61 protein-coding genes (1 of these 61 only partly in view) are annotated in these 57354 nt (G+C 53.4%); 53 read left to right on the plus strand and 8 right to left on the minus strand.

Features of this window, described 5'->3' with window-relative positions; all coding sequences use genetic code 11:
• The first annotated feature begins 465 nt into the window (after positions 1-465).
• The 15 genes from rpmH (at position 466) to Q7F15_RS00075 (ending at position 15443) form a co-directional block, all read left to right on the plus strand.
• Positions 466-600 carry a 50S ribosomal protein L34 gene (gene rpmH / locus Q7F15_RS00005; protein ID WP_081656608.1) on the plus strand — a complete coding sequence of 45 codons (135 nt, stop codon included), beginning with the start codon at positions 466-468 and terminating at the stop codon, positions 598-600.
• Between the two features lie 399 nt (positions 601-999).
• Positions 1000-1368: a ribonuclease P protein component gene (gene rnpA, locus Q7F15_RS00010; protein WP_171563892.1), complete on the plus strand. Its 369-nt coding sequence runs from the start codon at positions 1000-1002 to the stop codon at positions 1366-1368.
• A 7-nt stretch (positions 1369-1375) separates the two neighbouring features.
• Positions 1376-1600, plus strand: coding sequence for a membrane protein insertion efficiency factor YidD (gene yidD / locus Q7F15_RS00015; RefSeq protein ID WP_171563893.1), 225 nt, complete (start codon positions 1376-1378; stop codon positions 1598-1600).
• A 40-nt stretch (positions 1601-1640) separates the two neighbouring features.
• Positions 1641-2408, plus strand: a complete 768-nt coding sequence (gene yidC / locus Q7F15_RS00020; RefSeq protein ID WP_171563894.1) for a membrane protein insertase YidC — start codon at positions 1641-1643, stop codon at positions 2406-2408.
• On the plus strand, positions 2405-3034 hold the full coding sequence (jag, locus tag Q7F15_RS00025) for an RNA-binding cell elongation regulator Jag/EloR (protein ID WP_171563895.1): 630 nt from the start codon (positions 2405-2407) through the stop codon (positions 3032-3034). The genes yidC and jag overlap by 4 nt, the downstream gene beginning before the upstream one ends.
• 235 nt (positions 3035-3269) lie before the next feature.
• The gene (locus tag Q7F15_RS00030) at positions 3270-4616 is read left to right on the plus strand and encodes a helix-turn-helix domain-containing protein (protein WP_171563896.1); all 1347 of its coding nucleotides are present in this window, start codon (positions 3270-3272) and stop codon (positions 4614-4616) included.
• Positions 4617-4946: 330 nt separating this feature from the next.
• Positions 4947-6323, plus strand: coding sequence for a tRNA uridine-5-carboxymethylaminomethyl(34) synthesis GTPase MnmE (gene mnmE, locus Q7F15_RS00035; RefSeq protein WP_171563897.1), 1377 nt, complete (start codon positions 4947-4949; stop codon positions 6321-6323).
• 45 nt (positions 6324-6368) lie between these two features.
• Positions 6369-8264 (plus strand): tRNA uridine-5-carboxymethylaminomethyl(34) synthesis enzyme MnmG, encoded by a 1896-nt coding sequence (mnmG, locus tag Q7F15_RS00040; RefSeq protein ID WP_171563898.1) that lies wholly within the window; start codon positions 6369-6371, stop codon positions 8262-8264.
• A 12-nt stretch (positions 8265-8276) separates the two neighbouring features.
• Positions 8277-8993 (plus strand): 16S rRNA (guanine(527)-N(7))-methyltransferase RsmG, encoded by a 717-nt coding sequence (gene rsmG / locus Q7F15_RS00045; RefSeq protein ID WP_171563899.1) that lies wholly within the window; start codon positions 8277-8279, stop codon positions 8991-8993.
• Positions 8994-9353: 360 nt separating this feature from the next.
• Positions 9354-9899 (plus strand): MgtC/SapB family protein, encoded by a 546-nt coding sequence (locus tag Q7F15_RS00050; RefSeq protein ID WP_230077580.1) that lies wholly within the window; start codon positions 9354-9356, stop codon positions 9897-9899.
• Between the two features lie 592 nt (positions 9900-10491).
• Entirely contained in the window at positions 10492-11343 is an 852-nt protein-coding gene (gene noc, locus Q7F15_RS00055) for a nucleoid occlusion protein (RefSeq protein ID WP_171563901.1), read from the plus strand.
• A gap of 255 nt (positions 11344-11598) precedes the next feature.
• Positions 11599-12357 (plus strand): ParA family protein, encoded by a 759-nt coding sequence (locus Q7F15_RS00060; protein ID WP_171563902.1) that lies wholly within the window; start codon positions 11599-11601, stop codon positions 12355-12357.
• Positions 12354-13196, plus strand: coding sequence for a ParB/RepB/Spo0J family partition protein (locus Q7F15_RS00065; RefSeq protein WP_171563903.1), 843 nt, complete (start codon positions 12354-12356; stop codon positions 13194-13196). Before Q7F15_RS00060 ends, Q7F15_RS00065 begins: the two co-directional genes overlap by 4 nt.
• Positions 13197-13214: 18 nt before the next feature.
• The gene (locus tag Q7F15_RS00070) at positions 13215-14375 is read left to right on the plus strand and encodes an aminotransferase class V-fold PLP-dependent enzyme (RefSeq protein ID WP_171563904.1); all 1161 of its coding nucleotides are present in this window, start codon (positions 13215-13217) and stop codon (positions 14373-14375) included.
• 351 nt (positions 14376-14726) lie between these two features.
• Positions 14727-15443 carry a DUF554 domain-containing protein gene (locus Q7F15_RS00075; protein ID WP_171563905.1) on the plus strand — a complete coding sequence of 239 codons (717 nt, stop codon included), beginning with the start codon at positions 14727-14729 and terminating at the stop codon, positions 15441-15443.
• Between the two features lie 164 nt (positions 15444-15607).
• Here the strand turns inward: Q7F15_RS00075 and Q7F15_RS00080 are convergent, their stop codons facing one another.
• The 3 genes from Q7F15_RS00080 to Q7F15_RS00090 are packed head-to-tail and all read right to left on the minus strand — an operon-like array spanning position 15608 to position 18044.
• Positions 15608-16471 carry an arylamine N-acetyltransferase family protein gene (locus Q7F15_RS00080; protein WP_171563906.1) on the minus strand — a complete coding sequence of 288 codons (864 nt, stop codon included), beginning with the start codon at positions 16469-16471 and terminating at the stop codon, positions 15608-15610.
• Entirely contained in the window at positions 16468-17037 is a 570-nt protein-coding gene (locus tag Q7F15_RS00085; RefSeq protein ID WP_304414853.1) for an NADPH-dependent FMN reductase, read from the minus strand. Before Q7F15_RS00085 ends, Q7F15_RS00080 begins: the two co-directional genes overlap by 4 nt.
• Positions 17037-18044, minus strand: a complete 1008-nt coding sequence (locus tag Q7F15_RS00090) for a DMT family transporter (protein ID WP_230077577.1) — start codon at positions 18042-18044, stop codon at positions 17037-17039. The genes Q7F15_RS00085 and Q7F15_RS00090 overlap by 1 nt, the downstream gene beginning before the upstream one ends.
• A 100-nt stretch (positions 18045-18144) precedes the next feature.
• Here Q7F15_RS00090 and Q7F15_RS00095 point away from each other — a divergent pair, with 100 nt between their 5' ends.
• Together Q7F15_RS00095 and Q7F15_RS00100 are read left to right on the plus strand one after the other, a co-directional pair.
• Positions 18145-18906 (plus strand): ArsR/SmtB family transcription factor, encoded by a 762-nt coding sequence (locus Q7F15_RS00095; protein WP_171563908.1) that lies wholly within the window; start codon positions 18145-18147, stop codon positions 18904-18906.
• A gap of 132 nt (positions 18907-19038) precedes the next feature.
• Positions 19039-19938 (plus strand): diacylglycerol/lipid kinase family protein, encoded by a 900-nt coding sequence (locus Q7F15_RS00100; protein WP_212133339.1) that lies wholly within the window; start codon positions 19039-19041, stop codon positions 19936-19938.
• 68 nt (positions 19939-20006) lie between these two features.
• On the opposite strand, the gene yyaC is transcribed toward Q7F15_RS00100, so the two are convergent.
• On the minus strand, positions 20007-20618 hold the full coding sequence (yyaC, locus tag Q7F15_RS00105; protein WP_171563910.1) for a spore protease YyaC: 612 nt from the start codon (positions 20616-20618) through the stop codon (positions 20007-20009).
• A 294-nt stretch (positions 20619-20912) separates the two neighbouring features.
• Here yyaC and Q7F15_RS00110 point away from each other — a divergent pair, with 294 nt between their 5' ends.
• The 3 genes from Q7F15_RS00110 to Q7F15_RS00120 are packed head-to-tail and all read left to right on the plus strand — an operon-like array spanning position 20913 to position 22311.
• Positions 20913-21188 (plus strand): putative Se/S carrier protein, encoded by a 276-nt coding sequence (locus Q7F15_RS00110; protein ID WP_171563911.1) that lies wholly within the window; start codon positions 20913-20915, stop codon positions 21186-21188.
• 2 nt (positions 21189-21190) lie between these two features.
• On the plus strand, positions 21191-22078 hold the full coding sequence (locus tag Q7F15_RS00115) for a mechanosensitive ion channel family protein (protein ID WP_171563912.1): 888 nt from the start codon (positions 21191-21193) through the stop codon (positions 22076-22078).
• A 23-nt stretch (positions 22079-22101) separates the two neighbouring features.
• Positions 22102-22311, plus strand: coding sequence for a DUF951 domain-containing protein (locus tag Q7F15_RS00120; RefSeq protein WP_171563913.1), 210 nt, complete (start codon positions 22102-22104; stop codon positions 22309-22311).
• A gap of 290 nt (positions 22312-22601) precedes the next feature.
• Here the strand turns inward: Q7F15_RS00120 and Q7F15_RS20510 are convergent, their stop codons facing one another.
• Entirely contained in the window at positions 22602-22691 is a 90-nt protein-coding gene (locus Q7F15_RS20510; RefSeq protein WP_171563914.1) for a YjcZ family sporulation protein, read from the minus strand.
• A 340-nt stretch (positions 22692-23031) separates the two neighbouring features.
• Between Q7F15_RS20510 and pepF the strand changes: the two genes are divergently transcribed.
• The 12 genes from pepF (at position 23032) to Q7F15_RS00185 (ending at position 34915) form a co-directional block, all read left to right on the plus strand.
• The gene (pepF, locus tag Q7F15_RS00130; protein WP_171563915.1) at positions 23032-24945 is read left to right on the plus strand and encodes an oligoendopeptidase F; all 1914 of its coding nucleotides are present in this window, start codon (positions 23032-23034) and stop codon (positions 24943-24945) included.
• 303 nt (positions 24946-25248) lie between these two features.
• Positions 25249-25443 (plus strand): DUF3951 domain-containing protein, encoded by a 195-nt coding sequence (locus tag Q7F15_RS00135; protein ID WP_171563916.1) that lies wholly within the window; start codon positions 25249-25251, stop codon positions 25441-25443.
• Positions 25444-25724: 281 nt separating this feature from the next.
• Positions 25725-26825, plus strand: coding sequence for a redox-regulated ATPase YchF (ychF, locus tag Q7F15_RS00140; protein WP_171563917.1), 1101 nt, complete (start codon positions 25725-25727; stop codon positions 26823-26825).
• Between the two features lie 139 nt (positions 26826-26964).
• Positions 26965-27252, plus strand: coding sequence for a 30S ribosomal protein S6 (rpsF, locus tag Q7F15_RS00145; RefSeq protein WP_171563918.1), 288 nt, complete (start codon positions 26965-26967; stop codon positions 27250-27252).
• Between the two features lie 29 nt (positions 27253-27281).
• The gene (locus Q7F15_RS00150; RefSeq protein ID WP_171563919.1) at positions 27282-27740 is read left to right on the plus strand and encodes a single-stranded DNA-binding protein; all 459 of its coding nucleotides are present in this window, start codon (positions 27282-27284) and stop codon (positions 27738-27740) included.
• Positions 27741-27797: 57 nt separating this feature from the next.
• On the plus strand, positions 27798-28028 hold the full coding sequence (rpsR, locus tag Q7F15_RS00155; RefSeq protein ID WP_171563920.1) for a 30S ribosomal protein S18: 231 nt from the start codon (positions 27798-27800) through the stop codon (positions 28026-28028).
• Positions 28029-28116: 88 nt separating this feature from the next.
• Positions 28117-29025, plus strand: coding sequence for a DUF2232 domain-containing protein (locus Q7F15_RS00160; RefSeq protein WP_171563921.1), 909 nt, complete (start codon positions 28117-28119; stop codon positions 29023-29025).
• A gap of 4 nt (positions 29026-29029) precedes the next feature.
• Complete coding sequence (locus Q7F15_RS00165) at positions 29030-30967, plus strand: DHH family phosphoesterase (RefSeq protein ID WP_171563922.1); 1938 nt, start codon at positions 29030-29032, stop codon at positions 30965-30967.
• A 67-nt stretch (positions 30968-31034) separates the two neighbouring features.
• A complete protein-coding gene (gene rplI / locus Q7F15_RS00170) occupies positions 31035-31478 on the plus strand; it encodes a 50S ribosomal protein L9 (RefSeq protein WP_171563923.1) in 444 nt (147 codons plus the stop codon).
• A gap of 24 nt (positions 31479-31502) precedes the next feature.
• Positions 31503-32852, plus strand: a complete 1350-nt coding sequence (dnaB, locus tag Q7F15_RS00175) for a replicative DNA helicase (RefSeq protein ID WP_304414854.1) — start codon at positions 31503-31505, stop codon at positions 32850-32852.
• 259 nt (positions 32853-33111) lie between these two features.
• Entirely contained in the window at positions 33112-34398 is a 1287-nt protein-coding gene (locus Q7F15_RS00180) for an adenylosuccinate synthase (RefSeq protein ID WP_171563925.1), read from the plus strand.
• Between the two features lie 313 nt (positions 34399-34711).
• The gene (locus Q7F15_RS00185; protein WP_371808859.1) at positions 34712-34915 is read left to right on the plus strand and encodes a hypothetical protein; all 204 of its coding nucleotides are present in this window, start codon (positions 34712-34714) and stop codon (positions 34913-34915) included.
• Between the two features lie 71 nt (positions 34916-34986).
• On the opposite strand, the gene Q7F15_RS00190 is transcribed toward Q7F15_RS00185, so the two are convergent.
• A complete protein-coding gene (locus Q7F15_RS00190; protein ID WP_171563927.1) occupies positions 34987-35358 on the minus strand; it encodes a hypothetical protein in 372 nt (123 codons plus the stop codon).
• A gap of 268 nt (positions 35359-35626) precedes the next feature.
• On the opposite strand from Q7F15_RS00190, the gene Q7F15_RS00195 reads away from it, so the two are divergent.
• The 6 genes from Q7F15_RS00195 (at position 35627) to Q7F15_RS00220 (ending at position 42800) form a co-directional block, all read left to right on the plus strand.
• Positions 35627-37123 (plus strand): peptidoglycan DD-metalloendopeptidase family protein, encoded by a 1497-nt coding sequence (locus tag Q7F15_RS00195; RefSeq protein ID WP_171563928.1) that lies wholly within the window; start codon positions 35627-35629, stop codon positions 37121-37123.
• Positions 37124-37282: 159 nt separating this feature from the next.
• Entirely contained in the window at positions 37283-37990 is a 708-nt protein-coding gene (yycF, locus tag Q7F15_RS00200) for a response regulator YycF (protein WP_171563929.1), read from the plus strand.
• On the plus strand, positions 37987-39816 hold the full coding sequence (walK, locus tag Q7F15_RS00205; protein WP_171563930.1) for a cell wall metabolism sensor histidine kinase WalK: 1830 nt from the start codon (positions 37987-37989) through the stop codon (positions 39814-39816). The genes yycF and walK overlap by 4 nt, the downstream gene beginning before the upstream one ends.
• The gene (locus Q7F15_RS00210) at positions 39813-41195 is read left to right on the plus strand and encodes a YycH family regulatory protein (RefSeq protein ID WP_171563931.1); all 1383 of its coding nucleotides are present in this window, start codon (positions 39813-39815) and stop codon (positions 41193-41195) included. The genes walK and Q7F15_RS00210 overlap by 4 nt, the downstream gene beginning before the upstream one ends.
• Positions 41182-41958: a two-component system regulatory protein YycI gene (locus tag Q7F15_RS00215; RefSeq protein ID WP_304414855.1), complete on the plus strand. Its 777-nt coding sequence runs from the start codon at positions 41182-41184 to the stop codon at positions 41956-41958. Before Q7F15_RS00210 ends, Q7F15_RS00215 begins: the two co-directional genes overlap by 14 nt.
• Positions 41959-42011: 53 nt before the next feature.
• Positions 42012-42800: an MBL fold metallo-hydrolase gene (locus tag Q7F15_RS00220; protein ID WP_171563933.1), complete on the plus strand. Its 789-nt coding sequence runs from the start codon at positions 42012-42014 to the stop codon at positions 42798-42800.
• A 37-nt stretch (positions 42801-42837) separates the two neighbouring features.
• Here Q7F15_RS00220 and Q7F15_RS00225 read toward each other — a convergent pair whose 3' ends face one another.
• Positions 42838-43050 (minus strand): hypothetical protein, encoded by a 213-nt coding sequence (locus Q7F15_RS00225; protein ID WP_171563934.1) that lies wholly within the window; start codon positions 43048-43050, stop codon positions 42838-42840.
• Positions 43051-43281: 231 nt separating this feature from the next.
• Between Q7F15_RS00225 and Q7F15_RS00230 the strand changes: the two genes are divergently transcribed.
• The 8 genes from Q7F15_RS00230 (at position 43282) to Q7F15_RS00265 (ending at position 50406) form a co-directional block, all read left to right on the plus strand.
• Positions 43282-44502 carry a S1C family serine protease gene (locus tag Q7F15_RS00230; RefSeq protein ID WP_171563935.1) on the plus strand — a complete coding sequence of 407 codons (1221 nt, stop codon included), beginning with the start codon at positions 43282-43284 and terminating at the stop codon, positions 44500-44502.
• Between the two features lie 253 nt (positions 44503-44755).
• Positions 44756-46198: a cardiolipin synthase gene (cls, locus tag Q7F15_RS00235; RefSeq protein ID WP_171563936.1), complete on the plus strand. Its 1443-nt coding sequence runs from the start codon at positions 44756-44758 to the stop codon at positions 46196-46198.
• Between the two features lie 164 nt (positions 46199-46362).
• Positions 46363-46632, plus strand: coding sequence for a CxxH/CxxC protein (locus Q7F15_RS00240; protein WP_171563937.1), 270 nt, complete (start codon positions 46363-46365; stop codon positions 46630-46632).
• 3 nt (positions 46633-46635) lie between these two features.
• Complete coding sequence (gene rlmH / locus Q7F15_RS00245) at positions 46636-47115, plus strand: 23S rRNA (pseudouridine(1915)-N(3))-methyltransferase RlmH (RefSeq protein ID WP_171563938.1); 480 nt, start codon at positions 46636-46638, stop codon at positions 47113-47115.
• A gap of 58 nt (positions 47116-47173) precedes the next feature.
• A complete protein-coding gene (locus Q7F15_RS00250; protein ID WP_304415549.1) occupies positions 47174-48160 on the plus strand; it encodes a sigma-70 family RNA polymerase sigma factor in 987 nt (328 codons plus the stop codon).
• Between the two features lie 74 nt (positions 48161-48234).
• Entirely contained in the window at positions 48235-48660 is a 426-nt protein-coding gene (locus tag Q7F15_RS00255) for an SRPBCC family protein (protein ID WP_212133333.1), read from the plus strand.
• A 149-nt stretch (positions 48661-48809) separates the two neighbouring features.
• Complete coding sequence (locus Q7F15_RS00260) at positions 48810-49757, plus strand: helix-turn-helix transcriptional regulator (protein ID WP_212133332.1); 948 nt, start codon at positions 48810-48812, stop codon at positions 49755-49757.
• 67 nt (positions 49758-49824) lie between these two features.
• Positions 49825-50406 (plus strand): DinB family protein, encoded by a 582-nt coding sequence (locus Q7F15_RS00265; RefSeq protein ID WP_212133331.1) that lies wholly within the window; start codon positions 49825-49827, stop codon positions 50404-50406.
• A gap of 225 nt (positions 50407-50631) precedes the next feature.
• On the opposite strand, the gene Q7F15_RS00270 is transcribed toward Q7F15_RS00265, so the two are convergent.
• Positions 50632-51627 (minus strand): YncE family protein, encoded by a 996-nt coding sequence (locus Q7F15_RS00270; RefSeq protein ID WP_304414856.1) that lies wholly within the window; start codon positions 51625-51627, stop codon positions 50632-50634.
• A gap of 372 nt (positions 51628-51999) precedes the next feature.
• Between Q7F15_RS00270 and Q7F15_RS00275 the strand changes: the two genes are divergently transcribed.
• From Q7F15_RS00275 to Q7F15_RS00305, 7 genes are all read left to right on the plus strand, one after another.
• The gene (locus tag Q7F15_RS00275; RefSeq protein WP_171563941.1) at positions 52000-52572 is read left to right on the plus strand and encodes a delta-aminolevulinic acid dehydratase; all 573 of its coding nucleotides are present in this window, start codon (positions 52000-52002) and stop codon (positions 52570-52572) included.
• 273 nt (positions 52573-52845) lie between these two features.
• Positions 52846-53784, plus strand: coding sequence for a quinone oxidoreductase family protein (locus Q7F15_RS00280; protein WP_304414857.1), 939 nt, complete (start codon positions 52846-52848; stop codon positions 53782-53784).
• Between the two features lie 8 nt (positions 53785-53792).
• Positions 53793-54227 carry a MarR family winged helix-turn-helix transcriptional regulator gene (locus Q7F15_RS00285; RefSeq protein WP_171563943.1) on the plus strand — a complete coding sequence of 145 codons (435 nt, stop codon included), beginning with the start codon at positions 53793-53795 and terminating at the stop codon, positions 54225-54227.
• Between the two features lie 148 nt (positions 54228-54375).
• Positions 54376-54678, plus strand: coding sequence for an ArsR/SmtB family transcription factor (locus Q7F15_RS00290; protein WP_171563944.1), 303 nt, complete (start codon positions 54376-54378; stop codon positions 54676-54678).
• 128 nt (positions 54679-54806) lie between these two features.
• Positions 54807-55994: an MFS transporter gene (locus tag Q7F15_RS00295; protein ID WP_304414858.1), complete on the plus strand. Its 1188-nt coding sequence runs from the start codon at positions 54807-54809 to the stop codon at positions 55992-55994.
• 623 nt (positions 55995-56617) lie between these two features.
• Complete coding sequence (locus Q7F15_RS00300) at positions 56618-57199, plus strand: TetR/AcrR family transcriptional regulator (protein WP_171563946.1); 582 nt, start codon at positions 56618-56620, stop codon at positions 57197-57199.
• 121 nt (positions 57200-57320) lie between these two features.
• Positions 57321-57354, plus strand: the 5' portion of a protein-coding gene (locus tag Q7F15_RS00305; protein ID WP_304415550.1) for an NAD(P)-dependent oxidoreductase. Its footprint extends 863 nt past the window's final position; 34 of the gene's 897 nt are visible here — the first part of the coding sequence; the start codon lies at positions 57321-57323; the stop codon falls past the right edge of the window.

Raw genomic sequence — 57354 nt, forward strand, 5'->3', positions numbered from 1 at the left:
CGACTGTGGATAAAATATAGTCGAAAAATAGGGATTTCGCGCAGAGAAGCGAAAAAAAGTAGACGTTATTCGCATCATTGTGAATACAATCATTCACAACTGAGGAAAGCTGTCCACAAACTTATCCACATGCTGTGGAAAATCTGATTGTCCCAATGGAGTTATACACGTTCCAAAACAAAAACATAATAACAGATAAAAGGCACGGTATCAATGGTTTTTTCGCACTTATCCACAAACACAACCACTGGTATTGGGGACATATTCACACCCCTATATTTTGTGTACAAGCTGTAGATAACCTTGTCGAAATCTGCGAGTGTGGATAAAATGATATCCACAGGACGGGAAATAGTTTTGTGGGGATAATTTCCCTTTTGACGGCGCTGGCCGGTCTGCTTGACTTTTTAGGCAAATCTCTTTATAATGCGAAAGAATGCCTTTTGAGGACGGAGGTGTATAGGAATGAAACCAACGTTTAATCCAAATAATCGCAAACGCAAAAAGGACCACGGGTTCCGCAAGCGTATGAGCACGAAAAACGGCCGTAAGGTCTTGGCAGCCCGTCGTCGTAAAGGTAGAAAAGTGCTTTCCGCATAGGCCACAGCTACAGTGGCCTTTTTTGTATTGTGATGAGTATCAGTCGGGACATCACTTGACCGCAGGACCTGTGTCCGCAACTGGCGCCGATCGGTGCCGCTCCTTGAGAGGAACTGCCCGGAGAGAACGCGCTCGACCGGATCACCGCTGGTATGGCCGAGCGGGAGAGGGTTTTAGGGACGACCGGGAGGAGTACGGACATTGAAACGCGAGAGGGATGGGACCGGCTTTTTTCTTGGGCCTGTCTGGACGATGTATCTGCGCGGGGGATGGACGCAAAACATCTGTGCGTGCGCGGGAGGATCGGCCGGACGGGGAAAAAAGTGGGCGAAACCAGGATATACTGGTAGATGCTGCATACGTTTTCTACTATAATTATGATGTTAGGGGATGTTTACCTTGCATCGTTCGCATCGGCTCAGAAAAAATGAGCACTTCCAGGCAGTGTTTCAAAAGGGAAACTCGGCGGCAAACAAACAGTTTGTCCTGTATTGTGCCAAACAGGAGGGACAAGCCGTGTTTCGTGCCGGGATTTCCGTCAGCAAAAAAATCGGCAACGCCGTGATCCGGAACCGGGTCAAGCGGTTGATCCGCGAAGCGGTGCGCCGATTGGAAGGCGTCATCCCGCCGGACGTGGATCTGGTCATCATCGCTCGACCCGGCGTGGAAGCGATGACACTGGACGCGATTGAACAATCGCTCCTGCACGTGATGAAACGAGCCAAGGTGATCAGACATACACCCGTACATAACCAAAAAAGAGGGTGAAACGGTAATGGCGCGCTTAATGATATGGCTGATCCGCGGATACCAACTGTTTCTGTCCCCGTTGAAACCGCCTACATGCCGGTTTGCGCCCACCTGCTCGCACTACGCGATCGAGGCCATTCGCCGCTTCGGGGCGTGGAAGGGGGGCTGGTTGGCTCTGCGCCGCCTGTTGAAGTGCCACCCGTTTCATCCGGGCGGATTTGATCCTGTGCCGGATCAACGCCATTCGTAACTACGTGAACAACCGAATCAGGGAAAAGGAGGACCATCCTTTGAGAAGACGCATCCTCAGCATATCCATGCTGGCCCTGCTGGTACTGATTCTGTCGGGCTGCAACCCTCAGGCCGCTGCGCCGATCGGTCCTGACGCCACCGGCATATGGGACAAGTATTTTGTTTGGCCGCTGTCCTGGCTCATCAAAGAGAGTGCAGTGGTACTGGGGGGCAGTTACGGTTTGGGGATTTTGGTGGCCACCATCATCATCCGCCTGCTCGTGCTGCCGCTTATGGTCAAACAGATCAAGAGTTCCAAGAAAATGCAGGAGCTTCAGCCGGAACTGCAAAAAATCCGCGAGAAGTACAAAAACGATCCGCAAAAGGCCCAGCAGGAAACGCTTGTGCTGTTCCAGAAGCACAACGTAAATCCGCTGGCCGGATGTCTGCCGCTGTTGGTGCAGATGCCGATTCTGATTGCGTTTTACCACGCGATTATCCGTACGGAAGAAATCAAGAACCACACCTTCCTGTGGATGTCGCTGGGGGAAAAGGACCCGTACTACATCCTGCCGATCGTGGCGGCGATTACCACGTATCTGCAGTCCAAGATGATGGGATCGGCGGTGCAGAACAATCCGCAGATGCAGCTGATGACCATCATGATGCCGCTGATGATTCTGGCGATCGCCGTGACGTTGCCGTCCGCGCTCTCCCTGTACTGGGTGTACGGCAACCTGTTTACGATTGTGCAGACGTATTTCCTGTATCGCGATACAAACAAAGCGCCCAAAGCGCCGCGTCCTAAGGAGGGAACCTCCAAGTGAAAAAGGTGGTAGCTGCGGCAAAAACCATTGACGATGCTGTGCGTAAGGCCTTGGAAGAACTGGGCGTCACACGCGACAAGGTGAGCGTGCGCGTCCTGGAGGAGCCGAGCAGGGGATTGTTTGGGCTGTTCGGTTCGCGGGACGCCAAGGTGGAAGTGGAGGTCAATGTCGATCCGGTGGATCAGGGCCTCGCATTTCTGCAGGATGTGCTGGCCAACATGAACGTGGACGCCCGCGTGGAAACGCGTCCCGGGGAAGACGGCGTCCTGTTTGACATACAGGGGACCAACCTGGGAATCATTATCGGCCGCAGGGGACAGACCTTAGACTCTCTACAGTATCTCGTAAATGTCGTAGCAAACCGCCATGCGGACAAGCACGTCCGCATCATTCTCGATGCTGAAAACTACCGCACGCGCCGCAAGGAAACGCTGGAGCAGCTGGCCGAGCGGGTGGCCAGGAAGGCTGTCGCCACCAAGCGCTCCGTCCGGCTGGAACCGATGTCGGCTGCGGAACGGAAAGTGATTCACTCGTTTTTGCAAAAGCGAGCGGATGTGGTCACCTACAGCGAAGGGGACGAACCCAACCGCTGCATCGTGATCGCGCCTAAAGAAGCCTCCCGGTAGGCTTCTTTTTTTATGCCCGGCAAGTCGCCCGGGTGACAGACGGCATGGTAGCAGCATTGGCTTACATTTGTTCGCCGTGACTCCCTTTTCACTTTTTTTGCGTAAAACATTAGAAGACGAAGGATGATAACCGATAAGGAAAGTAGAGAACGTTTCCCGCCAGTAAGTATGGGAGTACACGCTTGTAAGCAATGCATGGGAAAAATTCCTAACGTTTAGCTAGGGGGCTTCTGCCATGGGGTTTGGAGACTTTGCAGATGTGCTTCTCAGATACAGGTATCAGGAAAATATCACGGTTGATGAACTGGCGGAACGGGCAGGCGTCAGCAGGAGCGTCCTGTCTCGGATTGAATCCGGGGAAACAAAACGGCCCAGCTTTGCCACCTGGAAAAAGATCGGGAACGCATTACATATTCCCTACGGATTGGTAATCAGTACGTATCTGGATGTAACAGAACGGGCGGAAACATTGAAATTCCTGCTCCAAGAAGCCATCGCACACAATAACAAAACCGTCATCGAAAAGGCAGCCCAAAAATTGCTGGACACCCCCAAAATGCAAACATTTCTTGCTCTCGACCACCTTTTCCAAACGGCAAATGGTACGGACGATCCTGCCATAAAACTGGTATTGTACGATGTGCTCATTGAATATACCAGAAAGAATGGGATTCCCTATTACTTGGCGAAGGGGCTTTATGAGCGGTACTTACTTGAGCGGGACGAATTCGCTCGCTTGGAAGAAACGTATCAAAGAGGAAAAGAAATGCTGCATTACCTTGAATGGCTTCAGCCGGCAGAGCGGATTGCGGCGTATTTTCGACTGGGCGTACATGCCTACGTTTTGGACCATTATTACGATTGCATTGAATTGTGCAGCAAATGCATTCGGGAAGATCACGAAGACAGCAGGCAAAAAGCCTCCGCTTTGATCGCCATCGTCAATTCATATCTTGACCTGGGTGATCTCGTACTTGCCGAGGTGTACTTGAAAGAGTACGAAAACAGCAAATTTGCGGACTTCCGCAAAAAACATCTTCGGGCTCTGCTTTACGCAAAAAAAGGACAGCACGAAGAAGCGATTGCGCTTTATCAAGAGTGCCTGCAGGAAGCAGAACGCGACGGGCGCATCAACGTTGTCACCGATCTTCTGGACGTCTGCCTGGAGACCGGCAGAAACGACTTGATGAAAGAACTTATCGCTGCTGAAGATCAGTTTTTTCCTGCCGACATCACCTCTCACCCGCAACGGATCAAACAAACAGCCAAGTATCATTTGCAAAAAGGAAAATGTCAGATCTCGATCGGACAGATTACGGAAGGATTCGATACCCTGTTGAAAAGCATCAGCTATTATCGGCAATTAGGCTCCTTCGCGAAGGTGGCCGCCTGTATCGGTCTTTTTATTGAATATCATCGCATGAATGAAAGAAATTTATCATTTGAACATATGGAAATCATTGTGAAAGAGTTGAGTCCATATCGGGGAAGCCAAGCTGTTGAAGTGTTGCAGGCTCAAGCTGCGGAACAACTGTCGGCGGAACCGCACGAACGTACAGATGAAAAGCGGTGTCCAACGTAGAACTCGTATTGGCTGATGTATTACTCTATCCCCTTGCAATAAGAATGCAGATTCTTGTTGTGAGGGTCTTTTTTTGTTTTCTCGATTTCATGAAGGATGATGCGCCTGTGGATAGTGCGATTGGATGCCGTTTCAGTCGACCATACTGTGGATAACGTGCCGGGCAGGAAATCTCGCGTGTAGTACAGAACAGGGGAACGGCATGTCCAGATGTGGATGATTCTTCGAAAAGGGTGAGCAAAGCGTTTCGTGCTTGGATTTTTGCAGGTGGTTCTGCTATGCTAAGAAGTTAGTACTGATTCGTCAGCGGAAAGCTTGAGGTGAAACAGCGTGGAATTTGACACCATCGCAGCGGTTGCGACCCCCATGGGGGAGGGCGGGATTGCGGTGATTCGCGTCAGTGGCCCGGACGCAATCGAAGTTGTGGATAAGATATACCGGGGCAAGCGGAAGTTGTCCACTGTGGACAGCCACACGATTCATTACGGACATCTGTACGATCCACAGACCGGCGAGCGAGTGGAAGAAGTGCTGGTCTCGGTGATGCGTGCACCGCGGACGTTTACGCGGGAGGACGTGGTGGAGGTGAACTGCCACGGCGGGATCGTGTCCGTGGAACGGGTACTGGAGCTGATACTGGACAACGGTGCTCGCCTGGCGGAGCCCGGGGAGTTTACGAAGCGTGCGTTTTTGAACGGACGCATCGATTTGTCCCAGGCCGAAGCGGTGATTGACCTGATCCGCGCCAAGACGGACAAGGCAATGAAAGTAGCGCTCAACCAGGTGGAGGGGAAACTGTCCCAGCTGATTCGCAAGCTGCGGCAAAACCTGATTGAGGCCATGGCCCACATCGAGGTGACACTGGACTACCCGGAGCACGATGTGGAAGAAGTAACGCAGAACTTTTTGCGCGAAAAATGCACAGAGGTCAAACAGGAGATCGGCCGACTGCTGCAGACGGCCCGACAAGGAAAGATCCTGCGCGAGGGGCTGTCCACGGCGATTATCGGCCGGCCCAATGTCGGCAAATCGTCGCTCTTGAACAGCCTGGTGCAGGAGGAAAAGGCGATCGTCACCGACGTGGCGGGCACGACCCGGGACGTCATCGAGGAATACGTGAATGTGCGCGGCGTGCCGCTGCGCTTGATTGATACAGCCGGCATTCGCGAGACGGAGGACATCGTGGAAAAGATCGGCGTGGAAAAGTCGCGGCAACTGCTGCAGCAAGCCGATCTCGTGCTGCTGGTGCTCAATTACAACGAGTCGCTCACGCCTGACGACTACGCCATTTTTGACGCGGCCAAAGGATTCCAGGTGATCGTCATCATCAACAAGGTGGACCTGCCGCAACGCATCGACCTGGATGAAGTGAGACGGCACTTCCCCAATCGGCCGCTCATCCTGACCTCGGCCAGGGAGGAGACAGGCATTGATCAGCTTGAGCAGGCGATTGCCGATCTCTTTTTTAGCGGCCGCGTACAGCAGGACGACCTGACCTACGTGAGCAACGCCCGTCATATTCAACTGCTGCGCCAGGCGGAACAGGCCATTGACGATGCGATCAGCGGCATCGACAACCTGATGCCGATCGATATGGTGCAGATCGACATCAAAAAGGCGTGGGAATTGCTCGGCGAAGTGATCGGAGAGAGTGTGGGCGAAGATTTGATCGACCAGATATTCTCCCAGTTTTGTCTGGGCAAGTGAAAAAACAAGAGAGTGCGCCCATACTGGAGAGTAAGGAGGAAAACCATGAACGCAACCTACGAAGCGGAATCGTATGACGTCATAGTAATTGGTGCGGGTCATGCCGGCTGCGAGGCAGCGTTGGCGGCGGCGCGCATGGGATGCAGCACGCTGCTGTTGACCATTAACCTGGATGCGGTTGCCTTTATGCCGTGCAACCCGTCTGTCGGCGGGCCGGCCAAGGGGCATGTCGTACGCGAAATCGACGCCTTGGGCGGAGAGATGGGCAAAAATACAGACAAAACGCACATTCAGATGCGGATGCTGAACACGGGCAAAGGTCCGGCTGTTCACGCCCTGCGCGCGCAGGCAGACAAATTTGCCTATCAGCATCAGATGAAACACACGATTGAGCAGACTCCCAACCTGGTCCTGCGTCAGGCGATGGTGGATGAGCTGATCGTCAACAACGGCGTCTGCGAAGGGGTGATTACGCAGACGGGAGCCCGCTATTCGGCGAAAGCGGTTGTCCTGACCACCGGAACGTATCTGCGCGGGAAAATCATTCTGGGCGATCTCCAGTACGAAAGCGGTCCAAACAACATGCGGCCGTCGATCCGTCTCGCCTATCATCTGCAGGAATTGGGCTTTGAGATGGTTCGCTTCAAGACCGGGACGCCGCCGCGTGTGCACAAGAGCAGCGTCGACTTCTCCAAGATGGAGATTCAGCCCGGCGACACCGTGCCGCGCGCGTTTTCGTACGAGACCACCGAGTTTATCATGGATCAACTGCCGTGCTGGCTGACCTATACCAATGAAGAAACACACCGGATGATCAACAACAACCTGCATCGCGCGCCGATGTACTCCGGCATCATCGAGGGAACGGGGCCGCGCTATTGTCCGTCCATCGAGGACAAGGTGGTGCGTTTCAGCGACAAGCCGCGGCACCAGGTGTTCCTGGAGCCGGAGGGACGTCACACCGAAGAGATGTACGTGCAGGGGATGTCCACCAGCTTGCCGGAAGACGTGCAGTTGGCCATGCTGCGTTCCATGGCCGGCCTGGAAAATGTAAAAATGATGCGGCCGGGGTACGCCATCGAGTACGACGCGATTGTGCCGACACAGCTGTGGCCGTCGTTGGAAACCAAACTGGTGGAAGGGCTGTTCACAGCCGGTCAGATCAACGGTACGTCCGGCTATGAAGAGGCAGCCGGCCAAGGCTTGATGGCCGGGATTAACGCTGCGCGAAAAGTACAGGGAAAACCGCCGATCATTTTGGGGCGGGAACAGGCGTACATCGGGGTGTTGATCGACGACCTGGTGACCAAAGGAACCAATGAACCGTACCGGCTGCTCACTTCCCGGGCAGAATACCGGCTGCTGCTGCGACACGACAACGCTGACCTGCGCCTGACCGACATCGGTTACGAGATCGGCCTGATCAGCGAAGAGCGCTATCGCAAGTTCTGCCGCAAACGGGAACTGATCGAGAAGGAAAAGGAACGAATCATGAACACCCGCGTCCGTCCGGATATGCCGCACGTGCAGGAAGTGCTGCGCGCGGCCGGTACACCGGAATTGACGGAAGTGACCGACCTGGCCCAACTGCTCCGCCGTCCGGAAATCACCTATCAGCACATCATCCAAATGGTGCCGACTTCGGAACCAGTGCCGGAAGATGTGGCAGAGCAGGTGGAAATCCAAATCAAGTACGACGGCTACATCCGCAAGTCGCTGCAGCAGGTGGAACGGATGAAAAAGATGGAGGAACGCCGCATTCCGGACGACATTGATTACCATCAAATCTCCGGCTTGTCCAAAGAAGCGCAGGAAAAAATGAGCAAAGTCCGTCCGCTGAATATCGGGCAGGCATCCCGCATATCCGGCGTAAACCCGGCAGACATCTCCGTATTGATGATATATCTGGAGCAGTACAATCGCGTGAGAACGGCCGAGTAAGGAGACGAAGGCATGAACAAGGAGCAATTTGCCGAGGCGCTGGCAGCAAAGGGCATCGTGCTGTCCGCCCGCCAGTTGGAGCAGTTTGACGCGTACTACCGCCTGCTGGTGGAGTGGAATGAAAAAATGAACCTGACTGCGATTACCGAAGAAGGACAGGTGTACGTGAAGCATTTTTACGACTCGATTACGCCTGCCTTCTACTTTTCCTTTGATCAGGTGGAGTCTGTGGCAGACATCGGCGGAGGGGCGGGATTTCCCAGCATCCCGTTGAAAATCTGCTTTCCTCATCTCAAGATGACCATCATTGACTCGCTGAACAAACGGATGACCTTTTTGAATCACGTTGCCGCCGAACTTGGTCTGGAAGACGTATATCCGGTCCACGGCCGGGCGGAGGAGCGCGGACAGGAAGCGGCGTATCGGGAGTCGTTTGATCTCGTGGTGGCCCGCGCGGTCGCTCGTCTGAACGTGCTGGCCGAGTATTGCCTGCCGTTCGCCCGCGTCGGCGGTCATTTCATCGCGTTGAAGGGAGCCGATATCTCGCCGGAACTGAACGAGGCGAAAAAGGCAATCAAGACCCTGGGCGGCAAGACGAAAAAAGTAGAGACGTTTCAACTGGTGGAGGAAGCGGGGGAGCGCAACATCGTCATCATTGAAAAACTGGGCGCCACCCCGAAAGGTTATCCGCGCAAGCCGGGCACCCCTGCCAAAAAACCGCTGCTGTAGAAGCAGGCGGCAGCGGGGCGGCTGCGGGATCACCGACGTTATTGGAGACCAGAGGGCTATGGCACAACGCTGTGGCCCTTTTTTGGCAGAGGGGAATGATTGCAAGCTGCCCAAGCGGCAAACGCATGGTGAAGAATCAGCCGAATCGAATCTGTCTGCTGGCAGGCTTGGGAACACCGTTGGGGACACCGGAATCGCCTCCGCCTGTACTGAAAAAAACATGTTTGGCCCAGTGAGCCGCCAGTGCTTTTTTAAAGCGGACAGCCGTTCATTGATAAAAGCCGATTAGTCCGCATACTTTCAAAGAAAGCAGTCTTTTTTCGCAAGAGACGATCGCATGAACGGGAGGTTGAGAGGGAAATGGATACGCTTCATGCAACTTTTTTCCCGCCGGAACTGCCTACGATTTTGCTTCGACTGTTTTTGGCGTTTGTGACCGGAGCCATTATGGGATTGGAACGAGAGCGTTTCATCAGAGGAGCCAATCGGCAGCGGGGAGCAGGATTCCGCACGTACAGTCTCGTCTGCTTCGGTTCATGCCTGTTTGGACTTGCTTCCATCTACGGCTTTTCGAGCAGTGGTGTAAACAACGATCCAGGCCGCGTAGCCGCCCAGGTGGTTACCGGCATGGGCTTTTTGGGCGCAGGGGCGATTATCAAGTTTAACGGTACGGTTAAAGGGCTGACGACGGCGGCGGGCATGTGGGTGGCTTCGGCCATCGGTTTGATGTTCAGTGCCGGCATGTACATCACGGCAATCATTGCGGCATTTTTTGCTTATCTGACGCTTGATTTCCACCGCTTGTTCCCCCATTTGTTCAACTTCCGGAGCCGGCAGGAGCCAGGAGATGACGATTATGAATACGAACATCAGGAACAGGAAGGTAACAAGCAAGACAGTAATTGATGTTTCACGTGAAACACGTTTCCGCAGCAGGAATTAAACGGACCGTGCAGAATAATTAGGAAAGAAGAAGACTGTAAGACAGATACGCATGTGCCACGGCGTCAACGATTTGGTAAAAAATCCGCAGGAAAAGCACTCGACTGCATCACAGAGACGACGTCGACTGTTTTGCTGTTTCAGAAAAAAGATAAACACACGTCACGATGATTTGCCTGGAGCAGTAGATATACGCTTGGCTGATGAAGCATGATCATTCTTGGAAGGACTACTCCAGCAGGTGTTCTTCCTGTTTCAACACGCAAATGCTTCAGTGATGCGCAGCCTGAAACAGCAGGATGAACCATTCACAATAGAAGGATCGACAGCTTTAAAAAGCGACGATCAGACGATCAAAAGTTTTTCTTTCGACCGTATCACCCAACCCAGCAACGTGTGAGCTCGCCAGACCGATACGGGAAGAAAATGTTCCGAAATCCAATAATGATGACGGCTGCGTCGAACGGCTCAGGCGGAAGTTTTGTCAACCAGGGAATCGTCACGTCTTGTTTAGCACAGCGGCTGATGGAACGGTTGGAAGTGGGGGATGCAAACCATGGCAGTTAAAGATTCATTTTCTCGCATTTTCGGGTTGACGGACAAAACAGACAATGAAGAAATACGACAAATACCCGTTGATGAAATCGTACCCAATCCATATCAGCCTCGGACGGTATTTGATGACGAAAAAATCGATGAACTGTGCCAAACCATCCGCACGCATGGATTGATTCAACCGATTGTCGTTCGCTTGCGAAACAACCGATACGAGTTGATCGCTGGGGAGCGGCGTTGGCGTGCGACGAAAAAGCTGGGGATGGAGCGTATTCCGGCAATTATCAAGGATTTTAACGATACCCAGACAGCTTCGATCGCCTTGATTGAAAACCTGCAGCGCGAAGGCTTGACGGCCATTGAAGAAGCCATCGCGTATCAGAAGCTGATTGACCTGCACAACCTGACGCAGGAAAGCCTGGCGCAGCGTTTGGGCAAAGGGCAGTCCACCATCGCCAACAAGCTGCGGCTGCTCCATTTGCCGCAGGAGATTCAGGATGCCCTGCTCACCCGAAAAGTGACGGAGAGACACGCGCGCGCTTTGATTCCGTTGAAGAATGCCGATTTGCAGCGCAAAGTCCTGCAGGAAATTCTGGAGCGGGAATGGAACGTCAAGCAGACGGAGACGCGGGTAAAGCAGCTCCTGGAGGCAGCAGAACAACCCAAACAGGAAAAAGAGGCAAAGCCAAAGTGGAAAGCTTTTTCCCGGGATGCGCGCATCGCTATCAACACGGTGCGTCAGTCCATTGACATGGTGCTGCAGACCGGTCTGGCAGTCGAGACGAATGAAGAGGACCACGAGGAATACTATCAATTTACTATTCGCATTCCCAAACGGATGGAAGGGAAATAGACCTAATAGAGGTGCACAAGGATTTCCAATGGGGAAAGGACACGATGATCGAATCGTTCCGTAAAGCAGGAACACGGTGGCGGACAACAGCCGCCTTTCTTTTTGGCTCTCGTCCCATTTTGATGATTTGGGAGGACGAAGAGGCACTTCGGGCCCTTGGGTGGAAAAATGTTTCAATTCTAAATTCCAGCGTACGACTCTGGATTAAATCTGGTAACATGGTTAGTAGAATGGTGTAAAAATGAGGTGGAGAAGTTGGGTAAAATCATTGCGGTAGCAAACCAGAAAGGTGGCGTAGGAAAGACGACCACGTCCGTCAACCTCAGCGCTTGTTTGGCTACGTTGGGAAAGAAAGTGCTGCTGGTGGACATTGATCCGCAGGGGAACGCAACCAGCGGGATTGGTGTGAACAAAGCGGATGTGCGCTACTGTATCTACGACGTGCTCATCAATGATGTCAGCCCCGTAGATGCCACGTTGCCCACTGACATCAATGGTCTGATGATCATCCCTGCTACCATTCAATTGGCCGGTGCGGAAATTGAGCTCGTCCCAACCATCTCGCGTGAGGTTCGGTTAAAAAAGGCACTGGAAGTCGTCAAAGACAAATACGATTACGTCATTATCGATTGTCCGCCTTCGCTCGGAATCCTGACGGTGAATTCCCTGACGGCGGCGGATTCGGTGCTGATTCCGATCCAGTGTGAGTACTATGCGCTGGAAGGATTGAGCCAACTGCTGAACACGATCCGCCTGGTTCAGAAACATTTGAACTCTCAGCTGACGATCGAAGGCGTCGTTCTGACCATGCTGGATGCGCGTACCAACCTGGGACTGCAGGTAATTGAAGAAGTGAAGAAGTACTTTCAGGAAAAGGTGTACAAGACGATTATTCCCCGCAATGTGCGCTTGAGTGAAGCGCCGTCGCACGGACAGGCGATTATCACGTATGATCCGCGCTCTCGCGGAGCGGAAGTGTATACCGACTTGGCGAAGGAAGTGGTAGGGGTATGAGCAGGGGCTTAGGGAAAGGTTTGAACGCGTTGATCACGTCCAATCTCATTGAAGAGGGTGAGAGCGTAACGGAGATCGCCGTCGGAGATATTCGTCCCAACCCGTATCAACCACGGAAAGAGTTTGAACCGACAGCGATCGAAGAACTGGCTCAGTCGATCAAGGAACACGGTATCATTCAGCCGCTGATTGTGCGAAAAAGCATCAAAGGCTATGAATTGGTGGCGGGAGAACGGCGATTGCGGGCAGCCAAATCGGTCGGATTGAAAAAAGTGCCCGCCGTGGTCAAGGCGTACTCCGACCAACAGTTGATGGAGATTGCCCTGATCGAAAACCTTCAGCGGGAAGATCTGAATCCGCTCGAAGAAGCGGAAGCGTACGAAAAGCTGATCGCTCATCATTCGTATACGCAGGAACAGTTGGCCCAAAAGATCGGCAAGAGCAGACCGCACGTGGCCAATATGCTGCGCCTGCTACAGCTGCCCAAAAAGATTCGCGAAATGGTGTCAGCGTCAGAGCTGTCGATGGGACATGCCCGTGCATTGTTGTCCGTGGAAAAGGAAACGGTACAACTCCAGCTTGCCAATGATGTCGTCAAAAAGGGATTGAGTGTGCGGCAGTTGGAGGAAATGGTGAAACAACTGAATGTTTCACGTGAAACACCGAAGAAGAAAAAGCCCAAAAAGGAACCCCAGCTCATGGAACTGGAGGAACGTTTGCGCAGCCGTCTTGGCACATCGGTGAAGATTAAAAAGGGAACCAAACGGGGGAAAATCGAGATCGACTTCTACTCGCAGGAAGACTTGCAGCGCATATTGGACATTTTGTATGTGGAGTAACCCCATAAGGAGGAAGCAATGCGGATCATTTACCTGGACAATGCTGCTTCTACCTGGCCCAAACCGCCCGGGGTAAAGGAAATGATGGCTGAGGTGCTTGATGAGTTTGCGGCCAATCCGGGCAGAGGCGGGCACGCGTTGGCGATGAAGGCGAGCAAGACCGTGTTTCGGACGCGGGTGCAATTGGCTCGGTTGTTTGGGATTCAAAACCCGAATAACCTCTTTTTTTATCTCAATGCGACCCAGGCGCTGAATCAAGCGATCAAAGGGTTTTTGAAAGAAGGGGACCATGTCGTCACATCGTCGATTGAGCACAACTCCGTGCGCCGTCCGCTGGAGTACATGCGTCGGACCAAACAGGTGGAAATAACCTATGTGGAACCGAGAGACGACCAACGGTTTCACGCGGAAGATTTTGATCGGGCGATCACGCCTAAAACGAAACTATTGGTGGTCAGCCACGCCTCCAATTTGACCGGGGTGATTCTGCCGGTCGCCGAATTGGGGGAAGTGGCGAAGCGGCACGGTGTCGTATTGCTTGTGGACGCGTCCCAATCGGCAGGGGTCTTGCCGATCGACGTGGAGCAAATGAACATCGGCATGCTGGCATTCCCCGGACACAAGGGACTTTACGGGCCCCAGGGGACCGGCGGCCTGTACGTTCACGAGTCAATAGATCTGGAGCCGCTGATCCACGGAGGGACAGGCAGTCAATCAGAAGCAATCGAACAGCCGACGACCAGGCCGGACCGCTATGAGAGCGGAACAGTCAACACGACGGGATTGGCTGGTCTGTTGGCCGGAGTGACGTTTGTCATGGAAAAAGGCGTGGAAGCCATTCGTGCACATGAGTGGGAACTGACGAAGCGGACGATATCGGGACTGCAGGAGATTCCGGGAGTGGAATGGTACGGACCGGGCATTGAAACGGAAAGAGTCGGCGTCGTTTCCTTTAACATCGCAGGCGTTGATGCTGCGGAGGCGTCTTTTATCCTGGATCAGCAGTACGGGATTGCGACGCGGGCCGGCTACCACTGCTCGCCGCTGGGACACCAGACCGCAGGAACGGAACAGCGAGGAGCCGTGCGGGTCAGCTTTGGCGTCTTTAATACGGAGGAAGACGTAGACGCGCTGCTGGAAGCGGTCCGCGAGATTGCGTCCGCGTTCAACCCGGCGTAGGCGGAAGAGGCCACGTTGCCTGCTCAGGTGATGACCGGCAGAGTCCCTGGTGAGACAGAGATTCTGACATGATTGCACCGGCAACAACCAGATGGAAATTCCGCGAACGGCATGAAACAGCAAGGAGAGAACGCTTGAGGAGGAACATAAGAAGGCGGCTGTGCCTTCGCGGCAGCGCTTTGCAGGGAAAGGCGAAAGAGGGAATAACGGCAGAGTGAAAACAGCTTTGTACATATGTGCAGAAGAGGCTGTTTCGAATGCCCTGTGTAAAAGCCCCCGGTAAAAGCACCGCGTACAGAAATGGCAAAACGGAGTTCTTCCAAAAGCTGCGATCACAGAGGAGTGGAGAACGTGTTTTTGTTGGGGACACTGGTAAATACGCTTGCCATTGCGGCGGGAGCATTGCTGGGGCGCTTGTTGTCCGGCATCCCGGAATCAATCCGGCAGACGGTGATGCAGGGGATTGCTCTTGCCGTTATCGTGCTGGGAGTGAAAATGAGCCTGGATACGAACAACATTTTGATCATGATTGTCAGCATCGTGCTGGGCTCGATCATCGGAGAACTGATGGGCATCGATAAAAACCTGAATCGCTTGGGCCAATGGCTGGAGAAAAAGATGGGGGGAAACCGACAGGGGACAATCGCTACCGGGTTTGTAACGGCAACGCTGGTGTACTGCATCGGTGCCATGGGCGTGTTGGGTTCGTTGGACAGCGGTTTGCGCAACAACCACGACATTTTGTACACGAAATCTATGCTGGATGGCTTGTCGGCGATCATCTTTTCATCGACATTGGGCATAGGCGTCATCTTCTCCGCGATTCCCGTCTTTCTCTATCAGGGAACGATTGCCCTGTTGGCCACACAAATCAACAGTCTGGTCAGCCCGGCGATGCTGGAGGCCATCCTGGCGGAGGTAACGGCGGTAGGGGGATTGATGATTATCGCGATCGGCATCAACATTTTGGAATTGCGGAAAATCAATGTCGCCAATATGCTGCCTGCACTGGTAATTGCGGCAGTGAGTGTTCCGCTTGTGGAGTGGTTGGACACCTTCTTCAAATAACGTGGACGAATTATTCCTTTGGCCGCAAATAAATGCAGAGTCAATATGTGTGTAGAAAACCGTGCGGGCAATTGCATGGCAACCATGACCACAAATAGAGGACCGTCAGGGAACGAAACATATCCCTGACGGTTTTTTTGCAACGAAACTGGATTGGTCCCCGTTTATTTTTGATTCGCTTTTTTCCATTCCTCATGGTAGTTCCATACCCGATTCCATAGATCGTCACGCTCCAGCTTGCTATAATTGACCAAATGCTCCTGAAACACATCTCCCAGCACTTCCAGCCATTGCGATTTTGTACGGAGTTCGATTTTCTCAATCCCATCGATTCCCCGCTTGTTCCATATACAGCCTCTCAATTCATTACTGCCCGTGGCGTGTCTGTGCCGAACAAGAAACAGCTTATACCAGGGTGACTCCGGCGACGTGCTGTAAAATTCGTGTTTGGGTTTGAACTCTTCCAGGTCCTCCAAGTCATCAGGAGCAAAATCTACACCGACAAACGATGCGTTCGGGTCATGAACAAGCCGCCAACCGCCTTGAACGACGCCGGAGCTCTCAACCTGGTAGCGCAGCGGCCCTTGTTCGTAAGTGCCGATCTGCAGCGGGATTGGTTCATAGGGCATATCGCCCAATCCCACATCGACGATGTATCGCTGTTCTTGTTGCTCTTCATTCGGCAGGCTGACGGTTAACCCGAGGTGAAAGGAATTGATCCGAGGTTCCTGCCCCAGAGGCTGGACGCCGGCTCTATGCCAAAAAACCCGGAAGCCAAGCGAACGAAGAAGCACACTGAATGCGCCGTTCAAGTGAAAGCAATAACCGCTGCGGTTACTCAGCATGAGCCGGACGCACTCATCCAGATCGATCGGAGCCGGTCTGCCGGCGACGATATCAATGGTTTGCCAGGAGATGGATGCCACATGCGCTCTGTGAAGCTGCGTGAGGTAAGACAAGGTTGGCGGCTGTATGTCCTCAATGCCGATTCTTTTCAAGTATGTTTTGATTTCAGCGGGGGTCATCATGATTCCATCATCACTTTCCTAGGTTGTGTGTCGTTTCCCAACTTCCTCACGAGTTCGATAAATTGTTCAACGGCTTGATCAATGCGCTGTAATATCTCCGGATCTCGAGGAGCCCCATCCCGATCAAAGAGGGGGTGACCGTCCCCGATCGAGATCCATTCCGGACTTAGAATACCGTGAAGATTCCGGATGATGCTTTGCAAATGGACAAGTGAACTCACACCGAGACGCCCGCCTGCCGAGCTTACGGTCAATACCGGCTTGCCCGCTACGTGGCTGTTATCCAAATAATCCAGCGCATTCTTCAACGAACCGGAGATGGAACCATGGTATTCGGGAGTTGCCAGGATGAGGCCGTCAGCTTGTTTGACTGATCTGATCATAAAATCTGCTTCCGGGTGAACATCTTCCGCATCGGGGGAAAAGAGCGGCAGCCGCACAACCGCCAGATCGATAAAGGAGACCTGGATGTTTCGGGCTTTCAGAATGGTTTCGATATAACGAAGCACACTTGTACTTGTCGCGTTTTGCCGGTTGCTCCCGGCGATCATGGCAATGTGCATCATTATGACCTCGCTTTGCTTGTTTTTTTCAGCTGCTTTGCTGATGTGCTAGAAACATTCCACGGCATATTCACTCCAATGACCCCGGAGATAATCAGGACAGCGCCGCATAGATGACTCCAAGTAACGCTCTCCTCCAAGATCAACGCACCCGCTCCGATGGCGATAATCGTGGACAAGTGGGAGAATACGCTCATCTTGGCGGCTTCCATCCGGGATAAGACAAAATTGGCCATATAGGCAGTTGCCACTTGAATCAAGCCAAGACAGCTGATCAAGGCGATAAAGACACCGCTGGAAAGAGGAGCGACAAAGGTATCAATCGTTCCTGCCGCAGCATGGATGCCAAGGGATGCAGTCAAAAATGAGACGAATGCGATCCCCACCATAAAAAAACTGATTTCCATAGCACTGAAATGTCTGGTGACCAATCGGGCCAGCACGTTGTACCCGGCTAATGTGACACATGCGAGAACGAGCAAGGCGATGCCGGTGGTCCGCGACCAGTCGCTTGCGCCATTCATGGTATAAATGAACACAATGCCGCTCGCAGACAGAAGAAGAGAGAGCTTCTGCATCAAGGTGGTCGTTTCTTTTAAAAAGACGGAAGCAAATATCATCGTGACGGCTGGCGTCATGGCGCTGATGATGCCGCCTTCCGCAGACGCAGCATGCTGGAGCCCATATGTTTGCAGCACGAAGTAAGCGATTGGGTATAAGGAGGCCAGCAGCAGCAAGGAAAACAGCGGTTTGCCGCGGTAGCCCAGTTTGAAGAATCCAAAGATCGCCGGGACAATCATGACCGCAAAAGCGACGGCGAAACGGTAGGTCAACGTATCGAGAGGAGTAGCGAAGGTCAACGTCAGTTTGACAAGCAGAAACGTTACGCCAATCACCGCCGCATTCAGAATGGCAACGAAATAAGCAAGTTTCAGCTGCCAAATCACCCCCAGGAGTTGCAACGTGATGGTTGCCGGCAGAACATCCCGTGCGTCATAATATGTGACCAAATGGTCACTTTTAATATATGTTACTATATGGTAACATGTCAATGGTTATTGATATGTTTTACCATTGCCTAGTTCGTGGACATCATGGAGGCATTTCCATATGGACGATATATTTAAAGCACTGGCCGATCCCAGCAGGCGAACACTGTTGGACCTGTTGTATGAAAAGGATGGCCGAACATTACATGATCTCTGCACTCATCTGCAGATGTCCCGATTCGGCGTTATGAAGCATCTTCGCATTCTGGAGGAAGCGGGCCTGCTTACTACGTGTAAGGTAGGGCGGGAGAAGTACCACTACTTGAACCCTGTAGCCATTCGCCAAATCTACGACAGGTGGGTAAGCAAGTACGCCGAACCGTGGGTGTCGGGATTAAGCCTGCTAAAAAAAGAGATGGAGAGTGGACCCGCCATGGAACAAAAGCCCAGGCATATTAACCGCATTGCGATCAAAACAAATCCGGAACAGGTCTGGAACGCGCTGACCAATCCTTCGCTGACTTCTCAATATTGGTATAATGGAATGATTAAAGGTGAATTCAAAGCAGGCTGTCCGTATGAGATATGGAATCCCCAAGGGCAGCTGCAGGCAAAAGGGGAGTTTCTTGTCGTGGAGCCGCCCCGTCGGCTGGTGATGACATGGCAACTGCTTGTGCAAGCCGACACCGCGGAGGAGAAGCCATCACGTTTGACTTGGGAGATCGAGCCGCATGCTGAGTTTGCCGGAGTGACATTGGTGACTGTCGTGCACGACGAGTTTGAGGAAGCACCAAATACATCCCGTGTATTGGAAGAGGGATTGCCGATCGTTCTGTCCGGTATGAAAACATTGATCGAGACAGGCAGGTCATTAACTTCCTAATCCAGCTAAAGCCGAGCGGTGTCAGGGTGAATCCCTGATAACATGCTCGGTTTTTGTTTTATGATGATGATGAACGGGATCATATGATAATACAGTCATAAACTCAAGTAACTTCGCGGGGGAGAGGGCAGAATGCTTGGATTCATTGTGAATCCCGTTTCGGGGAACGGCAGGGGAGCAATGGTATGGAAGCAGCTGGAGGAGGAATTGAGGCAGAGGAACGTCGCGTACTTGGTGCGTAAGACGTCCATGGCGGGCGAAGCGAAGCAGCTTGCCGTGGACGTGCTGCAAAACGGAAGCGTAACCGGAATTGTGGCAGTGGGCGGTGACGGAACGGTCAATGAAGTGGTAAACGGAATTCACGAATCGCAGGTTGCCTGTGCGTTTGGCCATATTCCGGCGGGATCGGGGAACGACTTTGCCCGCGGACACAATTTGCCGCGCGATCCGCTCCAGGCGTTGGAGAAGATTTTGCAAGGAAATGTAACCAAAACGATTGATGTGCTCCAGCTCAACGGAATGGTGGCGATAAATTCCGTTGGCGCCGGATTGGACGGTCAGGTGGCAGTAACGGCAAACCGGGCGCGCTATAAACGGTGGCTGAACAAGATCAAGCTGGGAGTCCTGGCTTATTTCCTTGCAGTTGTGCGCGTTCTGCTCACATACAAGCCCTGCTCGGTGACGGTTGTGATCGACGACCGTCAGGAGACGCTGGAAAACGTCTGGCTGATCGCTGTTGCAAACATATCCAGTTACGGTGGAGGGATGCAGATTTGTCCAGATGCGGTTCCGGACGACGGCCGAGCAGACATCTGTGTGGTCAGCCACGCCAGCCGCTGGAGCCTGCTTCGGGCCTTTCCGCTGATTTATACGGGCAAACATGTACATCATCCGGCGGCTCGCTTTTTTCGCGGCTCTACCATCACCATTCAATCGGAACGACCAATGGTGGTGCATGCCGACGGCGAAATGGCGGGCGTTACGCCGATCACCGTGAATGTGGCCAGGCGGCGATTGACCATCTTGTCATAACAGCAAAAAGACTTGTATTCCCCGTAAGGAAACAAGTCTTTTTTTTATCAGAATGGTTGAAGCGTTTCTTACTCTTGCAGCGCCGTGCCCAGTTTGTTTTGATCCCCGGAAACAATCAGCGCGGCCTGAAACAGGGCATTGGCGATAATCTCCGCCATGCGCATGACCACGTAGAGCCGGGTGTTTTGCAGGACGAAATACTCCATGAAACCACCGACGTTGACGATGCCGGTAATGTGAAAGGTACCGACCGAGGGCAGGTCCTTTTTTACGCCGGCGCCTGGCTTCAGGGGCCCGTCCGCCACGTTGATATTGCCCACATTGCTAAACTGGCCGAGACAGGCGTCGATGGCGATGAGCAGTGCCTGTGGATGGGTCCGGTTAATTTCATCCAGTTTTTCGCGGAGATTCATGGCGTGCACGGGTTCTTCCAGGGTTCCGTATACGTGCAACAGGTGGTGCGTGCGGGCTTTCAATTTGCTGCCGACCAACGGCCCAAGCGCGTCGCCGGTAGAACGGTCGGTTCCGATGCAGAGGATGACGATGTCGTCGCGTTGCGTTTTCAGGAGGATGCGCTGCGCCAGGTGTTGAGCCAACTGATCTGCGGCGGTTTCATTTCGATACTCGACGGTAAACGGTGGCAAGGAGCTGTCCTTGCGCTGGCTATCAAACAGGTTCATGACTACCCCCAAGTCTCGCGTCGTTCAAGGCCGATAACACCGAATGCGGTTCACACCAAAAGTATTCACAGTATAGTACCGGACGGGTTTTTTTATACCAGCTAATACAAAGGTTGCGGCTGTTTTGAACGCTCTGGATAGTGAAACAACGACAGGCAAAGCGTGATGGGCCTGTTTCATTTCTATGCCTTGACGCATTACCCGCAGAAGCAATTCTTTACAACCGGGGAAACTGGCGCGGTTGTATCCGAACAGGTACAATGGGAACAGAAAAAGTGGAGGGAGGGGCTCGATGTGGAAGGCGAGACTGTACTGATCGCGTTCGATTCCACCCAGCAGGCACTGCGGGCGGAGATGCTGCTGGAGTATGCCGATATCGACATTGACACTCGTCCGACCCCGAAAGAAATCACGGCCGGCTGCGCCTTGTCCATTGAGTTCCCGCTGGCTGATTACCGGCAGGCCAGAGAAATCATCGAAGGGCAGCATGTAGAAATTCGCGGCTACTTTCGCTTGTTTTCCGACTGCTACCACGAAATCGACGAACACGGAAACAGGAAGGAGCAGTAAACGTGACAGAGGAAATTGCCAAACAGGAGCGATGGTTTGAGACGTTGTATGCGCAAGCGAGCGCTTACCTGACCAATCCCGACACATGGATCACAATCGGAGCGATCGTCCTGAAAATCCTGCTGATTATCATCTTGTCCCGCATCGTGGTGGCGCTCGTCCAGGCGGCGGTAAACCGGGTGTTTCAACATCGGCGGGGGAGCAAGCTGCAGATCGAGCAGCGGCGGGTCGACACGCTGCGGGTGCTGGTGAACAACGTCGCTCGTTACTCGATCTATTTTTTGGCCATCTTGCTGACACTGCAGCAGTTGGGCGTCGACCTGCGTCCCGTGCTGGTCAGCGCAGGGGTGCTGGGGCTGGCAGTCGGGTTTGGCGCGCAAAGCCTGGTGCGCGACGTGATCACCGGCTTCTTCATCATTTTTGAAGATCAGTTCGCCGTGGGCGATGTGGTCACGATCAACAACATGACGGGTACGGTGCAGGAGATCGGCCTGCGGATCACCCGGATTCGCAGTTGGACGGGGGAGGTTCACATTTTCCCCAACGGCAGCATCACGCAGGTGACCAACTATTCGCTGCAAAACACGTTGGCGGTCGTGGACGTATCGGTTGCCTATGAAGAGGATCTGGACAACGTCGAACGCGTCCTGAAAGAGATCATCAAAAAGGCGCAGGACGAAGTACCGGATATCGTCGCGGAACCGCAATTGCTTGGCGTTCACGCCTTCGGTCCGATGGAAGTGATCATGCGCGTGACGGCGGAATGCAAACCGAACACCCATCACGGTGTGAGCCGCAAGCTGCGGGCGATGATCAAGCGGGAGTTCGACGCCCGCGGCATCGAAATTCCGTATCCGCGGTTGGTGTTCCAGCCAAAAGGACAAGCCTGACAAGAGGAAAAGGAGGGAGAAGCATGGAACGTAAGCAGTTTGCCCTGGGGGACATCGTGCAGATGAAAAAGCCCCATCCATGTGGGACAAACGCCTGGAAAGTAATCCGCATGGGTATGGACATCCGCATTAAATGCACCGGGTGCGAACACAGCGTGATGATCCCGCGTCTGGAATTTGAGCGGAAAATGAAAAAAGTGCTGGTTCGGGCAGAGGAACAGCCGGAATCGTAACCGTTCACGGCTGGAATGCCGGGTCGGCGAAAACGATGGCAAGCACAGCAAAATCGAACAAGCGAGCACAAGGAAAGAGGATGCGACGCGTCACAGGTTGCATCCTCTTTCGTTTGGTCAATGATGGCAAAAGGCAAGGGACCCGGTCGGTTGCCGTCTGGCCTTGCGCAACACCTCGTGTGGTTACCCTCTCGATATTCAGGCAAAGCCGCTGTCGAAGCGATGCCGGGGATGGATATGCTCGCTTCAAACGGTTGTACACCTTATATAGCTTGGATAGCGCGGGGACGTTACTCGCAGTCACAACCAACGATAACAAGCAGGATGAAGAGAACCAGCACAAGCGCGAAACCGTCGAAGCGGCCGTTGAAGATACCCACTAGCTAACACCTCCTACCCTGGATTCATTACCTATGCTATGTCAGAGGAGAGGAGGCGGTATGGGCGTTTGTCACGCTGCGCGGAAATTAAGTTATACACAATACTATCCACAAAAATGTGGACAACCAGGTCGTTTTTCCGGGAATTTGCCGCTAAAACTGTGGATAACCATACGATGCGCCAAATATTATTCACAGTTTTATTCACAAACAATGCAAATCTTTGGATAAATAGTATTAAATATTTTAAATATTTTTATTAGTAAGAAGGAATTTAGGGGGAGGGATATAATTACAGTATTTAGCAAAGATATAACATAAAGAAAAGGGGCGATTCTGTGTGAAAAAGCATGCGTTGGCATCTTTGACGGCGCTGGCAATCGCGTTGACGACCGTATCTTCCCCGTTTATCCCGTACAGCACGGCGGCGGTGGCGGCTGCGGCTGAAGCGCCCGTTTACAAATCCCGCGCCGAAATTCCCGACAAATACAAATGGAAGTTGGATCATATCTACCCGACTGTTCAGGACTGGGAGAAGGACGTCGCCAAGGTGGAAGCGCTGGCAAATGCGTTTACCAAGCATCAGGGCAAACTGGGCCAATCGGTGCAATCGCTGCTGCAGGCGTTGGACGACTACAGTGCGCTGATGCGCTTGAACGACAAGGCGTACGTCTACGCCAACATGGCTCTGGACGTCAACTCGGCAAATCCCGAACTGCAAAAGCTGGCCGACCGGGCGGAAAAAATGAACACGCTGGTCTCCGAAAAGACCTCGTGGATGCAGCCGGAGATCGTCGCCATTCCGGACAGCAAGATGAAGAGCTTCCTGGAAGCCAAGGAATTGGCGCCGTACAAAATGATGCTGGAGGACATGATCCGCACCAAACCGTACTCGCTGCCCAAAGAGATGGAGGAATTGCTGGCCAAATCGTCGCCGCTGGGCAACTCGCCGACCAACATCTACAGCATGCTCTCCAAGGACGTGAAATTTCCAAAAATCAAGGACGAAAAGGGGAATGAAGTGCAGTTGACGCGGGCCAACTTCGTCTCCTATCTGGAGAGCAAGGACCCGCGGGTGCGGAAAGATGCGTTCAAGGCATACTATCAGGCGCTGACAGACTTCCAGGACACTTTTGCCCAGACGCTGGCAGCCAAAGTAAAAGCGGACAACTTTTACGCCCAGGCGCGCAATTACGGCTCTGCGCTGGAGGCCAGCCTGACGCCCAACAACATCCCTACGAAAGTGTACGACGAACTGATCGAAACCGTGAACAAAAACCTGCCGCTGTTGCACCGCTACATCGCGCTCAAGAAGAAAATGCTCGGCGTCAAGGAATTGCACATGTACGACATTTACGTGCCGATCGTGCCGTCTGACGACAAGTACATTCCGTACGAGGAAGGCAAGAAGATGGTCATCGACGGACTGCAGGCGCTGGGGGACGACTACGTGAAGGTGCTGGCCGAGGGCCTGGAAGGCGGCTGGGTGGACGTCTACTCCACCGACGACAAGCGCAGCGGGGCGTACCAGTGGGGAGCGTATGACACGCACCCGTACGTGCTGCTCAACTACCAGGGCACGCTGGACGACGTGTTTACGATTGCCCACGAAATGGGCCACGCGATGCAGTCGTACTACACCAACAAGACGCAGCCGTACATCACGTCCAACTATCCGATCTTTACGGCGGAAGTGGCGTCCACGATGAACGAAACGCTGCTGTTCAAGAGCATGTACGAAAAGGCCAAGACCAAGGAAGAGAAAATGTACCTGCTCAATCACTACCTGGAGAACTTCCGCTCCACGCTTTTCAGACAGACCCAGTTTGCCGAGTTTGAGCGGTTGATTCACGAGAAGGAACAGGCGGGTGAATCGCTCAACGCCGAAGCGCTCAAGCAGATTTATCTGGACCTCAACAAGAAGTACTACGGCAAGGACATGGTCTCGGACGAGGAAATCGCCATGGAATGGGCGCGTGTACCGCATTTCTTCAACTACCGCTACTACGTCTACCAATACTCCACCAGCTTCGCCGCTTCCCAGGCTCTGGCCAAACAGGTGCTGGACGAAGGCAAACCGGCAGTCGACCGCATTCGCAAAAACTTCCTCGAAGCAGGAAACTCCGCGCCGCCGATCGAGGTGTTGAAAGCGGCAGGCGTGGACATGTCCACTTCCAAGCCGATCGAACAGGCGATGGAGATCTTCGAGGAGACGCTCAACGAGCTGGAAAAGCTGGTCAACGAAAAGAATTAGTGCAGGAGAAACTCCCTTCGGCAGTGAAGGGAGTTTCCGTGTGTAGACAAAGTTGGTGGCGCATGGGTGATCGGGCCCGCTGGCTCTCTTGACGCCCAGCAAAGAAGTAGATGATGTCCGCTTCAAAACGCGACGCGGGCAGGGGGCAAACATCTGGGTGTTTCGACGAAAGGAAACTTGTGCCCCCTGTTTTTCCCTGCGTCTAGCGTTTTTCCGCTGAGCAGGTCGTCAAAGGAGCTCGCTTGGCCCATCACTCCATGCCATGTACTTTGTCTTCAGCTTCGGTTGATGAAGGTGAAACAAATGAGTGTAATCCCGTTGTTGTTTACCTTCGTTATCGCATCAGGATTACTGTGGTTGATTTATAAGTCGATTAAAAAAAACAAGCTGCCAAGCAGGACAGATTATACCCCTTTTGACGATATGATGTCCGGTCGAGTTGGCAAAGATCCATTGAGTTCTTTTATGCAGCAAAAGGATGAAAATGAAAAACAGTAAATGATGACGTAACACGCGCCCTCGTATTCAGCAGTGGCGTTTCATTTTTGTGTTGTGTTCAGGACTGGTTTTATCAAACAGGACAAGTATAAATAGCCCCTGTCCCGCAAGAAAGGGAGCTTTTTTTGTCCCAGCACAGGATGCTAACGTAAGTAGCGTAAAAGACGCTCACAGACGCAACCGCATGCAGGGATATGCTGCCACAAGGAGACAATTGTATTCTTTCAGCCAAATCTATATACTGAAAAGGATATGAGGATGAAAACAAGGAGTGTATATAGATGGGTGCATCTTGTGGCATTGTAGGCCTTCCCAACGTAGGCAAGTCGACTTTGTTCAACGCGATCACGCAGGCGGGCGCCGAATCGGCCAACTATCCGTTCTGTACCATCGACCCCAACGTGGGTATTGTCGAGGTGCCGGACCCGCGCCTGACCAAGCTGACGGAGATCGTGGTGCCGAACAAGGTGGTTCCGACGGCATTTGAGTTTGTGGACATTGCCGGTCTGGTCAAAGGGGCCAGCAAGGGCGAAGGATTGGGAAACCAATTCCTGGGACACATTCGCGAGGTGGATGCGATCGCTCACGTGGTGCGCTGTTTTGAGGACGAAAACATCACGCACGTGGCTGGGCGCGTCGATCCGCTGAGCGACATGGAGACGATCAACCTGGAGCTGATCTTTGCCGACCTGGAGTCGGTCGAACGGCGCATCGACCGGATCGGCCGCAAGGTAAAAGCGGGCGACAAAGAGGCGAAGCAGGAGCTGGACGTGCTGGAACGCCTGAAGGCGGCATTTGAAGAAGGCAAGCCGGCGCGCAGCGTGGAGCTGGACGAGGATGAACGCAAACTGATCCGCGATCTGCATCTGTTGACCATCAAGCCGGTGCTGTACGTGTGCAACGTGGCGGAGGACGGCATTCTTGACGCCGACAACAATCCGCACGTGCAGGCGGTGCGCAAGCAGGCAGCAGAGGAAGGGGCGCAGGTGGTCGTGATCAGCGCCAAGGTGGAGGCGGAGATCGCCGAGCTGGAAGGCGAAGACAAGCAGATGTTCCTCGAAGAGCTGGGGCTGAAGGAGTCCGGTCTCGACCGTCTGATTCGCGCCGCCTACGACCTGCTGGGACTGATCACCTACTTCACTGCCGGCGTGCAGGAAGTGCGTGCGTGGACCATCCGCAAGGGCACCAAGGCCCCGCAGGCAGCGGGAGTGATCCACAGCGACTTTGAACGGGGCTTTATCCGCGCCGAGGTGATCTCCTACGACGACCTGGTGGAAGCCGGTTCCGTGGCGGCCGCCCGGGAAAAGGGCAAGTACCGTCTGGAAGGGAAAGAGTACGTCGTCCAGGACGGCGATGTCATGCATTTCCGGTTCAACGTATAGAACTCAACCTTGCCTCTCAGAAGGCGCTTTGCTATAATACAAAAATGCGAGTATTTATGGAGTGCATGTCCCATGCTTATCTATCTGCACTCGCTCCTTGCCCGTACAGGGCCGCTAAGTCCATAAGGAGGTGAAAGGTATGCGTCAATACGAAGTAATGTACGTATTGCGTCCAGACCTTGAAGAGGAGAAAGTAAAAGCCAACGTTGCTCGTTACCAGGAAGTTGTCACCAACTTCGGCGGCGAAGTGACCAATCTTCAAGAGATGGGCAAGCGTCGTCTTGCGTATGAGATCAAAAAGTTCCGTGAGGGTTACTACGTTTTGATGAACTTCAAGGCGAATCCCGATGCTGTTGCGGAAGCAGAGCGTCTCATGAAAATTAACGACGACGTGATTCGCTACTTGTTTGTTCGTGAAGAGAAGTAATCGTCGTCGCGGGCAGAGGGGGACCCAAGATGAATAAAGTCATTCTCATCGGAAACCTGACGAAAGATCCGGAGTTGCGCTATACGCCAAACGGTGTCGCTGTTGCCACCTTTACCCTCGCGGTGAACCGTCCGCGCCCCAATCAGGCGGGCGAGCGGGAAGCCGACTTCATTAACATTGTCGCCTGGCAGAAACTGGCCGATTTGTGCGCCACGTATCTGCGCAAAGGCAGACAAGCGGCTGTCGAAGGGCGCATTCAGACGCGTTCCTACGACAACAAGGAAGGCAAACGGGTGTACGTGACGGAAGTTGTGGCGGAAAACGTCCAGTTTTTGGGCGGGCGTGGCAGTGAAGGCGCAGGTTACGATCCCGGCTTTGGCGGCGGGAAACCGACCGGCGGCCAACGTGACGACTTTGATCCATTTGGAGATCCCTTTGCCAATGCTGGCAAGCCGATCAACATTTCGGATGATGACTTGCCGTTCTGATTTGAGGTTGCGTTCAATCGTAGAACTTCACATTTCCTGCAAAAGGAGGGACTTTTCATGGCGCGCAAAGGACGTCCGAACAAGCGTCGCAAAGTGTGCTACTTCAAGGTAAACAAAATCAAGCACATCGACTACAAAGACACCGATCTGCTGAAGAAGTTTATCAGCGAGCGCGGCAAAATCCTGCCTCGTCGCGTAACCGGCACTTCTGCGAAGTATCAGCGCATGCTGACCGTAGCCATCAAACGTGCACGTCAAGTGGCACTGCTGCAGTACACGGCTGAATAATTGACACAATGCAAAAGGGGGACACAATTGTGTGGCCCTCTTTTTTCCATATTTGTTGTCATTGCCAGATTTTCAGTGAGGTGTCGCCATGCCTTCAAAAACCAAACAACTGGCGGAGAACGCCGTGCTGTTGGCCATCGCGCTGGTGCTGCTGTTTGTCAGCCTCTACACGGTGCTCGGCGTCGTAACCAGCTTATTGCTTCCGCTGCCGTTCGTGCTGTTGGGCATGAGACGAACGGTCCCGAACATGATTTGGATCGTGACAGGCTTTGCCTTGTTGAGCGGAGTGCTGATCGGGCCGACGACCGGCTTTATCGCGCTTTTGTCCGGGCTGTGGGGCGGCGTCATGGGCGTGATGTACGCCAAGCGCGGGACGGCGCTGTCTGCGATTACGGCGGGAGCCGGCGTGGTGTTTCTCGGATTCGTTTCCTTTTTGGCTCTCGCAACGTTTGTCCTGCATGTCGACTTCCAGGCGGTCATGCGGGAGGCGGCAGCCTTCAAGCCGTCGTTTATGACCAAAGAGCAGTTTGAACAGTCCCTTGCGCTTGGCAAAATGGTATTGCCGGCGTTTCTGGTCATGTTCAGCTACCTGCAGAGCGGCATCACACACGGGCTGGCGCGCTTGATTGGCAAGCGGCTGGGGTACCCCGTGCCCGCCCTGAAGCCGGTGCGCGAGTGGAGCTTTCCCCGCTCCCTGCTGTACTACTATTTTGCTGCCCTGATCGGTCTGTTCGTGGTAGGACAGGAGATGGAGGAAACGTTCTGGTCAAGCGCCGTTCTCAACGTAAAGGTGATGCTGGACGGCGTCTTTGTCCTGCAGGGATTGGCTTTCGTTCTGTTTGCCTGTCATCTGTACGGATGGAAGCGATTAGCCCCGGCGCTTGTTGTCTCTCTATTTATTTTTCCGTTCCTAACTACTATACTTAGCTTATTAGGCATTTTAGATCTGGGGCTGCAATTGCGCAAAAAACTGGAAACAAGAGTGAAGAGGGGCTGAGGAAATGCCCAAATTCCTGTTAAAGCGTTGGTACGGGCTGCATATGGTCCTGGCTCTCAGCTTTAGCTTGTTGCTGTTGGGGATTTTGACGCTGCATCACTGGATGTACGGGGCGATCGGGATTATCTGTCTGATTGGCCTGGTTCTTTATGCCCTGCAAGCGGAAAAAGGCTTTCAACGGGATCTGCGCCTATACCTGGCTACAGTGACGCACCGCGTGAAAAAAGCGGGAGAAGGCGTCATCCAGGAACTGCCGATCGGCATATTGTTGTACAACGAAGATAAGGTAATCGAGTGGGTAAACCCGTTCATGACGAACATGTCGGGAGACGAAATGATGATCGGGAAAAGTCTCCAGGACGTTTTTCCGCATCTGAGCTGGAAACCGGAGCAGAAGCGACTGGAGTTTACCTACAACGAACGTACCTATGAAGTGCTGATCCGGCCCGATGAGCGGCTGCTCTACTTTACGGACATTACCGACATGAAAGAGCTGTCGCTTCGCTACCATCGCGAAAAGGCCGTGCTCGCCATCATTCACCTCGACAATCTGGACGAAGTGGGACAGGTCATGGACGAACAAAGCCGCACTCTGTTATCCACCAGCGTGTCCGGGGTCATTACGGAGTGGGCCAACAAGCACGGCATCTACCTGCGTCGACTCACGGCCGACAAGTTTTTGGGACTAATGGAGCGAGAGACGCTGGACAAATTGGAAGAAAGCCGTTTCGACATTTTGGACGTCGTGCGGGAGATGACGGCCGACAACAAGATACCGCTGACACTCAGTATCGGGGTGGGGGCGGCAGCCGACACGTACATCGAACTGGGACAAATGGCCCAATCCAGCCTGGATATCGCGTTGGGTCGAGGCGGCGACCAGGCCGCGGTCAAAGTGGGCAACAAATTGACGTTTTACGGCGGCAAATCCAACGCCGTGGAGAAGCGCACGCGCGTCCGTGCCCGCGTGATCGCGCACGCGCTGCGCGACCTGATCCACGAAGCAGAGCACGTCATTGTCATGGGACACAAGCAGCCGGACATGGACTCGATCGGCGCGTCGCTCGGGGTGTTAAAGGCGGTGCAGGTCCACAACAAAGAGGCCTACATCGTCATGGACGAAGGCAACTCGTCCGTGGAGCGGCTGATGAAGGAGATCTACGCCCATCCGGAGCTGGCCGACTCGTTCATTACACCGGAGCAGGCGATTCGTCTTGTCACCGGCAGGACGCTGCTCGTCGTCGTCGACACACACCGGCCGTCGCTGGTCATCGAACCGCAGCTATTGCAGGAGACCAGCCGGATCGTGGTGATCGACCACCATCGCCGCTCCGAAGAGTTCATCGAGCCGGTGCTTTTGTACCTGGAACCGTACGCCTCCTCCACATCGGAGCTGGTGACGGAACTGTTGCAGTACCAGAGCGAACGGTTAAACATCGACAACCTGATCGCGACGGCCCTGTTGGCCGGGATCGTGGTGGATACCAAGAGTTTTGCATTCCGCACCGGTTCGCGCACCTTTGAAGCGGCATCGTTTTTGCGCCGGAACGGGGCAGACACGGCGGCTGTTCAGCGCTTGCTGAAGGAAGACTTGCAGCAGTACGTAAAGCGGGCGCGCGTCATCATGAACACGGAGACGTACCGCGACAACATGGCGATTGCCGTGGGCGATCCGAGCGAGGACTTTACACAGGTACAGGTGGCCCAGGCGGCGGAGCAACTGCTGTCGCTGTCCGGGATTGCCGCGTCGTTTGTCGTCGCCAGACGCGCCGATGACACCGTGCTGATCAGCGCCCGATCCCTGGGGGACATCAACGTCCAATCCATCATGGAGCGATTGGGCGGCGGCGGCCACTTGAACGGCGCGGCCACCCAGATCGAGGGCATTTCCCTGCGAGAGGCGGTCAAACGCTTGAAAGAAGCAATCGATGAGGTCGTCTAGGCGCGCGTAAGGCACTGTTGTTACGCTCTGCCCTCGACCAGTATTCGATGAAAAGGGGGAAACGACGATGAAAGTCATTTTTCTGCAAGATGTGAAAGGACAAGGCAAAAAAGGCGAAGTGAAAGACCTGTCGGAAGGCTATGTGCGCAACTTCCTGCTGCCGCGCGGACTGGTCAAGGAAGCGACAGAGGCCAACCTGAAGACGCTGGAAGCGCAGAAGCGCAGCGAGGCAAAACGCAAGGAGCAGGAGAAGCTGGAAGCTCAGGAACTGGCAAAACGGCTGAACGAACTGACCGTGAAAGTAGCGGGAAAAGCGGGAGAGGGCGGCCGCCTGTTCGGCGCCATTTCGAGCAAACAGGTGGCGCAAGCCTTGGAAGAGCAGTTCAACATCAAGGTAGACAAGCGCAAACTGGAGATGGAAGCGATTCGTTCGCTGGGTGTGACGCAAATCAAGGTTAAGCTGCACAACGAAGTGACGGCAACGCTCAAAGTGCACGTGGTGGAAGAATAATCGAGGCAAGCGAGGGGGTGTGACGTGAGCGACCTGTTTTTGGACCGTGTGCCGCCGCAAAACAACGAGGCCGAGCAGTCTGTTCTGGGGGCAGTGTTCTTATCCAAGGAAGCTCTCATCACGGCCATCGAGATTCTTCGACCGGAAGATTTCTACAAGACGGCGCATCAGCGGATTTTTAAAACGATGCAGGACCTCTACGAAAGAGGGGAACCGGTCGACCTCGTCACGGTGACGGCGGAACTGCAGGACCACAAGCTGCTGGACGAAGTGGGCGGCGTCACCTATCTGACGGAAATCGCCAGATCCGTGCCGACGGCGGCCAACATCGAATACTACGCCCGCATCGTCGAGGAAAAGTCGCTGCTGCGCAGGTTGATTCTCACGGCGACCAAAATTGCCAATGACGGTTATTCGCGCGAAGACGACGTCACGCAGATTCTCGCGGATGCCGAGAGATACATCCTGGAAATTGCCCAGAATCGCAACAGCGGGGGCTTTGTCCCGATTCGCGACGTGCTGTTGGAAACCTACGAACGGATTGAATTTCTCAGCCAGAGACGGGGGGACGTGACCGGCATTCCGTCCGGTTACCCGGACCTGGACAAAATGACCTCCGGCTTTCAGCGCAGCGACCTGATCATCCTGGCCGCCCGTCCGTCCGTGGGGAAAACTGCGTTTGCGCTGAACGTGGCGCAAAACGTGGCGGCCCGCGCGGGAGAGACCGTGGCGATCTTTTCGCTGGAGATGGCGGCATCGCAGCTCGTACAGCGGATGATCTGCGCGGAAGGCAACCTGGATGCATCCCGGATGCGGACGGGTTGGCTGGAAGAGGACGATTGGCAGAAGCTGACGATGGCGATCGGAACGCTGGCCAAGGCCCCCATCTACATCGACGATACGCCGGGGATTACCGTGCAGGACATACGGGCCAAATGCCGGCGGCTGCAGGCGGAAAAAGGATTGGGGCTGATCGTGATCGACTATCTGCAGCTCATTCAGGGAGGCGGGCGCGGAGAAAACCGGCAGCAAGAGGTATCGGAAATCTCCCGTACGCTGAAAGGGATCGCCCGCGAGCTGAACGTGCCGATCATCGCGCTCTCCCAGCTGAGCCGTTCCGTGGAGCAGCGCCAGGACAAGCGGCCAATGATGTCCGACATCCGCGAATCCGGCTCCATCGAGCAGGACGCGGATATCGTGGCGTTTTTGTACCGGGACGACTACTACGACAAGGAAACCGAGAACAAAAACGTGATCGAAGTCATTATCGCCAAGCAGCGGAACGGCCCGACCGGAACCGTGGAGCTGGCGTTTTTAAAGGAATACAACAAGTTTGTCAGCCTGGACAACCGCTTTCGCGACATGGCGGGTTGAGCAGCGCACCGCGGTCAGCGAAGGCGGCACAGGCAGGTGCAAGGCCGGACAGCTGTCCGGCTTTTTTTGCTGTGTCCGCATGATAGCGGCAAAAGAGGGATCAGCGGCTGTTTTTCTGAATAAGATAAAAATACCGAACGTATAAACTAACCAAACTCCTAACGTTCGTATTTTCATTGACAAGGTATGAATTGGTTTAGTACACTTAGGGTGTTTCAGGCCCAATCAAGGATATGACGAATGCAGGAGGTGTTTTTCGATGTCAACGGTCGTTGTCGTCGGAACCCAGTGGGGCGATGAAGGTAAAGGAAAGATTACAGACTATCTGGCAGAAAGCGCAGAGGTCGTGGCCCGTTACCAAGGGGGTAACAATGCGGGGCACACGATTATTTTTGATGGAAACAAGTATAAGCTGCATTTGATTCCTTCCGGGATTTTCTATAAAGATAAAATTTGCGTGATCGGCAACGGGATGGTGATCGATCCGAAGGCGCTGGTGGCGGAGCTGGATTACCTGCACGGTTTCGGGTTCTCCACGAAAAACCTGAAAATCAGCGACCGCGCGCACGTCATCATGCCGTACCACATCAAGCTGGACAGCGTGGAAGAAGAGAGCCGCGGCCAAAACAAGATTGGCACCACGCGCAAGGGAATCGGTCCGGCGTACATGGACAAGGCGGCGAGAATCGGCATTCGCATCGCCGATCTCCTGGACAAGGATGAGTTTGCGCGCAAACTGGAGCGCAATTTGGCCGAGAAGAACCGCCTGCTGGAGAAAATGTACAATACCAGCGGCTTTGACCTGAACGAAATACTGGAAGAGTACCTGGGGTATGCGGAGATCATCCGTCCGTACGTCACCGATACCTCCGTGGTGCTGAACGACGCGATCGACCGCGGCAACCGCGTATTGTTTGAAGGCGCGCAAGGGGTACTTCTGGACATCGATCAGGGCACCTATCCGTACGTCACCTCCTCCAACCCGATTGCCGGCGGGGTCACGATCGGTTCCGGCGTCGGTCCGACCAAGATCAACCAGGTGATTGGTGTCGCCAAAGCCTATACCACCCGCGTAGGTGACGGCCCGTTCCTGACCGAGCTGACCGACGCAACCGGCGACTATATTCGCGAAGCGGGATTCGAGTACGGCACAACCACCGGACGTCCGCGCCGCGTCGGCTGGTTTGACAGCGTGGTAGTCCGCCATGCCCGCCGCGTCAGCGGGATCACCGGACTGGCCGTGACCAAGCTGGATACGCTCACCGGCATCGACACCCTGCGCATCTGCACGGCGTACGAGTACAACGGGCAAATTATCGAGTCGTTCCCGGCAAGTCTGAATATGCTGGCCAAATGCAAACCGATCTACGAAGAGCTGCCGGGGTGGAAGGAAGACATTACCGGAGTGCGCAGTCTCAACGATCTGCCGGAAAATGCCCGCCACTACGTGGAGCGCATCACCCAGCTCACCGGCATTCCGCTCTCCATTTTCTCCGTGGGTCCTGACCGCGAACAGACCGTGGTTGTCCGCGGCATCTACGGATAATCAATTTTGTATCAGGCAAATTGCATACGAAAAAGCTGCCGTTTCGGGCAGCTTTTTTATTTTCATTTGTCACCTGATATTTCTGTGACCGGTTTCGCAGTGCGGAGGAAGGGATTTTGCCCCCGTTTGACCAAAACGTCCTGGTCTGTTTGTCCCATTCAGGTCGGAAAGAAGGAGCACTCTTGTCCTGTCGTCTTCGTTTGTGCCCAGGAGGATAAGCAGGGGAAAATTTTTTTGTGGCGGACAGACACAAACCGACTTTGTCTGGGCATATGGTATGGCATACCAAGGGAAAAATGAGGTGGTCGCGATGATGGGATTTGATCAAAAGGCAATGAAACTCCTGGGCAAGAACGTCCAGGTGAAAATGTTCAACGGCTGCGTCATCAAAGGAACCATGACTCATTTTGACAACGGGTATCTCTGCTTCATCACCACATACAAACAGCGGGATGAAGGGAAAACGACGATTCGCCGCCTGGCGCTGAAGGACATCACGTCGATGGTCGAGGTGTGACGTCCCGATGCGTATAAACATACAGCCACCTGCCCAATGAGAGGGAAGGTGGCTTCATTTGCGTTATACGGCTAGACCATGCCGCCGCAGGCGCGGATGATGTCGGTCGCTTCGTCGCCCCGTTCTTCCGGCACGACAGCAGTGAGCAGGATGCTGGCTTCCAGATCGTCGTCGCCGCGGTCGGCCATACCGCTCGCATCCGGGTTGGCCGCTGCCAGAATGCTGGCGTCACGGCCGCTGGGAAAATCGCCTGCCATGGTCATCTTTGCCAGACTGGGGATTTCTCCGGTAATCGGATTGAGAACGTTTTCCACGCCATCGCCGGGAAACTGACCGATCCTGTCGATCTGAACGATGTCGAAACCAGCCTGACGAAGTTTGTCGCGTGCCTGAACAGCCGCTTCCTCGGTCTTGAAACCGGCCAAAATGTTGCGTTCCTTCACGTGTGCTGCTCCTCTCAACGTTTTCTAAGTGAGCACTGCCGCTCTGGTATCCATATGATTCCTGTTAGTCGGTGCGTTTATTCGACAATATTTTACACTTGATGTTGTCGTTATTTTTGTGGTAAAGTCGACATAGTTGGTTTCTTTAGGCAATTTGACAGGCAACTGGAAACATGAGGATAGGCTTTTTGACCTGGTCGGTATTTTTCAAATATTCGGCAAGTACCGGTGCTTGGAAAAGCTGCACTGTTTTCAGGAGGGACAAGGTATGCAATGGGCCGAATGGAAGGCCAAGCTGCTGAAGCGGATGAGCGGCCTCATCCAGAACGGCAGTAAACTGGCAAAGAGCGCGGCGACACGCACAAACGCGTATCTCCGCACCCATAAAAAGCAAACCCTGTCCATCGCGGCAGGATTGCTCCTTACAACTACAATTGGATTATCAGCCTACGGTTACTATACGAGCAACGTCATCACGCTCTATCACGTGAGTGTAGACGGACAGGAAATCGGCGTGGTGAACAGTCCGGACGTGGTGAACAACTGGCTCAAGGCCAAGCTGGCGGAAGAAGAGGACAAGCATGGCCTGAACCTAAAACTTTCCAATTACATAACGTTTACGGAAGAAAAGGTATTCAAAGGCACATACGACAATGCCGCGGCGATTGAGAAACTGGCCGATGTTGCCGGCGTCCAGGTGGAAGCGGTCAAGCTGGTCGTTGACGGCAAAGTGGTCGGCTACGCCGCTGATCGCGAATCGGCGGAGGAAGCGCTGGCCAAGGTGAAGGAAAAGTTCTCCGGCATTCCCGCCTTGAGAGGAAAGCAAGCGATGGTTGCGGCCGCGTCCATGCCGTTGGCGGCGCCTGAAAAGGTCAAGGAAGTGACGTTCAAGGAAGACGTGAAGCTGGAAAGCGACTCGGTGGCGGCGGCGCAGGTGCTTCCGGTGGACGAGCTGGAAGTACTGCTCTCCAAAGGCACGTTGAAAACCGTCACCCATACCGTTGTGCCGGGTGATTGCATCGGCTGCATCGCGCAGAAGTACGGCATCACTTCCAAGGACATTTACGCCAACAACCCGGGGATTACGGAAGACACCGTGCTCCAGTTGGGGCAAAAGATCAACGTGACAGCACTCCGTCCCCTGGTCACCGTACAGGTAAAGGAGGAAGTCTCGCAAAAAGAGGCGATCCCCTTCACTACGCAGATCAAAAACAACGACAAGCTGCCCAAAGGGGAAACCAGAGTGGTCCAGGCAGGACGCGACGGCAGCAAGCTGGTCAGCTACGAAGTGATCAAGGAGAACGGACAGGTGGTTAACCGCAGGGTGCTCAACCAGCAGGTGCTGGTCCAGCCCGTGGCCAAAATTGTGGAACGGGGCACCAAGGTGATACCGTCACGTGGGACAGGCCGTTTTACCTGGCCGGCCAGAGGCCGTATCAGCAGCGGCTTTGGCATGCGCTGGGGCAAACTGCACAAAGGTATCGACATCGCAGGTTCCGGTACGATCCGGGCGGCCGACAACGGCCGAGTCGTATTTGCCGGATGGGATGGCGATTACGGCAAATGCATTCTGATCGACCACGGAAACGGGATGAAGACCCGCTACGGCCACTTGAGCTCCATCAGTGTAAAGGTGGGCCAAGTGGTAGAACAGGGCAAAGCGATCGGCGTTATGGGCTCTACCGGAGATTCCACCGGGGTACACCTCCATTTCGAGGTGATAAAAGGTGGACAAGTTCAAAACCCGTTGCGTTTCCTGAATTAGCACATCCATTGCAAAAAAGGGCGTTCCTCCGAAAATGGAGGAGCCCTTTTCTTGTTGTGAAGGGGCATCCGTAAACAGCGGGTGACAACGATTACCAGGCGCTTGTGGAGGAAAAACGCGAGATCGAGTGGAATCCAATAGAAAGAAGGGGGAGCGGAAATGGCAAAACTCCTGGTTGTGGACGATGAAAAACCGATTGCCGATATATTGAAGTTTACGTTTGAAAAAGAAGGTTATCAGGTGGTCTGCGCCTATGACGGCGAAGAAGCGCTGTTGCAGGTGGAAAACGAAAAGCCGGACCTGATCCTTTTGGATGTGATGCTCCCCGGCCGGGACGGGATGGACGTCTGCAGGGTGGTGCGGCAAACCTGCGACGTGCCAATTATCATGCTCACGGCCAAAGATTCAGAGCTGGACAAGGTGCTGGGATTGGAGCTGGGGGCGGACGATTACGTGACCAAGCCGTTCAGCGCGCGGGAACTGGTCGCCCGCGTCAAGGCCCACCTCCGCCGGCAGAAACCAAAAAACGAGGAGCAGGAAATCCGCCAGATCCGCGTGCACGAGCTGGAGATCGACCTGTATTCGTACACGGTGGAGAAGGCAGGAGAGCCGCTGGACCTGACGCATCGCGAGTTCGAACTGCTCGCATACCTGGCGCGCCATCAGGGACAGGTCTTGACGAGGGAGCACCTGCTGCAGTCGGTATGGGGATTTGACTACTTTGGCGATGTGCGCACCGTCGACGTGACGATTCGCCGGCTGCGCGAAAAAATTGAGGACGATCCCAGCCAACCGAAGTACATCATTACGCGGCGCGGTCTGGGGTACACCATGCGCAATCCGGGTCTGGGAGGAACGGCCGGATGAGACCGCTCCGGCTGTTTACCACGGTCCAGTGGAAAGTGGTCGTCATCTACATGCTGTTGATCTTGATGGCCATGCAGTTTATCGGCGCCTATTTTGCGCGGCAAGTGGAGAGCTACTACCTCAACAACTTCTCGGAGACGGTAAATGCCCAGGCCAGTTTGCTGGCCACCCATCTGGAGGGCTACCTGCGCCCGCGCGACGCCAAGGAACAAAGCGCCGAAGAAGTCAGGCAGGGCATCGACAATTTGATCAACAACCTGGTGAAACTGAACGGAACCAACGTCCAGGTCATCGACTCCAGCGGCACGGTGATCAGCACGACGGAAGACAAGCGCATCCTCGGTCGGCGCACGTCCCAGCCGGAAGTGACGATCGCGCTGTTGGGCACGCGCAGCGAGTCGATGCGGATCGACCCGCGGACCGGAGACCGGGTAAAGATGCTGGTGCTTCCGGTCAAGGGAGACAACATCGTGTACGGGGCCGTGTACATGGTCGCTTCCATGGAAGGCACGTACATGACGATTCGCAAGATGAACGGGATTCTCGCCTCGGGGACGATGATCGCGCTGCTTTTGACGGCCGGATTGGGCGTGGTACTGGCTCGGACGATAACGACGCCGGTCAAGGAGATGACTCGCCAGGCGCGAGCCGTCGCGGACGGTGATTTTAACAGAAACGTACGCGTGTACAGTGAAGATGAAATCGGTCAGCTGGGCATGGCCTTTAACCACATGACCCGGCGGCTGAAGGAGGCCATCCTGCAGCAGGAAGAAGAGCGCGAGAAGCTGGCCAGCATTCTCACCAACATGTCAGACGGTGTGATCGCGGCCAACAGGGATGGGCAGATCATTCTGCTAAACCGATCGGCCGAAGAAATGCTGCAGGTGACGATGAACGAGTGCGTGCAAAAAGGGACGACCCTGCACAACCTTCTGCGGCTGCCGCCGGAGGAAGAGATGCCGCTGTACGCTCAAAACGAACCGCTGTTTATTGAGATGGTGCTGCCCAACAAGGATGTGCTGATTCTGCGCGTGACGTTTACCCCGCTGCAGCATGACAGCGGCAAAAAGGGCGGGATTATCGCCGTGCTGCAGGACGTGACCGAACAGCAGCGGTTGGAGCAGCAGCGCCGGGAATTTGTGGCCAACGTGTCGCACGAACTGCGCACGCCGTTGACCACGATCAAAAGCTACGTGGAAGCGCTCTTGGACGGAGCGGTCGAGGAGCCGGAGCTGTCCAACCGCTTTTTGCGGGTCACGATGTCGGAGACGGAACGGATGATCCGGCTCGTCAACGATTTGCTTCAGCTTTCCCGCTTTGATTCGCAGGGCGTCCGTCTGCACTGCAAGGATGTGGATGCCAACCAACTGCTGCGCTACGCGGTGGACCGTATTTCCCTGTTTGGCGAGCAGCAGGGTGTGCAGCTCAGCCTGGACATCCAGGAAACGCTGCCCGAGGTATACATCGACAAGGACGCGATCAATCAGGTGCTGGACAACCTGCTGTCCAATGCGATCAAGTACACGCCCGCAGGCGGCTCGGTGGTGCTGCGGGCATACGCCAACCGGCATCAAAAACGGGTGTACATCTCAATCGCTGACACCGGCATCGGCATTCCCAGCCGGGATTTGAAGCGCATTTTTGAGCGGTTTTACCGCGTCGACAAGGCGCGTTCGCGCGGACAGGGCGGAACCGGGCTCGGCCTTGCGATCGCCCGCGAACTGGTGCAGGCGCACGGAGCTGAGATTGAGATAACGAGCGAGTTGAATCAAGGAACCACGGTGACGTTCTGGGTGCCATATGCCAAAGGGGGGAAGGCGGGATGAAAAAGTGGAAGGAACCCGCCAAAACCGTGCTGCTCAACCTCCTGGTGCTGACCAGCTTTTGTTTGACCGCGCTGTTGTGGAGCAATCAGCCCAAGTTACAATTTATCGAGCCGGCCCAGTACAAGGAGTCAAAGCCGGTCCGGGAAAAACAATTGGAAGAGCTGGTGACGCCGGAGTCAGTCATTTTCCACTACGGGCAGAACCGGCACACAAAGGCGAACGCGACGGACGGGCAGTATCGCATCATCGTTCAAATGGAAATGCCCAAGTGGATCTTCCTCGACTTCGCTTCGTATCCACTCACGGCAGACAAATGGAGCACAATTGCCCGGGAAAAGCAGGGCGTGGAGATTCGCTTTCGAAGCAGCGTTCCCATGTCCGTCGTAGGCCGTTTGGTGACGATCCGCGATGAGAACGAAACCAGGCTGAAAAGCATCGACCGTTTGTGGCTGTATTACGAGGAACTGGAAGATGTCGTGTACGCCCTGTTCATTTCCACGGAAGAAGAGCGGGTGATGCGGGCGCGCACGTCAATCAGTCCCAAGGATTTGCGCCAGTCTTACCTGCCGACCGGCAACGCGATGCCGGAACAGATCATGAAAATGGTCGGGCCGCCGCGCAACTTGCCTGCGGTGGAGCAGCAATATGCTCTCGGTGACATGTACTATCTGCCCAAAAACCGGACGAGGATGCAGGCGTTTCGCTACAGCTACCATACGTTGACCAACGACCAGCTGATTGACGCCTACTTCCTCGACCGGACGCTGGTCCGCCAAATCATGGAGCGGGACAAAACACTGATTTTTACCGACGGCAGCCGCTCGATCCAGCTGCGTTCCGAACAGCAGGCAATCACCTTTACCGACCCTGTCTTTCAACCGAGCGATCAGGAACTGTCGGATGAGGAAAAGGTCAAAGGGGCGGTTTCATTTATCAACAAACACGTGGGCTGGACAGGCGACTTTCACTTCGAGACAATCAAAAGGAGCTACAACGAAAAAGACGTGATCACGTTCCGGCAGTACGTCGGCGCCTATCCGCTGGTCAGTCAGGACGGTTATCCAATCGACGTGATCCGCATCACCTCGGAGGCGGGGCAGGTGGTGACGCTGGATCGTTCGCTGCTCGGCCTGGAGCGCTACATCGACAACCACGAGTGGATTGTGATGTCCGGACCGGAGATGTTTCAGTATATCCGCGACAAACAGCTGGCGGATACCGAACAGATTACCAACGCGTACCTGGCGTACGAGACCCGAACGACTCCCGATTACGTCGAATTGACGCCAGTCTGGGTCGTGGAGATCGCCAATCGGGCCAATCTGTACATTCCCGCCCGGGTGCAGCGGGGAGGAGGACAGGTACATGGATTGGAGTAGAGCCAAAACCATTTTGATTTGGGCCTTTCTTCTCCTCGATCTGTTTCTCGGCTACCAGGTGTACCAGACCCGGTTCAGCCATTGGCAGAGCCCGTTGGCGGTGCAGGCGGACAGATGGGACATCGAGATGTATCTGAATCAGCAAAATATCTCGCTGGAAGCGGACGTGCCGCAGGAGACGCCGGCGATGACATATCTTGACGCAGAGTACGCTGGCATCAATGCAATCGGTTTGCAGGAAATACCTGGGATACAGGTGACGATGGAAAAAATGGCGCTGGCTGCTCGTCTGGACCCGCCGCTGCAGATCCGCGGACAGTTCACGCCGGGCGAGTTGCTGCGTCAGCTCGGCCCGCGCATGCTGTACGCCGACCAATACACGGCCGATCTGTATCAATCAAGCCAGGGACGGCTGTTGTACTGGCAGACCTACAAGAAGCTGCCGCTCTTTGTGGCTCCGTTGGAAATCTACCTGGAGGACGGCGCGGTCCTCGGGTACCGGCAAACTTACTTAAACCTGCGCAGCCAGGGGGCGTCCCGGCAGGTCATATCGCCGTACACAGCCATCCGCTCGCTGGTGGACAAGCGGATCATTACCCCGGGTGAGCGGATCGAGAGCGTCCGTCTTGGATACTACGGTTCGTACGATGCGGACGTCCAGGTGCTCGCCCCGGTGTGGCGCATCATCCACGACGGCAAGCAGCATTTTGTCAATGCGTTTACCGGCGCGCTGGAACGGCCGCTGGTGACGTCCAAATCGTGAGTGACAGCTTTTGCATTTTTGCAACGTGACGTGTGAAGGAAGAGGGATATGCAGTGAGATTCAGTGTTTTGGCAAGCGGCAGCACGGGCAACGCCATCTACGTGGCGACCGACCGTGTTTCCGTGTTGATTGATGTGGGCATTACCGGAAAACAGACAGAGGCGGCCTTGCGGGAGATCGGGGTCAATCCGGGTGAGCTGGATGCCATTCTGGTTACCCATGAGCATGTGGACCATATCAAAGGCATTGGCGTGATGGCCCGCCGCTACAATCTGCCCATTTATGCCAACCAAAAGACGTGGGCCGAACTGGACAAACAGATCGGCACCATCCGGGAAGACCAAAGGTGCTACTTTGAAGTAGGGGAAAAGAAGGAACTGGAGGATTTGGGGATCGAGTCGTTCGGCATTTCCCACGACGCCGCCGAACCGATGGGGTTTTGCTTTTACCACGGCGGAAAAAAACTGAGTATCGCCACTGACCTGGGCTATGTCAGTGATCGGATCAAGCAGACGATTCGCGACGCGGACGCTTACATCTTTGAAGCGAACCACGATGTGGAGATGCTGCGCATGTCGCAGTATCCGTGGAGCATCAAACAGCGGATTTTAAGCGACGTGGGGCATCTCTCCAACGAGGCGGCCGGCGAGGCGCTGGGAGACTTTTTGAGCGGCCGTGCGGAGCGAGTCTACCTCGCCCACCTGAGCAAGGAAAACAACATGATCGATCTGGCGCGGCTCACGGTGAAAAGCGTCCTGGAGGAGCGGGGACTGAAAGTGGGCGACGACGTCCATCTGCGGGAGACCTACCCCGACCGGCCGACCCGATTGGAAGTGCTGTAGACACGCATAGTAACGAATGAGCCGATATTGGCGTGACTCACGGTTCTTGAGGAGCGGGGGAGAGCCGGACGATTTGTTGGATGCGGTGGTGCAGTTTGGCGTCCAACTCGTGCATGCTGCCGATCAGCTCGTCCTTGTTCAGCAGACCCTTGGACTCCAGCAGGTCCACCAACGCGTGCAGCAATAGCGCGTTCTGGTATCCTACATCCTGCAGGTCAGCCAGTTTGGCGATGACGTTTACGTCTTTCATGCCTATCAATCCTTTCTCGCAGCTCTGGGATTTCTCTGTGGAAAGTGTTACCTCCAGCATATCCGCGCCGCTTGCGATTTATGCCGGTTTTACGGTGTCGTTCCACAATCTTTCCATAATTCTCACGCGACTTTGCCGAAAACAGATCGTATACTGAAAGTGTCGCAATCGTATGTATACGTAGGCAAAAAAGCCGCTAAGCTAGTAAGTAGAGAAAGGAGAGCGAGAACCATGGGTTTTTATGATGATATAGCGCATGTGGAGCGTAAAAAGCGGAAGCCGGCGGGGCTCGGGCGGCTGATCATGACGTCGATCACCTCGGCTGTGATCGGCGGGATGGTCGTCCTCTTGATGCTCCCGACCCTCTCCAAATCGGGATACCTCTCCACAGTGGAGAAAGGCACGGCCAATGCCATGACCAATTCAGCGGCCAATCTGTTTACGCAGCCAATTTCCGTCGAGGTCAACACGGCGACGGTGCAGGCCGTGGAAAAAGTGGAAGATGCGGTCGTCGGCGTGATCAACGTCCGCCGGGTGGTCAACTGGTTCAACCAGGAGTCGCTGAAGCGCGATGAAGGATCTGGCGTTGTTTTTGAGAAAAAAGACGGCAAAGCGCACATCATTACCAACAACCACGTGATTGCCAATGCAGAAAGAGTGGAGGTCGTCCTCCCGTCCGGGGACAAGGTGGACGCAAAAGTATTGGGAGCCGACGCGTTTACAGACTTAGCCGTGCTGGAAATCGACGGCTCCAAGGTGACGAAGGTGGCGGAACTGGGCAACTCCAGCACGCTGAAAGTGGGCGAACCGGCGATCGCCATCGGCAACCCGCTTGGCATGGAGTTCTCCCGCACCGTTACACAGGGCATTATCAGTTCGCTGCAGCGCTCCATGCCGATTGACGTGGACAAGGACGGGCAGGATGACTGGGAGCTGGACGTCCTGCAGACGGACGCGGCGATCAACCCGGGGAACAGCGGCGGTGCGCTGGTCAACATCTACGGACAGGTAATCGGAATCAATACGCTGAAGATTTCCCAGGAAGGTATTGAGGGTCTGGGCTTTGCCATCCCGATCAACGACGTGAAGACGATTGTCGCCCAACTGATGCAGTACGGCCAATTGAAACGACCGTATCTGGGCATTGCGCCTTACGATTTGACCAACGTTCCTCGTTATCACTGGAAAGAGACGCTGAATCTGCCGGACAGCGTGAAAGCAGGCGTCGTCATTCGCGACGAAGTGACCAGATTCTCGCCGGCCGGTCAAGCTGGCCTGCGCATGTATGACGTCATCGTCAAGCTGGACGGCAAGGAAATCAACAACGCCGCCCAACTGCGCAAATACCTGACCCTGAACAAGAAGCCGGGTGACAAGATCGAAATCACCTACTACCGGGACGGCTTCCTGAAAACAACGACCGCCACTCTGGGCAATACGCCGGAGCGGTGACGTAGTTCCAACCGGACTGCTCAAGCAACTGCTTCCTAAAAAACCAACAGCACGTTCTTCCCTAACGGGTGTCGACCGGATCGGCACCCGTTTTGCGTGACCATCCGCTCTCCGTAGCCTGCTGCTTGTGACCAAGTGCATGCAGCACCGTACATCGTGTTACAATGAAAGAAATGTGGAGCGAAAAGGAGACACCTTTTGCCCGGTCCACGCACAGACGGGACCGCTTGAGCCAAAGGGACGGATGTGGGATATGGAACTGTTTCAACAAATCGTTTCCCTCTTGACGATTGCCAACCTGCTGCTGGCGGCGATTCTCATCTTTATGGAGAGGCGCAACATTGCCGCCACCTGGGCGTGGCTGATGGTGTTGTTGTTTTTGCCCGGCCTGGGATTCGTGTTTTACCTGCTGTTTGGACAGAAATTGACGAGGCGGAAGCTGTACAGGCTGCGCGAAGGCGAGTTTTCCCGGTTTCAGGAGGCGGTGGAGCAGCAGATGCGGCAGCTGGAAAACGGAACGCTGTCCTTTCGCGATCCGGCCATGCGCGATCATCGGGATATGATCCTGATGAATGCGGCCAGTGACGCCGCGCTGCTGTCCCAAGACAACGCCGTCGAGGTGTTTACCGACGGCAGCAGCCTGTTTGACGCGCTGTTTCAGAGTATCGGCGAAGCGCGTGACCATATCCATATTACGACCTACATCCTTCGCAATGACGAACTGGGCAGACGGCTCATCCGGGCCCTGGCCGACAAGGCGCGGCAGGGAGTGGAGGTTCGACTGCTGTACGACGCGATCGGCTCCCACTTGTCCACTCGCTTCTTCCGACCGCTGGTGAAGGAGGGCGGACAGGTGGCCGCGTTCTTCCCGTCGCGGATTCCCTACGTGAATATCTGGGTCAACTTCCGCAACCATCGGAAAATCGCCGTCATCGACGGCAGGACCGGCTTCATCGGCGGATTCAACATCGGCGACGAGTACCTGGGACTGCACAAACGGCTCGGCTACTGGCGGGACACCCATCTGAAGCTGACCGGCGGTGCCGTTCCCATGCTGCAGGCCCGCTTTTTTCTCGATTGGAACCTGTCCGCGACGCGGCGGATGGAGGAGCGGCCGCGGTACTTCCCCGAACCGATCCCGGCCGGCAGCGTGGGCGTCCAGATCGTGTCCAGCGGTCCCAATTCGGAAAAGCAGCAAATCAAGCACGGCTACCTGAAAATGATCTACAAGGCAAGAAAGCGCATCTATGTGCAGACACCTTACCTGATCCCGGACGACAGCTTGCTGACGGCCTTGAAGATGGCGGCCATGTCCGGGGTCGACGTCCGGGTCATGATCCCCGGCCGCGCCGACCACAAACTGGTTTACTGGGCGTCCCAATCCTACATCGGCGAACTGTTGAAGAGCGGCGTCCGCTGCTTCCGGTACGACAAGGGCTTCCTGCACGCCAAAATGATGGTCGTCGACGGCGAAATCGCCTCGGTCGGCAGTGCCAACCTGGACATTCGCAGCTTCAAGATCAATTTTGAGACGAATGCCTTTCTGTTTGATACGGATTTGGCCACCCATCTGGAACAGATTTTCCGTCAGGACCTGGCCGTCTGTACGGAAGTGACCTTGGAGGCGTACGAGCAGCGGCCGGTTGTCGTCCGCCTGAAAGAGTCGCTGACGCGGCTGCTGTCGCCGATTCTGTAGGAAAGGCGGGCGGGATTCCGGACCACACCTGGCGATCCGGCCGCCCGCCTCCTTTCTTGGGTACTCGCAAAGGTGTTTTTCCGGAACGGACAGCGTCATTTGACCTTTCCTGGAACTGGGGTAGAATAAGGACGGGTAACGAACAGGAAAAGGAGCGGAAACACATGGAGCAGAAGACCAGAAACACAAACGAACAGCCTACCGCACAAACGATCCGCATCGCGGGAACAGAGGTGGAACTGCATCCGGCACACCCGGTGCGGTTTGCCTGCATGGAGCACGTCGACCAGGAGATCGACGAGTACGTGGATCAATTTGAGGCGGCGCCGGATACGTATCGGGCCGAGGAAGTGGAAGGCGGCCCCCTGGACAAGCGCTGCCGGGTGTGCGGTGCCGAGGGCAAAATTGCTCTCCTGCGCGTGAAAGGAATGTAGCCCATGAACATTACCGTGGTCGCCGTGGGCAAGCTGAAAGAAAAATACCTGCGTGAAGGAATCAATGAATACAGCAAGCGCCTCTCCGCCTACTGCAAGCTGCAGGTGGTGGAGGTGGCCGACGAAAAAGCGCCGGAAGTGCTCAGCGAAGTCGAGATGGAGCAGGTGAAGCGCAAGGAGGGCGAGCGCATCCTCGCCCAGCTCAAACCAGATCAGTACGTGATCGCGCTCGCCATCGAAGGGCAGATGTGGTCGTCCGAGAAGCTGGCCAGCGAGCTGGACCGCCTGGCCACGTACGGCAAAAGCCAGGTGGCGTTTGTCATCGGCGGCTCGCTGGGCCTCTCGCCGGAGGTGCTGAAGCGGGCGGACGTGCTGCTGTCGTTTTCTAAGATGACGTTTCCCCATCAACTGGTGCGGTTGATCCTGCTGGAGCAGGTGTATCGGGCGTATCGGATCAACCGCGGAGAGCCTTACCACAAGTAACGGAAGCGGTTACGATGAAGTAACCAGATTATCGAATGTAGCATGGACCTAGATCGTCATCAGGCAATCACTCAAAAGGAGGCCTAAGATGAACGAATCCTCACTTGATCTTGAACTCTTTGAGAAGTTAAAGCCGGAGTTGACATCGTTCTGCTATAGGATGTTGGGATCGATCGTAGACGCGGATGATGCAGTTCAGGAAACCTACATTCGCGCTTGGCGGAGTTGGGATTCATTCAGACAACAATCTTCGCGCAAAACGTGGATCTACCGCATCGCGTCAAACGTATGTATAGACAAGCTGAGGCAAGCCAAACGCCGTGCCCTTCCTGTTGACATATTTGACCCGGCTGTTTCGATCATCGAGCCTCGCGAGACGTTGCCTGAATCGTCATGGATCTGGCCTGCTCCAGATTTTGCAGGTGACCCGGAACATGTTGTGCTGCGGAAAGATACGCTTCAACTTTGCTTTCTTGCCCTTCTGCAAACACTACCTCCCCGTCAACGTGCAGTACTTATTTTGAAGGATGTATTCGAGTGGTCTGCAAGGCAGATTGCGGAGGCGCTAGGGATAACACCTGCAGCCGTTAACAGTGCCTTGCAAAGAGCGAGAGAGACGATGGACCGGGCCGAGCTTCGCTCCGAAGAGCTCTGCATGATGGATGCTGAACCGGACCAAGAGCTGCTCTCGCGGTATGTGGATGCTTTTGAACAATTTGATATTGATGCGCTGGTGGCGTTGTTTCATGAAGACGGGTGCCTGTCCATGCCGCCTTTCGAGATGTGGGTCCGCGGCAAGGACAATCTGTTCAAGTTTTTTACCGCAACTCGTTGGCATTGCGAAGGCTCCCGACTATTGCCGATTACGGTGAATGGCGGTTATCCTGCATTTGCGCAATATATGCCAAGTGACAATAAGTCCGTCCTGGTTCCCTGGGGCATTCATGTTCTGGTAATAAAAGAGGGTAAAATTTTGCACACCCAAAATTTTATTCACGCAAAATTATTTACTCGCTTTGGGCTTCCCGAACAAATACACCGATGAATTTCAGAAGCTTATTTCGTCTAATGATATGAGAAACAAAAATCCGATTCTGATGAAATGAGGTGTACGTTAAAATGGGAACCAGCAAACCAAAGAAAGCAACCGTACGGGCAGTCATTCAGGCGCCGGTGGAAAAGGTCTGGAAGTATTGGACCGAGCCGGAACACATCACGAAGTGGAATCAGGCTTCGGATGATTGGCATGCGCCAAGAGCGGAAAATGATTTGCGGGTCGGCGGCAAGTTTGTTACCAGGATGGAAGCGAAAGATGGCAGTATGGGCTTTGATTTTGGGGGAACATACGATGTCGTGAAATTACATGAGGAAATCTCATACACAATGGGGGATGGGAGAAAAGTTGAGATCATCTTCACTGCCCGAGGAAACGAAACCGAGGTCGTCGAAACGTTCGATGCGGAAGACATTCACCCCGTTGAGTATCAGCAAGCAGGCTGGCAATCGATTCTGGACAATTTTAAAAAATATACGGAAACTCACTAATATCTGCTGGCGTCCAATCGGGCGCCATTCTTATTTGCTTTGGTGTGACACGCTGAGGCATATCACAAGTGATTGTAAAGCGGAAAATGGAACCGGCTCAACCTGTATTTGATGCCCTATTGAAATTTGAAAAAAAGGAAGCGGTCGATGTGAAGAAAACTGATCGGATGTTGGCCATCGTGATTGAGCTGCAGCGTAAAGGCGTGCTGCGCGCTGAGGATTTGGCTTGCAAGTTCGAGACGAGTATCCGCACGATTTACCGTGACATTCAGGCGCTAAGCGAAGCGGGTGTTCCGGTAGCCGGTGCGCCGGGAATAGGCTACTCCTTAATGGAGGGCTATTTTCTTCCTCCTGTCAGCTTTACAGAGGAAGAAGCGGTAGCGCTGCTCATCGGAGCTGATTTCGTAAAAATGGGGCTGGATGCTGAGTACGCCGCGAAGGCCCGCAGTGCGAAAGAGAAGATCGAGGCGATTTTACCGGAGAAAGTACGAAAGGAGACCGAACGGATCAGATCGACGATTCGACTGCTGAATGAAAAAGGGTCGAAAGTGCGCGGGCAGGAAAAGGAGACGTTCGAACAGTTGCGCCAGGCGATTCTGCGGAAGCGCAAGATCCGTTTCCGCTACTCCAAAAACTTGCCGGGTCCGGACGGAAATCGCCATAGCGAACGAACGGTTGATCCTTACGGGCTTGTTTTTTCCAAAGGGGTGTGGATCCTTGTTGCGTTCTGTGAGCTGAGGCAGGACATCCGGCACTTTCGGCTGTCTCGCATAAAAGAGCTTGTTGTACTGGAAGACTCGTTCAGAATCGTTCCGGGTTTTAGCTTTCAGGATCATCGGCCGATAGACGATCGAAATGTGACGGTCCGCATGTTGGTGGACCATGCCATCGCGGATCGGGTTCAGGAATCGGACAATTTCTACATGGAGTCGTTCGAGCCGGGAGAAGAAGGCTGGCTGGCGACGTTTCGCGTCCGGCGGGTGGAGGACCTCCTTCAATGGACGCTCGGATGGGGTGCAGCGGTGCGTGTGCTGGAACCGGAATCGCTGCGCGAACAGGTGCGCGAAGAAATCAAAAAAATGATCGAACGCTACTGACAAACTGTTGTCAGTAGCGTTTTTGTATGCTGGATTCAACTAAAGCTGAAAGGAGCCGGGTTTGGCGATGGATACGAAAGAGACGTTGAGCAAATTTGAGGAGACTGTCAGCGGTTATATGCGAGAATTGGATGGCTTGACTCTTGAACAACTGCTTTGGAAGCCGGCGGAGGACGAATGGTCGCTTGGTCAGATGTACATGCACCTGATCCGTTCCGCGCAATTGCATTTGAGGAACGTCGCATTGTGCCTTGAACCGGGAGGCAGCCCGGAAGTCTCACAGGCGGGAAAGACGAAGTGGGGAGAGGATCTGTTCAAGGGGGAGAGCTTCCCGCCTGAGCGAATCCAACTCCCCCCGTCCCCGCAATATACGCCGCCGCAACCGGAGAGCAAGGAACAACTTGTCGCCGGATTGCAGGATACGCTGCGTCGAATGGTCGAGATTGAACCCATAGTAGCGTCGGTGTTTGATCCGGTTGCCCAGAGGCAATCAGAACCGGGTAAGGAGATCGTTCGAAATACGGTTCTCCATCCGCGATTTGGCGGATTAAACGCGTTGGAATGGTTTCGGCTTATCGAGATGCATTATCGCCATCATTTACTCCAAAAGCAGCACCTGTGCGACGCTTGGAGGGAAGCTCATGGATGAGCCCGGAATGGAAAGCGGAAAGCCTTCTTACTGGATAGGCGTAGCTTCGAAGTCGCATGTGCAGCGGGCGGTTAGTGTGGCAAACGGAATTGGGGCTACTCGTTCCGTATCAGCCACTTTGCGATAAGCGTGAAGCTTTCTTGATGATCGCGAAAGCAATGCAAGCGGCCATCCAATAAAGGATGGCCATGCCTTTTAAAATGACATTTAGGTACGATCCCGGAACTAATTTTTCACCCCATTTTCTGTTACAACAGTATTTGAAAGTAATCCGTTAAAAGGTTTCTTTTCTTTGATTTCCAGAGAATCCGACGATAACACAAATAATGAATCCTCTACGGAGGAGGATAAGATTAATTCATGGTTCGTTATATGAAAATCGTCGGCAAGCAGCGGAATGGAATGACTAGTTACAGATTTCGTATTTGTATCAACGATAGTTAGTATCCTTCCAAAGAAGCTGGTGATGTCAAAATGAAGAATATACAATTTGTCTTTGAATAACTTCAGTTTATATGGAGCTGGAGGCACTTTTACATGTGATAATTTTTCCAGTGTATCCGCTCTGTAAATTACCAAATTTGTATGCCTTGGATTAAATAATCCAACGTACACGTTTTTATCATCGGCGTCAAGGGAGCGTGCCGCTTGCCCATCCAGATTGATTGTGAGTGTTTTATATGTTATCAAATCAATTTTGTGGAGATAGCTATCCTGTTCGTTTAACATTTCATTTGCTGTAACATATAAACGATCGTTGTGAAACACTGCGTTTGTTATTAATCCCTTAAGACTTATTGTTTTGATGATGTTCATTGATTCATTATTGATGATAACAACTTTTCCGTTTACCCCATCCTCAACACAAAGAACAGCAGTGAAATTGTTATCCGAATGAACTACTCTGATTGGAGAAGGTAGGTCATTATACGTATAGACGATTTTGTTCCCCTGAAGCACATATACTTGGTTTCCACCTTCTTCTATGGGCACCCACATCCGACTATTTTTATCAATTGATAAATGGGTTGACAGCCCACGGATTTTCTTTTGAACATGATTTGACATGGAAGAGACAATAACATTGTTTCCATATTTCTTTAGCCCGTAATTCTTTTCTTCTGCAGGATTGATGGCGTAATCTTTGTTTGTATCATTTAGCCATAAATAGAAAATCACCACCCCCAGTATCAAAATGATCATATTCTTACATTTCTTCACGTCGAACTCATCCTTTCAACAAATAAAGGCAAAAAGAAGGATAACATCTGTTTGTTTCCTTCTTTTTGCTGTGGGGGTTTTTACCTCAATTGTCTTGTTATAAATATTTTTCCGTTTCCTTCGCTTATTCTTTTGTAATTTTACCACCTGCTGGATTTCTGTCAATTTCAGTAAACAGTCCTTATCGATAATTGCACTTATGTATCGCCTATAGGTAAAATATAAGAAATGTTAAAAAAGGAGATTTCTTCAATGAGTTTGATTCGGGATCAGATGTAACGAATAGCCTTTCGCCCCAAAGCCCGAGGACCTCCATATGATTCTACTCTATATCTTAATGCAAAAAATTGAGAGCATATGGAGGATGAAAAGATGAGTAAGCCTGTAATGAACGTAGCATTGGTATGCGGACCTGATTGCGATATGGAAGTCCACGCAATCCGAGCTACTCTGGAGTATTTTGGTGCAAGAGTGTTTACGTATTGGGTCGGCAGACCATATGATCTGATTGATATTCTGTCCGGTAAGGATCTGTATCCGAATACGGATACGATCGTTCTTTGCTTTCATGGCGAGGAAGGCCAATTGATTATGCCAGAGCTGGAAGAAAGCGTCTATGAACCAGGAGAACCCAAGGGTAACTTTGGGCCGGAGGAGATCAGACGATTTGCCAGACTGGCAGGGAAAACAGTAATCAGCACAGGGTGCTCAGCAGGAAACGTAGAGACGGCACAAGCATTTCTCGACAGCGGTTGCGAAATCTATATTGGGCCCAATGATTATCCGGATGGAAATGACGCGCTCATGTTTGTGCTGAGGCTTTTCTACGATCTCATTCAGAACAATCGAAGCGTAAAGGAAGCTTTCCAAAACGCCAAGTCTCTGGACGCGGAGATGGATATGTTTCAGCTATATGAAAACGCGCAGCAATCTGGTAGAAAATGAGACGTGTGTAGATCAATAGCTTGCCGAAGATTGCAGATAAACTCCCTCGCCGAACAATCGGCGGGGGAGTTTTATCTTGTGCCACGGGTGTAAGCAGCGCAGGTGTCGCTCGCATACATGGTTAAAATTGTACGGCCCCTTGCCCAGGAGCTGTCTTCACATTGGGCAGAAAAATATGTGCATCATGCACATATTTCGTGCTATACTCAATTATGTGCAAAACGCACATAATTTGAGCGAAAGAAGGGTGAAATTACGATGAGGGCAGCGATCGTGAAGGAGAAGGGAACACCTCCTGTACTGGGCCATTTTGATCCCCCCGTTGTGACAGAGGGGCACGTTGTCGTTAACGTTTCGGCAGCAGCCTTGAGTCGAGTGAGTAAGTTCCGTTCACTCGGCATGCATTACTCCTCTGAAGGTAACTTTCCAATGGTGGCCGGTATGGATGGCGTTGGGACCTTGGAAGATGGGACTCGTGTCTACTTTGCAATGCCTGCATGGCCTTATGGCAGTTTGGCTGAACAAACCATGGTGAGTGAAAAGCTGATTGTCCATTTGCCGGACGGTGTTGATGACGTAACTGCGGCCGCGATAGCCAACCCGGCGATGTCATCATGGGCGGCGTTGGTATTTCGAGCGGGCTTCAAGTCCGGGCAAACGGTTTTGATTAATGGAGCCACGGGGGCATCAGGCAGCTTGGCGGTTCAGATAGCCAAGGGGCTGGGAGCCAGGAAGATTATTGCAACCGGGCGCAGTGAAGCGAAATTACAAGCGCTTGAAGCCGATACAGTCATTTCATTTGATATGACAGCAGAGAACGGACAAACCAGCTTTGAACATGCTCTCATGCCCGTTATGGCTGAAGGCGTTGATGTTGTATTGGATTACCTTTGGGGCGACAGTGCAATCGCCATCATGTCAGCTGTTGCCAAGGTAAATACGGATCGTGCAACCCGCTTCGTGAGCATTGGCACTGCATCTGGTCAAGAAAGCATACCGTTGCCTTCATCAATTCTGCGTGCATCAACCATTGAACTGGCAGGCAGCGGGGGCAAGAGCGTTTCGAAAGCAGATATGTTGTCTGCGGCAAAAGGGGTTTTTGAGATGGCAGCCGCGGGCAAATTAACCATTTCCACAACGGAGTTTGCTTTGGAAGATATCGAAGCTGCTTGGAACGCTCCATTGACGCCCCGCCCGGTGGTTACGGTATAATAAATTGCATGGAACATGAAATTTTTAAAGCGCTGATCGATATCGTTTCCCTTCTCAATCGGCCGGATCGTGATCTGAAAATGATTGCCAAGGCCGGTGTGAATCTGGAGGCTGCTGCCTTCCGCGTCCTGGTTGGGATCGCCCATCTCCAATCAACGAGTGTTGGAGAATTGGCTGCCATGATGGGGAAAAGTTATTCGAGTGTCAGTCGGCAAATTGACAAGTTGGAGAATGCCGGGTTGGTTCATACGTATCCGTCACGTTCGGATTCGCGCATACGCGTGTCTGAATTGACAAAACACGGGGAGGAAATCATTGCAATCATCAACCGTACCCGTGAGCGCATGATGCAAGAGGCTTTGGCTGAATGGACTCCGGAGGATAAAGAAAGCTTGTTGATGAATTTAAGACGTCTATACCAAACGATGAAGCGGCTAGACTAGCTCCTCTTGTGCAAATCGTGATGCAAGACAGCCCTTGTTGCGGATGAAGGTCCGTTACAGGGGCTGTTTTTTTGCTGCCGGCTTTGTTGACCCGCCTGTGTGCTTGAGTGATATTGACATATCGAAAAATGTAGATATAATAAAAGCCATGGATCCAATTGAAGTATTCAAGGCGTTGTCGAACGAGTCGAGGTTACAGATTTTACAGTGGCTGAAGGAGCCCGAAAAACATTTTGTGCCCCACGAAGGAGTGGATATGAGGGAAGTCGGGGTGTGTGTCAGTCAAGTGACGGAGAAGTTGAACATGACACAGTCGACGGTTTCGCAGTATTTGTCCATTCTGCAGCGGGCCGGACTGATTCGAACCAATCGGATCGGCAAATACACGTACTACAAACGAAACGAAGAGAAAATAAAAGAAATAGCTGATTACTTACATCAGACGCTCTAGTCTGAACTGAATACCTCAACCGTATTCAGTTTTTATTTGGCCAAACAAATCGACATATCGCGATATGTATATTCGATAAAAGTTGTTGCATTGGTACCTATTCGAACAAAAAAGGAGAAGTGAACGCAATGTCTAACACGTGGAGAGTCTATTTATTGGCGTTGGTCACTTTTTTGGTGGGGACATCCGAGTATGTTATTTCCGGCATCCTGGATAAGATCTCGAATACGATGGGGATTTCCGTTACTTCTGCGGGGCAGTTGGTCACGATCTTTTCACTTGTGTACGCCATCGGCACCCCGATCCTGATGGCGTTGACGGCGAAGGTGGAAAGGCAAAAACTGCTGGTTTGGGCGATGGGTGCCTTCGTAATCGGGAACATTCTCTCTTTCGTTTTGTCTGGCTATGCATCGTTTCTCGCGGCTCGCGTCATCATGGCTCTGGGCGCGGGAATGGTTGTGGTAACCGCTTTGGACATCGCCGCGAAAATTGCTGTCCCAGGCAAACAAGCCAGCGCGATTGCTACCGTGGTCATGGGCTTTACCGCTTCCCTGATTATCGGCGTGCCTCTTGGACGTATCGTTGCAGCACAATTCGGATGGCAGTCTGTTTTTGGCATATTGGCACTGGCCGGTCTGGTGGCGATGTTCATCCTGTATGCCATCCTCCCCCGAGTTCAGGGAGATAAACCGATGCCGCTGTCCAAGCAACTGGCCTTCCTGAAAAACGGAAACGTAGCGCTGGGGCTTACGATTACCTTTTTCTGGCTCGGCGGATACTCGGTCGCCTACACCTACATTTCACCGTATCTGCTGGATGTGGCTGGATTGAAAGAAGGAATGCTGAGCGGAGTGCTGTTGGCGTTCGGCATCGCTAGCCTGGTCGGTTCCAAATTCGGCGGCTTCAGTGCGGACAAATGGGGGGTATTCCCGACGCTGTCAGGGGGAATGCTCTTGCATGTCATAGCGCTGCTTCTCCTCTCGCTAACCGTTACCTACACGCACTCGTGGCTGCCTATTGTCATCCTTCTGATCTTGTGGTCGTTTTCGGCATGGTCTTCCGGTCCAACGCAACAAGTCAATCTGGTGCGGATTGAACCGAATTATTCGGGAATCATGCTGAGCCTGAACCAATCCATGATGCAGCTGTCCATGGCTGCGGGTGCTGCAATCGGAGGCGTTATAGTCGACCGGGTGTCTCTGTCATCCATTACATGGGCGGGGATGGTCGGAGTCGCGATTGCGATCGTGGTGGTGTCGTTCTTGAGGATGCGAATGAGTGCCGGCAGTCAAGGTGCCGGACAGTATCCTGGATGAAGTCTAAATGACTGTAGTGCATCATCTTCTGGTTTTCGGAAGATGATGCATTTTAACTACATGACGCGAGGATGCGGATAAGTGGTGGTGGAAGCAAAATAGTTTACAACATTTATTCGCATGGTTCGTCTCTGATCCCGGAACATTCGTTTTATACAATTGATAAGGGATTCAAAATTATTAATATAATAATCGCAGTATTTGGACCAGATGATGAAAATACCGTTCGTCATGGTTCATGGATTTATCACCTGGATATGTTTGATATGGGGATTTATGAAATGGAGCGACGAGCCTTATCAGTGGTCATGAGATAGTGCGGTAAATTGGTGAAAACCAATAAAATGTGACCACCCTCAACATAATACCAATAATTTACATGATTTACTACTTTTTTTGCGCCTGCTTTACTTACGTTAAATGTATCCAAGCCATCTCTAGCACTTTTGAGATTCAGTTAAACGAATTGACCGCCCGATAAAGACGCCGCCCAATCCACCACTGGATAGCCGAGCTTCAAAGTGAGACCACACAGGAGATCCTGCACAATCTTGACAGAAAGACGATAAAGATTTATGTTTGTTTTGGAATGAACGTTTCAAAATAGAACAGGAGGTGAGCATTTGCGCCCAAAAGAGTTTGATCCAGATGATGTAGTGGATGCAGCCATGCAAGTTTTTTGGCAACGAGGCTATACTGCGACCTCGATTCAAGATTTGGTGGAAGGCACTGAACTGGGACGAAGCAGTATTTATAATGCCTTTGGCAGCAAACACGAACTTTATAAGCATACGCTTCGCCGATATCAGGAGTTGAAGGCATCGCAAATTGCGGTGCTGTCCGGACCCGGTTCAGTTAAAGAGCGCGTTAGGCTGCTATTGATGGATGTCGTCGAGGAAGAGCTTGGCAAAGAAAAAGGACTCGGATGCATGACTGCCAACGCAGCACTAGAGCTTGCAAGTCATGATTCCGAAATCGCTGCTATTGTGGCGCAAAACTTTAAAGAATTGGAATCCGCATTATACGAGGCATTTTCTCGTGCCCAAGAAAACGGTGAAATTGCTTCAGACAAGAATGCTCGCGCACTGTCTCGCTTCATACTGAATACGATTCAAGGGTTGCGCGTATTAAGCAAAGGATATATTGGGCATAACCGGCGTCAACTGTTGCTTGATGTGGTGGATGTTGCAATTCAGGCGCTTTAAAGGCGGATTGAGCAGAGCATCTCTGCATCCAACTGGAAAAACCTGCATTACCTTGCAGGAATTTTTTTGCAACGTTTTGTAATGATCGTTCCAAAACATAATGGCGTGAAGCATGTTCGACATGCGGAGCCCTTTTTCCCAAAAGGAGGTTTATA

This window comes from Brevibacillus aydinogluensis, assembly GCF_961514395.1.
Lineage (GTDB): Bacteria > Bacillota > Bacilli > Brevibacillales > Brevibacillaceae > Brevibacillus > Brevibacillus aydinogluensis.

What these genes read in the sequence shown, in the direction of transcription:
- rpmH (WP_081656608.1), top strand. Translation starts at nt 466, where the DNA reads ATGAAACCAACGTTTAATCCAAATAATCGCAAACGCAAAAAGGACCAC.
- yidD (WP_171563893.1), top strand. Translation starts at nt 1,376, where the DNA reads ATGGCGCGCTTAATGATATGGCTGATCCGCGGATACCAACTGTTTCTG.
- Q7F15_RS00030 (WP_171563896.1), top strand. Translation starts at nt 3,270, where the DNA reads ATGGGGTTTGGAGACTTTGCAGATGTGCTTCTCAGATACAGGTATCAG.
- mnmG (WP_171563898.1), top strand. Translation starts at nt 6,369, where the DNA reads ATGAACGCAACCTACGAAGCGGAATCGTATGACGTCATAGTAATTGGT.
- rsmG (WP_171563899.1), top strand. Translation starts at nt 8,277, where the DNA reads ATGAACAAGGAGCAATTTGCCGAGGCGCTGGCAGCAAAGGGCATCGTG.
- Q7F15_RS00050 (WP_230077580.1), top strand. Translation starts at nt 9,354, where the DNA reads ATGGATACGCTTCATGCAACTTTTTTCCCGCCGGAACTGCCTACGATT.
- noc (WP_171563901.1), top strand. Translation starts at nt 10,492, where the DNA reads ATGGCAGTTAAAGATTCATTTTCTCGCATTTTCGGGTTGACGGACAAA.
- Q7F15_RS00065 (WP_171563903.1), top strand. Translation starts at nt 12,354, where the DNA reads ATGAGCAGGGGCTTAGGGAAAGGTTTGAACGCGTTGATCACGTCCAAT.
- Q7F15_RS00070 (WP_171563904.1), top strand. Translation starts at nt 13,215, where the DNA reads ATGCGGATCATTTACCTGGACAATGCTGCTTCTACCTGGCCCAAACCG.
- Q7F15_RS00080 (WP_171563906.1), bottom strand. Translation starts at nt 16,471, where the DNA reads ATGATGACCCCCGCTGAAATCAAAACATACTTGAAAAGAATCGGCATT.
- Q7F15_RS00085 (WP_304414853.1), bottom strand. Translation starts at nt 17,037, where the DNA reads ATGATGCACATTGCCATGATCGCCGGGAGCAACCGGCAAAACGCGACA.
- Q7F15_RS00095 (WP_171563908.1), top strand. Translation starts at nt 18,145, where the DNA reads ATGGACGATATATTTAAAGCACTGGCCGATCCCAGCAGGCGAACACTG.
- Q7F15_RS00100 (WP_212133339.1), top strand. Translation starts at nt 19,039, where the DNA reads ATGCTTGGATTCATTGTGAATCCCGTTTCGGGGAACGGCAGGGGAGCA.
- yyaC (WP_171563910.1), bottom strand. Translation starts at nt 20,618, where the DNA reads ATGAACCTGTTTGATAGCCAGCGCAAGGACAGCTCCTTGCCACCGTTT.
- Q7F15_RS00120 (WP_171563913.1), top strand. Translation starts at nt 22,102, where the DNA reads ATGGAACGTAAGCAGTTTGCCCTGGGGGACATCGTGCAGATGAAAAAG.
- Q7F15_RS00135 (WP_171563916.1), top strand. Translation starts at nt 25,249, where the DNA reads ATGAGTGTAATCCCGTTGTTGTTTACCTTCGTTATCGCATCAGGATTA.
- ychF (WP_171563917.1), top strand. Translation starts at nt 25,725, where the DNA reads ATGGGTGCATCTTGTGGCATTGTAGGCCTTCCCAACGTAGGCAAGTCG.
- rpsF (WP_171563918.1), top strand. Translation starts at nt 26,965, where the DNA reads ATGCGTCAATACGAAGTAATGTACGTATTGCGTCCAGACCTTGAAGAG.
- Q7F15_RS00150 (WP_171563919.1), top strand. Translation starts at nt 27,282, where the DNA reads ATGAATAAAGTCATTCTCATCGGAAACCTGACGAAAGATCCGGAGTTG.
- rpsR (WP_171563920.1), top strand. Translation starts at nt 27,798, where the DNA reads ATGGCGCGCAAAGGACGTCCGAACAAGCGTCGCAAAGTGTGCTACTTC.
- Q7F15_RS00160 (WP_171563921.1), top strand. Translation starts at nt 28,117, where the DNA reads ATGCCTTCAAAAACCAAACAACTGGCGGAGAACGCCGTGCTGTTGGCC.
- Q7F15_RS00165 (WP_171563922.1), top strand. Translation starts at nt 29,030, where the DNA reads ATGCCCAAATTCCTGTTAAAGCGTTGGTACGGGCTGCATATGGTCCTG.
- rplI (WP_171563923.1), top strand. Translation starts at nt 31,035, where the DNA reads ATGAAAGTCATTTTTCTGCAAGATGTGAAAGGACAAGGCAAAAAAGGC.
- Q7F15_RS00180 (WP_171563925.1), top strand. Translation starts at nt 33,112, where the DNA reads ATGTCAACGGTCGTTGTCGTCGGAACCCAGTGGGGCGATGAAGGTAAA.
- Q7F15_RS00185 (WP_371808859.1), top strand. Translation starts at nt 34,712, where the DNA reads ATGGGATTTGATCAAAAGGCAATGAAACTCCTGGGCAAGAACGTCCAG.
- Q7F15_RS00195 (WP_171563928.1), top strand. Translation starts at nt 35,627, where the DNA reads ATGCAATGGGCCGAATGGAAGGCCAAGCTGCTGAAGCGGATGAGCGGC.
- yycF (WP_171563929.1), top strand. Translation starts at nt 37,283, where the DNA reads ATGGCAAAACTCCTGGTTGTGGACGATGAAAAACCGATTGCCGATATA.
- walK (WP_171563930.1), top strand. Translation starts at nt 37,987, where the DNA reads ATGAGACCGCTCCGGCTGTTTACCACGGTCCAGTGGAAAGTGGTCGTC.
- Q7F15_RS00210 (WP_171563931.1), top strand. Translation starts at nt 39,813, where the DNA reads ATGAAAAAGTGGAAGGAACCCGCCAAAACCGTGCTGCTCAACCTCCTG.
- Q7F15_RS00215 (WP_304414855.1), top strand. Translation starts at nt 41,182, where the DNA reads ATGGATTGGAGTAGAGCCAAAACCATTTTGATTTGGGCCTTTCTTCTC.
- Q7F15_RS00225 (WP_171563934.1), bottom strand. Translation starts at nt 43,050, where the DNA reads ATGAAAGACGTAAACGTCATCGCCAAACTGGCTGACCTGCAGGATGTA.
- Q7F15_RS00230 (WP_171563935.1), top strand. Translation starts at nt 43,282, where the DNA reads ATGGGTTTTTATGATGATATAGCGCATGTGGAGCGTAAAAAGCGGAAG.
- cls (WP_171563936.1), top strand. Translation starts at nt 44,756, where the DNA reads ATGGAACTGTTTCAACAAATCGTTTCCCTCTTGACGATTGCCAACCTG.
- Q7F15_RS00240 (WP_171563937.1), top strand. Translation starts at nt 46,363, where the DNA reads ATGGAGCAGAAGACCAGAAACACAAACGAACAGCCTACCGCACAAACG.
- rlmH (WP_171563938.1), top strand. Translation starts at nt 46,636, where the DNA reads ATGAACATTACCGTGGTCGCCGTGGGCAAGCTGAAAGAAAAATACCTG.
- Q7F15_RS00255 (WP_212133333.1), top strand. Translation starts at nt 48,235, where the DNA reads ATGGGAACCAGCAAACCAAAGAAAGCAACCGTACGGGCAGTCATTCAG.
- Q7F15_RS00265 (WP_212133331.1), top strand. Translation starts at nt 49,825, where the DNA reads ATGGATACGAAAGAGACGTTGAGCAAATTTGAGGAGACTGTCAGCGGT.
- Q7F15_RS00275 (WP_171563941.1), top strand. Translation starts at nt 52,000, where the DNA reads ATGAGTAAGCCTGTAATGAACGTAGCATTGGTATGCGGACCTGATTGC.
- Q7F15_RS00285 (WP_171563943.1), top strand. Translation starts at nt 53,793, where the DNA reads ATGGAACATGAAATTTTTAAAGCGCTGATCGATATCGTTTCCCTTCTC.
- Q7F15_RS00290 (WP_171563944.1), top strand. Translation starts at nt 54,376, where the DNA reads ATGGATCCAATTGAAGTATTCAAGGCGTTGTCGAACGAGTCGAGGTTA.
- Q7F15_RS00295 (WP_304414858.1), top strand. Translation starts at nt 54,807, where the DNA reads ATGTCTAACACGTGGAGAGTCTATTTATTGGCGTTGGTCACTTTTTTG.